43 protein-coding genes (1 of these 43 running past the window's edge) are annotated in these 57,671 nt (G+C 33.6%); 10 read left to right on the top strand and 33 right to left on the bottom strand.

All coding sequences use genetic code 11. The features are described 5' to 3' along the window. Positions 1-282 carry the start of an alpha-amylase gene (locus APR43_RS13510; protein WP_053472299.1) on the bottom strand. It extends 1,158 nt beyond the left edge of the window, so 282 of the gene's 1,440 nt are visible here — the first part of the coding sequence; the start codon lies at positions 280-282; its stop codon lies off the left edge, out of view. A gap of 490 nt (positions 283-772) precedes the next feature. On the opposite strand from APR43_RS13510, the gene APR43_RS13505 reads away from it, so the two are divergent. Then, a complete protein-coding gene (locus APR43_RS13505) occupies positions 773-2,200 on the top strand; it encodes a peptidylprolyl isomerase (protein ID WP_053472298.1) in 1,428 nt (475 codons plus the stop codon). A 78-nt stretch (positions 2,201-2,278) separates the two neighbouring features. Then, on the top strand, positions 2,279-3,232 hold the full coding sequence (locus APR43_RS13500; protein WP_053472297.1) for an AAA family ATPase: 954 nt from the start codon (positions 2,279-2,281) through the stop codon (positions 3,230-3,232). Positions 3,233-3,567: 335 nt separating this feature from the next. Here APR43_RS13500 and xrtN read toward each other — a convergent pair whose 3' ends face one another. Together xrtN and APR43_RS13490 are read right to left on the bottom strand one after the other, a co-directional pair. Then, a complete protein-coding gene (xrtN, locus tag APR43_RS13495; RefSeq protein WP_053472296.1) occupies positions 3,568-4,809 on the bottom strand; it encodes an exosortase N in 1,242 nt (413 codons plus the stop codon). After that, a complete protein-coding gene (locus APR43_RS13490) occupies positions 4,809-7,304 on the bottom strand; it encodes an XrtN system VIT domain-containing protein (RefSeq protein WP_053472295.1) in 2,496 nt (831 codons plus the stop codon). The genes xrtN and APR43_RS13490 overlap by 1 nt, the downstream gene beginning before the upstream one ends. Positions 7,305-7,727: 423 nt before the next feature. Between APR43_RS13490 and APR43_RS13485 the strand changes: the two genes are divergently transcribed. The 3 genes from APR43_RS13485 (at position 7,728) to APR43_RS13475 (ending at position 14,655) form a co-directional block, all read left to right on the top strand. After that, on the top strand, positions 7,728-10,499 hold the full coding sequence (locus tag APR43_RS13485) for a bifunctional aconitate hydratase 2/2-methylisocitrate dehydratase (protein ID WP_053472294.1): 2,772 nt from the start codon (positions 7,728-7,730) through the stop codon (positions 10,497-10,499). Between the two features lie 121 nt (positions 10,500-10,620). Next, on the top strand, positions 10,621-12,885 hold the full coding sequence (locus APR43_RS13480) for an aconitate hydratase (protein ID WP_053472293.1): 2,265 nt from the start codon (positions 10,621-10,623) through the stop codon (positions 12,883-12,885). A gap of 390 nt (positions 12,886-13,275) precedes the next feature. Then, entirely contained in the window at positions 13,276-14,655 is a 1,380-nt protein-coding gene (locus APR43_RS13475; RefSeq protein ID WP_082356429.1) for a LysM peptidoglycan-binding domain-containing protein, read from the top strand. On the opposite strand, the gene APR43_RS13470 is transcribed toward APR43_RS13475, so the two are convergent. From APR43_RS13470 to APR43_RS13440, 7 genes are all read right to left on the bottom strand, one after another. Continuing rightward, complete coding sequence (locus APR43_RS13470; protein WP_053472291.1) at positions 14,647-15,048, bottom strand: response regulator; 402 nt, start codon at positions 15,046-15,048, stop codon at positions 14,647-14,649. The two genes, APR43_RS13475 and APR43_RS13470, sit on opposite strands and share 9 nt — an antisense overlap. Next, positions 15,038-16,471, bottom strand: a complete 1,434-nt coding sequence (locus APR43_RS13465) for a sensor histidine kinase (protein WP_053472290.1) — start codon at positions 16,469-16,471, stop codon at positions 15,038-15,040. Before APR43_RS13465 ends, APR43_RS13470 begins: the two co-directional genes overlap by 11 nt. 422 nt (positions 16,472-16,893) lie before the next feature. After that, positions 16,894-18,447 carry an ATP-binding protein gene (locus APR43_RS13460; protein ID WP_053472289.1) on the bottom strand — a complete coding sequence of 518 codons (1,554 nt, stop codon included), beginning with the start codon at positions 18,445-18,447 and terminating at the stop codon, positions 16,894-16,896. Next, complete coding sequence (locus APR43_RS13455) at positions 18,448-18,969, bottom strand: hypothetical protein (RefSeq protein ID WP_053472288.1); 522 nt, start codon at positions 18,967-18,969, stop codon at positions 18,448-18,450. Continuing rightward, positions 18,966-19,157 (bottom strand): hypothetical protein, encoded by a 192-nt coding sequence (locus tag APR43_RS13450; RefSeq protein WP_053472287.1) that lies wholly within the window; start codon positions 19,155-19,157, stop codon positions 18,966-18,968. Before APR43_RS13450 ends, APR43_RS13455 begins: the two co-directional genes overlap by 4 nt. Positions 19,158-19,174: 17 nt before the next feature. Beyond that, positions 19,175-20,875, bottom strand: coding sequence for a hypothetical protein (locus APR43_RS13445; RefSeq protein WP_123924578.1), 1,701 nt, complete (start codon positions 20,873-20,875; stop codon positions 19,175-19,177). 19 nt (positions 20,876-20,894) lie between these two features. Further along, complete coding sequence (locus APR43_RS13440; protein ID WP_053472285.1) at positions 20,895-21,344, bottom strand: hypothetical protein; 450 nt, start codon at positions 21,342-21,344, stop codon at positions 20,895-20,897. A gap of 288 nt (positions 21,345-21,632) precedes the next feature. Here APR43_RS13440 and APR43_RS13435 point away from each other — a divergent pair, with 288 nt between their 5' ends. Beyond that, positions 21,633-23,042, top strand: a complete 1,410-nt coding sequence (locus APR43_RS13435) for an APC family permease (RefSeq protein WP_053472284.1) — start codon at positions 21,633-21,635, stop codon at positions 23,040-23,042. Positions 23,043-23,311: 269 nt separating this feature from the next. Here the strand turns inward: APR43_RS13435 and APR43_RS13430 are convergent, their stop codons facing one another. The 8 genes from APR43_RS13430 to APR43_RS13395 form a co-directional block, all read right to left on the bottom strand. Then, the gene (locus APR43_RS13430; protein ID WP_053472283.1) at positions 23,312-24,055 is read right to left on the bottom strand and encodes a hypothetical protein; all 744 of its coding nucleotides are present in this window, start codon (positions 24,053-24,055) and stop codon (positions 23,312-23,314) included. 449 nt (positions 24,056-24,504) lie between these two features. Further along, entirely contained in the window at positions 24,505-24,720 is a 216-nt protein-coding gene (locus APR43_RS24675) for a hypothetical protein (RefSeq protein WP_053472282.1), read from the bottom strand. Between the two features lie 153 nt (positions 24,721-24,873). After that, positions 24,874-25,335, bottom strand: coding sequence for a DUF1810 domain-containing protein (locus APR43_RS13420; RefSeq protein ID WP_053472281.1), 462 nt, complete (start codon positions 25,333-25,335; stop codon positions 24,874-24,876). 156 nt (positions 25,336-25,491) lie between these two features. Continuing rightward, entirely contained in the window at positions 25,492-26,118 is a 627-nt protein-coding gene (locus APR43_RS13415; protein WP_053472329.1) for an alpha-ketoglutarate-dependent dioxygenase AlkB family protein, read from the bottom strand. A gap of 7 nt (positions 26,119-26,125) precedes the next feature. Next, positions 26,126-26,902: an exodeoxyribonuclease III gene (gene xth, locus APR43_RS13410; RefSeq protein ID WP_053472280.1), complete on the bottom strand. Its 777-nt coding sequence runs from the start codon at positions 26,900-26,902 to the stop codon at positions 26,126-26,128. Positions 26,903-26,973: 71 nt separating this feature from the next. Continuing rightward, complete coding sequence (locus APR43_RS13405) at positions 26,974-28,353, bottom strand: exonuclease domain-containing protein (RefSeq protein ID WP_053472279.1); 1,380 nt, start codon at positions 28,351-28,353, stop codon at positions 26,974-26,976. 42 nt (positions 28,354-28,395) lie between these two features. Then, the gene (locus APR43_RS13400; RefSeq protein ID WP_053472278.1) at positions 28,396-29,655 is read right to left on the bottom strand and encodes a Y-family DNA polymerase; all 1,260 of its coding nucleotides are present in this window, start codon (positions 29,653-29,655) and stop codon (positions 28,396-28,398) included. A gap of 130 nt (positions 29,656-29,785) precedes the next feature. Further along, positions 29,786-30,235, bottom strand: a complete 450-nt coding sequence (locus APR43_RS13395) for a LexA family protein (protein ID WP_082356430.1) — start codon at positions 30,233-30,235, stop codon at positions 29,786-29,788. A 98-nt stretch (positions 30,236-30,333) separates the two neighbouring features. Between APR43_RS13395 and APR43_RS13390 the strand changes: the two genes are divergently transcribed. Further along, entirely contained in the window at positions 30,334-31,107 is a 774-nt protein-coding gene (locus APR43_RS13390) for an XRE family transcriptional regulator (RefSeq protein ID WP_053472327.1), read from the top strand. Positions 31,108-31,210: 103 nt separating this feature from the next. On the opposite strand, the gene APR43_RS13385 is transcribed toward APR43_RS13390, so the two are convergent. The 10 genes from APR43_RS13385 to APR43_RS13340 all read right to left on the bottom strand — a co-directional run bounded on the left by APR43_RS13385 (position 31,211) and on the right by APR43_RS13340 (position 45,330). Then, a complete protein-coding gene (locus APR43_RS13385) occupies positions 31,211-32,929 on the bottom strand; it encodes an ATP-binding protein (protein WP_053472277.1) in 1,719 nt (572 codons plus the stop codon). A gap of 216 nt (positions 32,930-33,145) precedes the next feature. Beyond that, a complete protein-coding gene (locus APR43_RS13380) occupies positions 33,146-34,270 on the bottom strand; it encodes a universal stress protein (RefSeq protein ID WP_053472276.1) in 1,125 nt (374 codons plus the stop codon). Between the two features lie 211 nt (positions 34,271-34,481). After that, the gene (locus tag APR43_RS13375) at positions 34,482-35,561 is read right to left on the bottom strand and encodes a porin (protein WP_053472275.1); all 1,080 of its coding nucleotides are present in this window, start codon (positions 35,559-35,561) and stop codon (positions 34,482-34,484) included. A gap of 399 nt (positions 35,562-35,960) precedes the next feature. Then, positions 35,961-36,512, bottom strand: coding sequence for a K(+)-transporting ATPase subunit C (locus tag APR43_RS13370; protein ID WP_053472274.1), 552 nt, complete (start codon positions 36,510-36,512; stop codon positions 35,961-35,963). Positions 36,513-36,645: 133 nt separating this feature from the next. Further along, positions 36,646-38,703, bottom strand: coding sequence for a potassium-transporting ATPase subunit KdpB (kdpB, locus tag APR43_RS13365; protein WP_053472273.1), 2,058 nt, complete (start codon positions 38,701-38,703; stop codon positions 36,646-36,648). A gap of 204 nt (positions 38,704-38,907) precedes the next feature. Continuing rightward, positions 38,908-40,629: a potassium-transporting ATPase subunit KdpA gene (gene kdpA, locus APR43_RS13360; RefSeq protein WP_053472272.1), complete on the bottom strand. Its 1,722-nt coding sequence runs from the start codon at positions 40,627-40,629 to the stop codon at positions 38,908-38,910. 74 nt (positions 40,630-40,703) lie between these two features. Further along, complete coding sequence (gene kdpF, locus APR43_RS13355; protein ID WP_081909388.1) at positions 40,704-40,781, bottom strand: K(+)-transporting ATPase subunit F; 78 nt, start codon at positions 40,779-40,781, stop codon at positions 40,704-40,706. 152 nt (positions 40,782-40,933) lie between these two features. Next, positions 40,934-41,215 carry a hypothetical protein gene (locus APR43_RS13350; protein WP_053472271.1) on the bottom strand — a complete coding sequence of 94 codons (282 nt, stop codon included), beginning with the start codon at positions 41,213-41,215 and terminating at the stop codon, positions 40,934-40,936. Positions 41,216-41,495: 280 nt separating this feature from the next. Then, positions 41,496-42,842, bottom strand: a complete 1,347-nt coding sequence (locus APR43_RS13345) for a sigma-54-dependent transcriptional regulator (protein WP_053472270.1) — start codon at positions 42,840-42,842, stop codon at positions 41,496-41,498. Positions 42,843-42,891: 49 nt separating this feature from the next. Further along, complete coding sequence (locus APR43_RS13340) at positions 42,892-45,330, bottom strand: sensor histidine kinase (RefSeq protein ID WP_053472269.1); 2,439 nt, start codon at positions 45,328-45,330, stop codon at positions 42,892-42,894. Between the two features lie 207 nt (positions 45,331-45,537). Here APR43_RS13340 and APR43_RS13335 point away from each other — a divergent pair, with 207 nt between their 5' ends. After that, entirely contained in the window at positions 45,538-47,511 is a 1,974-nt protein-coding gene (locus tag APR43_RS13335; protein ID WP_053472268.1) for a sigma 54-interacting response regulator, read from the top strand. A gap of 111 nt (positions 47,512-47,622) precedes the next feature. Here the strand turns inward: APR43_RS13335 and APR43_RS13330 are convergent, their stop codons facing one another. After that, positions 47,623-48,408 (bottom strand): alpha/beta fold hydrolase, encoded by a 786-nt coding sequence (locus tag APR43_RS13330; protein WP_240514954.1) that lies wholly within the window; start codon positions 48,406-48,408, stop codon positions 47,623-47,625. A 345-nt stretch (positions 48,409-48,753) separates the two neighbouring features. On the opposite strand from APR43_RS13330, the gene APR43_RS13325 reads away from it, so the two are divergent. Further along, on the top strand, positions 48,754-49,986 hold the full coding sequence (locus APR43_RS13325) for a polysaccharide deacetylase family protein (protein ID WP_053472267.1): 1,233 nt from the start codon (positions 48,754-48,756) through the stop codon (positions 49,984-49,986). Between the two features lie 170 nt (positions 49,987-50,156). Here APR43_RS13325 and APR43_RS13320 read toward each other — a convergent pair whose 3' ends face one another. From APR43_RS13320 to APR43_RS13305, 4 genes are all read right to left on the bottom strand, one after another. Further along, a complete protein-coding gene (locus APR43_RS13320) occupies positions 50,157-53,696 on the bottom strand; it encodes an ABC transporter permease/M1 family aminopeptidase (protein ID WP_053472266.1) in 3,540 nt (1,179 codons plus the stop codon). Positions 53,697-53,700: 4 nt separating this feature from the next. Beyond that, a complete protein-coding gene (locus APR43_RS13315) occupies positions 53,701-54,585 on the bottom strand; it encodes an ABC transporter ATP-binding protein (RefSeq protein WP_053472265.1) in 885 nt (294 codons plus the stop codon). Between the two features lie 114 nt (positions 54,586-54,699). After that, positions 54,700-54,906 carry a helix-turn-helix domain-containing protein gene (locus APR43_RS13310; protein WP_053472264.1) on the bottom strand — a complete coding sequence of 69 codons (207 nt, stop codon included), beginning with the start codon at positions 54,904-54,906 and terminating at the stop codon, positions 54,700-54,702. A gap of 2 nt (positions 54,907-54,908) precedes the next feature. Then, positions 54,909-55,424, bottom strand: coding sequence for a DUF2975 domain-containing protein (locus tag APR43_RS13305; protein WP_053472263.1), 516 nt, complete (start codon positions 55,422-55,424; stop codon positions 54,909-54,911). Positions 55,425-55,597: 173 nt separating this feature from the next. Here APR43_RS13305 and APR43_RS13300 point away from each other — a divergent pair, with 173 nt between their 5' ends. Then, a complete protein-coding gene (locus APR43_RS13300) occupies positions 55,598-56,614 on the top strand; it encodes an LLM class flavin-dependent oxidoreductase (protein ID WP_053472262.1) in 1,017 nt (338 codons plus the stop codon). Positions 56,615-57,671 lie beyond the last annotated feature (1,057 nt).

The raw sequence follows: 57,671 nt of genomic DNA, 5'->3' as shown, positions 1-57,671 counted from the left end.
CACTTTTCCTTTTACGGTATTCCACCAGTTTCCACCAGCAGGAACATCCCAATAAAAAGCCTGCATCATTACGCCGCCACCAGGATTATCTACATATTTTCCTGTAGGGGAAGATAAAGAAGCTCCGGTGCTAAAAGGTTTACCATCGTGGTGAGTCACGTTGATAATTTTAAATTGCTGACTTTCTGCTTTAGCGTCAACATCATTCGTTTCATTTGTACAAGAATACAAAAAGGTTGTAATTGCAGTAAGAAAAAATAATCTTACAATAGGTTTTTTCATAATAGATTGTGGTTAAGGTTAAATTAATAAAGTTTGAAATTGCTAATTTTAAGACTTCAAAAACAAGATATTCTTATTTTTTGCCGCCATAAATTATTAATAACGCACCTAAAGTAAGGGTTTTTTGATTCGATTTGTTTTTGTAGGAAAATAGTTTTACAACGAAAACGTTGTAGTGTTTAAAACTTTTTTTTAGAGGCTTGAAAATCAATTAGAATTATTTTGACTCTTTTTGAGTTAAGAGCTTTTTGAAAAAGAAAAAGATTGGAGAATTAAACTTCTTATCGTGAATTTAAATACGATCCACATAATTTTTTGTTAATACTATGGCTGATAGTTGTATTATGTAATTGAATTGTTATTTTTGTTCGTTTTATAAAAGAAAACAGAAGTTCATTATTTAGTTTTTCAGAATCGTTTTTGAAAATAAATAATAGCCAGTTAAATTTTAGAATACAGATCTTTACATCCAAAAATTAAATTTAAAATAATGTCATTAAAAAAATTGCAACTAAAAACAATTGATTATAAGGTAGTCTTAACAATGTGTTTTTTATTTTTTTTCAACTCAATAATTTCAGCACAGGAAATTATTAAGGATGTTGTAGCCGAAAAGCCGGTAGAAACTGTACACGGTAAACAAAAAATTGACGGTATCATTGCTACGGTTGGAGATTATATTGTTTTAGATTCTGATATTGATAAAGGTTATTTAGAGATTGCAAGCCAGGGTGGTAATACTAAAGATATTACAAGATGCCAAATGCTTGGTAAACTTTTAGAAGATAAATTATACGCGCACCAGGCCATTCAGGATAGTATTATTGTAAGTGATGCTGAAGTTAGAGGGATGATGGAAGAGCGTTTGAATTATATGATTCAACAAGTTGGAGATATCAATAAAGTAGTAGAATACTATAAAAAGAGTTCTGTAGAAGAATTTAAAACGTATTTTGCGGACATCTTAAAAGAGCAAAAATTAGCCTCAGAAATGAGAGATAAAATTGTAAAAGATGTAGAGATTACTCCAGAGGAAGTTCGTAATTTCTTTAAAAAAATCCCTAAAGATGAATTACCAACTTTTGGAGCTGAAATGGAAGTAGCGCAGATTGTTACTGAACCTAAAGTTTCTAATGAAGATAAACAGAAAGTTAAAGATAGATTAAACGCTATTAGACAAGATGTTTTAGAAGGTTCAAGTTTTGCTACAAAAGCAGTTTTGTACTCTCAGGATCCGGGATCTGCACCAAATGGAGGTTACTATAAAATGACACGTAAAACGCCTTTCGTAAAAGAATTTAAAGACGTAGCATTTAGTTTGCAGGAAGGTGAAATTTCGCAGCCATTTGAAACTACTTTTGGTTTCCATATTATAATGGTTGACAAAATAAAAGGACAGGAAGTTGAATTAAGACATATTTTAATTGCTCCGGTTGTTTCTGAAAGTGCTTTGAAAGAAGCTAAAGAAAGAGCAGCAAATATTAGAGAGAAAATTGTAAGCAAGCAAATTACTTTTGCAGAGGCTGCAAGAACAGAATCTGACGAAAAGGAAACCAGAGCAAACGGAGGAACTTTAATAAATCCAAATACTCAGGATACTCGTTTTGAATTAACTAAAATGGATCCAACTTTATACGGTCAGGTTTCAAATTTAAAAGATGATGAAGTTTCTCAGCCGCTTTTAAATACGGATGATAAAGGAAAGAAAACGTATAAGCTGATCACTGTTACAAACAGAATCGACGAGCATACTGCTGACTACGCTAAAGATTATACAAAAATTAAAGAATTAGCTTTAAAAGAAAAACAAATCAACGCAATTGCAAAATGGTTTGATACTAAAATTAAAGATACATATATCAAAATTATTGGAGAGTACAGAGATTGTACGTTTGCTAATAACTGGTTGAAAAAATAATTTTTATTAAATAAAGAAAAAGAGTTAGTTTTATGAATTCATTCAACTAACTCTTTTTAATTTAAAATACATTCATAAATGTCTGACGTAACAGCAATTCATAACTTAGTTCAGAAACGCAACGAATTAAAAAACGAAATAGCAAAAATCATTGTAGGGCAGGATGCCGTTGTTGACCAAATTTTACTTTGTATATTTTCTGGAGGACACGCTCTTTTAATAGGAGTTCCTGGTTTGGCAAAAACTTTAATGATTAATACTTTATCTCAAGCTTTAGGTTTAGATTTTAAAAGAATTCAGTTCACACCGGATTTAATGCCTTCGGATATTTTAGGAAGTGAAATTTTAGATGAAAACAGACATTTTAAATTCATAAAAGGGCCAATTTTTTCTAATATCATTTTGGCTGATGAGATCAACAGAACGCCGCCAAAAACGCAGGCAGCTTTATTGGAAGCAATGCAGGAACGTTCGGTTACAATTGCAGGACAAAACTATAAATTAGATTTACCTTATTTTGTACTGGCAACACAAAACCCAATTGAGCAGGAAGGAACTTATCCTTTGCCGGAAGCACAATTAGACCGTTTTATGTTTGCGATTAAATTAGAATATCCAACTTTTGAAGAAGAAGTAAAAGTTGTAAAACAAACTACATCTGATAATAAAGTAGAAATAAGCCCATTATTTACAGCGCAGGAAATTATTGATTTCCAACATTTAATAAGAAGAATTCCTGTTGCCGATAATGTTATTGAATATGCAGTAACTCTGGTAAGTAAAACACGTCCTGATAATGCTTTGTCAAATGATTTTGTTAAAAATTATCTGGATTGGGGAGCAGGACCGAGAGCTTCGCAAAACTTGATTTTGGCAGCAAAAGCCCACGCAGCTTTCAATGGTAAATTTTCGCCGGATATTGAAGATGTAAAAGCAGTGGCAACCGGAATTTTACGCCACAGAATTATTAAAAACTACAAAGCAGACGCTGAAGGAATAACGGAAGAAGTTATTATTAAAAAGCTGATGTAAGATATATCTAAAAAAAGGCTGTTTCAAAAGTTGAGACAGCCTTTTTTTATTTTACATATTTCCTTGTTCTGTAGGAACATTTCATTGGTAGAAAATTATATTGGCATAATGGATTACGTTCCTAGGAATGTTTGATTGACATTGTTTTTTAATAATCAGACCTATCAAGCGTTCCTACGGAACGCAAATTTGGCTGATCTTTATTTTTTTTTCTACCTACGAAACATTCCTATGGAATGATAAATAGGATATCAAAACGTGGACAATAAGTCGCTAAAAACTAACAAAATAATTCTAAGTAAATGAGTTGCCTCGACTTTTGGGGCAGCTCTTTTTTAATTCAGTTCTTTAATACTCGTTTCGTTTATCAACCGTACCGTTTTGTTGTGAAAAAGTTTTAGCAGTAAAACTTCTGTAAGCGAAGTATATTTTTTATTGTCATATTCGTACCACCAATAAGAGAAATATCTAATATTATTCTTTTCTAATTTTGTGAGCCATATTTTTTCGTTGCTTCTCATGATTTCTTTAGACTCAATGATTTTATATCCGTTTCCTGTCCAGCAAATTAAAGGTTTGTGAATTGGTGTTTTGATATAAATTAAAGTTTCTGGCACTGCAATCTTAAAAACTTCATTATTGATCCAAACCCCTTTTTTAATATTATAATTAGGATTGAGATTTTCTAACAGCGAATAGTTTTGTTCCTTTTTAAGCTCTAAACTAGTAATAAACAATATTCCGGTCGCAATTATCATTGGCAAAAGTTTTGGCAAAAATGAATTGCTGGTTATGCTTTCTTTTTTAGGATGAAAAAAACGAATTAGAAATAAAAGAGGAACAATTTGATAAAATACAAAACACATAATTCCAATAGTGTGATGCAGTATATTTTCTTCGGTGCAATTGAATAAAACTAAAGTAATGATTCTGAAATAATTGGAGATAATATTCAGAACTACTATTATACAGCAAAACAATAAAATTTGCAGAATGTTGAAATACTTTTGGTTTTTACGTTCTTCTAGAGTCAATAAAAAAGCTCCGAATAATAATCCCGTTTTAAACATTGACAAACCCATACAAGCGGTATCTATCGAAACTTTTGCATTATTGATATAAAAATTAACGCCTTCAATTTTAGTTATCGGAATGAAATTTTTTAATGTTAAATACACTCCGTAACAAAGCGTCTGTTTTATTTCGACAGTTAAATAATTGAATAACTGATCAAAAACTGACGAAAACAAAAAGAGACAGATAAAAGCGATAAAAGAAAACTTTTGGGTAAAGCTGTAATAAACAAAACATCCAAATAACAAAAGAGCATGAAAATGCAACGACTTTGTATGCAGTCTGAAGCTTATAAATTCTAATAAAAAAATTAATCCAAGCAGCGGATAACTAATCTTTAAAGCAGTTTTTCTTCCTGCATAAAGAAATAGGAAAATAGAAAATATAACGCCAAAAAAATTATTGTCTAATCCTGTTGATACAATACTATAGTTTAGAACTAAGAGCATGATTATAGCAAGAATAGCAATTAATTTGGCGTGTGACTGCAGTAAAACTTTCACTAAGCTTTTTGTTTTTTGTTTCTTTGATAGTAAAATAAAAGTGTAGTCAGGCCAATAATAATCATTACCCATTCGTGAGGTTCCGGAACTGCACCGTCATTTTTAATCGAAGCGTTTCCAAGAGTATCCTCATTTTTCTCAATTCCGTTATTTTCATAATCGGCATCAGTTTCCAAAACAATTAAAGACGAAATTGGAGTAACAATATTGGCATCTTTTGCAAGTGTTACATATTTATTAGCACTTAAGGTATCGTTTTGAATTTTAATTTGTTCCTCAAGAACTTTCCCAAAAGCATACATTCTGTAAATATGATTTGGGCCATTACTTTTAGAAATACTGTCTTTTGGTTTTTCCTGAATCGAAATGTTTGAAGGTTCAATATTAACCACATTATCAGCAGTTTTATACTTAATGAAATAATTTCCTTCCAGCATTTTTAAACTATTTCTGAAATTTGTCTGATAAAAATCTACATATTTTTGCTCTTTTACAGTCTGCCAAAACGGATTAATGTCTCCGGAAATATTAATAACTTTCAGATTTTGTGATTTAGTCTGACTTCGAATCTTTTTTAAATATTCAGATTCCTTAAGTTCTTCAAAATTTGCAGAAAAATTTCCGGATTTGGTTATAATCAAACTATTATGTTTGATTGTATATAAGGGTAATAAAGAATAATGCAAGTATTTGAAATCTAGAAAAACAGTTTCGAAGTTTTCTTTATTTATTGCTTTTTTCTCCTTGTCATCATACACATAAAATTCTTTTCCTTTTACGTTTACAAATGATTCTATTTCGTTTAAAGTCCAGCTGCTGTTCAAATCTAAAATAACTTCTGAAGCATTAAAAGGAATATTTACTTTTTGACTCTCTTTTACCTCATATATTTTATCCTTCCAGGCAAAAGAATTTAACTTCGATATTTTGCTCAAAGGTATTATTGCCTCCCAATCATCAAGACCTTTTGATTTATTGATATAGAAATTATTTTGCAGTTTAAAATTCTTACTTGTCTCTACATCACTTTTTCCTGTCATCTGGATTCTTGAAATTGTAGAAGCATTTGAAATATTTGGACCTTTAATAGAAAGGCTTTCGTATTTCAATTTATTATCTTCAACTTTTAAAGGAGTAGTGAAGCCGCATTTAAAAGTTCTTGGTGTTTTATAGTTTACAGGAAAAACCCTCACAACAACTTTGTTTCCTTCTCGCCATTGCATTAAAGATGGATCGCGACTTTCTGCACCAACAATTTGTTTGTATGCTTTTTCAGCTTTCTCTTTTGTCGTTAAAACTCCTTTTCTTTCAATACCGTTTACCCATAATGAAAGTGAAGTTGCAACAGAACCTTCAGGAAGCTGGAAATAATAAATAGCTTCCTGATCTCTCCATGTATCTTTTTCACAGGCAATATTCATGGTGATTTCTGTATAAGCAAGCCTGCTGTCTTGATATAATTTCACATCTTCTTTGATGTCTTTGGTAATCAAATCTTCACCACTCCATAAATGTTCTTCGGTTTCTAATCGTTTGTCAAAATTAGATTTAAGAATATTAATACGGTCGTCTTGACTCAGATTAAGATCTTCACAGAAAATATAAGCTATTGTAATAAAAGGATTGTGGACTTTTCTTTCGTTAAATTGTTCAATTCCAAAAGAACCAAGATCATAATCAAAGTACTTTTCAGGGCCAGTATAAACGATGTCTTTTTTAAGTAAAATTTCATTAAAAAAGTTAGGCTCAAGACTTTGTGATATTTTAATATAATTAGGTAAATCTTCATTTGAAGTAAAAGAACTGATAGGACGTCTAACATTAATAAGCCTGCTTTCTCTGTCAAGAATTACAACAAAAGAAAATAAGAGAACTAAAATGAATCCAAAACCTGCGCTGAATGAAATCAAATGTCTTCTGTTTTCCTGAAAATAACGAGCTATAGTTGCTATGTGAATAATGGAAACTAGTAAAGGGACTAATGCATAAAAACCAATTCCTAATAATAAAATTCCGACGAAGGCAAAAGGTGTAAGGGGTAATAGAAAGAATGTGAAATACAATATTAAACTATAAGATAACCCATTTATAAAAAAGACAGAAAGAGTAAAATTATTTTCTTGTGGTTTTTGGTAAATGAAAAAATTACTAATAAAAAAGAGCAAAGAGATAAGGTAAACCCAGAACGGAAGATCTTCAAATATAGGAACAAAAGTATTTAGGCAAAAACATCCAATAAACCAGTTAAGTATAAGAAAAGGAGTTAAATGAAGATATTTTTCCCTTTTTCTAAGAATAAGAAATGTAACGGTAACTCCGTAAATAAACTCCATTATCAATGTAAGAGTGCCCAATGCTCCGGCACCGAAAAATTTAGTGTTTTCATTTAATAATAAAATCAATAAAAAAAAGCCACTGAATAAACTGGTGAAGATGCTAAAGCCAACTCCAATTTGATTAATGTAATCGTTCGCATTTTCTAATTTGTATTTCATAGTTTTGTGTTTTTGAAAGAACTTTGAATTGCAAAGTTAAAAGAAAAATTGAATTACAAATATTTTAGGTGCTTTTTTTTAATGTGAAATTTGATAAAACTTTAACTAGGGAAAAAGACTAAAAACAGACGTCAAAAATCGCAACTATAACGTTATAATTATTTATTTAGAACTATTCTTTGCGAAAATAGACGTAAAATCTCACTTACTTTATAACGTCTAATTTCGACTTTGTTAAAGAAAAGATTTTAAAATATCAATAATTCATTTTTTTAATACAAAATTGATATTTTGACAAAAACAAGCAGTGAAAATCGTTTTTTAACAATAATAATTTTTGAAAAGGCGACTTCTATTATATTATTTTTAATTATCCGCATTAATGATTAAATTTGCGAACAAAAAAATAAATCTGCCTTAATTATGAATATTTATAAGGATTATATCCAAGAGATTGAAGAACGTAAAAATCAGGGACTTCACCCAAAACCAATCGATAGCGCTGAATTATTAAGCGAAATTATTGCACAAATTAAAGATTTAGATAACGAGTACAGAGAAGATTCTCTTAAATTTTTCATTTACAATACTTTACCGGGGACAACAAGTGCTGCTGGTGAAAAAGCCAAGTTTTTAAAAGAAATTATTCTTGGGCAAGCTGTAGTAAAAGAAATTACACCAGCCTTTGCTTTTGAATTATTATCACATATGAAAGGCGGACCTTCTATAAAAGTTTTGCTGGATTTAGCTTTAGGAAATGATGTTGCTATTGCAAAAGAAGCGGCTAAAGTTCTTAAAACACAAGTTTTCCTTTATGAAGCAGACACAGACCGTTTAATAGAGGCATTCAAAAACAATAATGCAGTTGCAAAAGAAATCCTTGAAAGTTATGCACAGGCTGAGTTTTTTACAAAACTTCCAGAAGTAGCTGACGAAATTAAAGTGGTTACTTTTATTGCTGGTGAAGGTGATATCTCAACAGATTTACTTTCTCCTGGTAATCAGGCGCACTCGCGTTCAGATCGTGAACTTCACGGTCAATGTATGATTACGCCTCAGGCACAGCAAGAAATTAAAGCTTTACAAGCACAACATCCTGATAAAAGCGTAATGTTGATCGCTGAAAAAGGAACAATGGGAGTAGGATCTTCTAGAATGTCAGGTGTAAATAACGTGGCTCTTTGGACAGGAAAACAAGCAAGTCCATATATTCCATTCGTTAATATCGCTCCAATTGTTGGTGGAACAAACGGAATTTCTCCAATTTTCCTAACAACTGTAGATGTTACCGGTGGTATTGGTTTAGACCTTAAAAACTGGGTTAAAAAGGTAGATGCAAATGGTAACGTTTTACGTAATGAAAACGACGAACCAATTTTAGAACAAACCTATTCTGTTGAAACAGGTACAGTTTTAACAATCAATATTAAAGAGAAAAAACTTTATAATGGCGATCAGGAATTAATTGATATTTCTAAGGCATTTACGCCTCAAAAAATGGAATTCATTAAAGCTGGTGGTTCATACGCTATCGTGTTTGGTAAAAAACTTCAAACATTAGCAGCAAAAATTTTAGATGTTGAAGCTCCTCTTGTATTTGCTCCATCAAAAGAAATTTCTATTGAAGGACAAGGGCTTACAGCTGTAGAAAAAATCTTTAACAGAAACGCTGTTGGTGTACCTGCAGGTAAAGTATTACACGCTGGTTCTGACGTTCGTGTAGAAGTTAACATTGTAGGTTCGCAAGATACTACAGGTCTTATGACTGCTCAGGAATTAGAGTCTATGGCAGCTACCGTAATTTCACCAATCGTTGACGGTGCATACCAATCAGGTTGTCACACGGCTTCGGTTTGGGATAAAAAAGCGCAGGCAAACATTCCAAAATTGATGAAATTCATGAACGATTTTGGTTTGATCACAGCTCGTGACCCAAAAGGTGTTTATCATGCAATGACAGACGTTATCCATAAAGTACTTAACGATATTACTATTGATGAGTGGGCTATCATTATTGGTGGTGACTCTCATACAAGAATGTCAAAAGGTGTTGCTTTTGGTGCTGACTCAGGAACTGTTGCTCTTGCTCTTGCTACTGGTGAGGCTTCAATGCCAATTCCGGAATCTGTAAAAGTGACATTTAAAGGGGATATGAAAGGCTACATGGATTTCCGTGATGTGGTTCATGCTACACAAGCGCAAATGCTTCACCAATTTGGTGGAGAAAATGTTTTCCAAGGTAGAATTATTGAAGTTCACATTGGAACACTTACTGCTGACCAGGCCTTTACATTTACAGACTGGACTGCAGAAATGAAAGCAAAAGCTTCTATTTGTATTTCTGAAGATGATACTTTAATCGAATCATTGGAAATTGCAAAAGGCAGAATCCAGATCATGATCGATAAAGGTATGGATAATGAGAAACACGTTCTTCAAGGGTTAATTAACAAAGCAGATAAGAGAATCTCAGAAATTAAATCAGCAGAGAAACCAGCTTTAACTCCAGATGCAAATGCTAAATATTATGCTGAAGTTGTAGTTGATTTAGATCAAATTTCTGAGCCAATGATCGCCGATCCAGACGTAAATAACGTTGACGTTTCTAAAAGATATACTCACGATACTATCAGACCTCTTTCTTTTTACGGAGGAGTGAAAAAAGTAGATCTAGGATTTATCGGATCTTGTATGGTTCACAAAGGAGATATGAAAATCCTTGCTCAAATGTTGAAAAACGTAGAAGCACAAAATGGTAAAGTTGAATTCAACGCTCCACTAGTTGTTGCGCCGCCTACCTATAATATCGTAGATGAGCTTAAGGCAGAAGGTGACTGGGAAGTTTTACAAAAATACTCAGGTTTCGAATTCGACGATAATGCTCCAAAAGGTGCAGCACGTACAGAATATGAAAACATGTTATACTTAGAGCGTCCGGGATGTAACCTTTGTATGGGTAACCAGGAAAAAGCAGCAAAAGGTGATACAGTAATGGCAACTTCAACTCGTCTTTTCCAAGGAAGAGTAGTAGAAGATGCTGATGGTAAAAAAGGAGAGTCATTACTTTCTTCAACTCCGGTTGTAGTTTTATCTACAATTTTAGGTAGAACTCCAACATTAGCTGAATATACAACGGCTGTAGACGGTATCAACTTAACTAAATTTGCCCCTTCAAATAAATCGTTAGTAATGTAATCTTACGATTATTAATATTTTAAAAGCCCGAGTGATAAACTCGGGCTTTTTCTTTTCTGGCACTTCTATTTTTTGTAACTTGTCATGTTCAAAATAAAAAAAACAAAAACAATTATAACTTATGGCTTTTGATATTGAAATGATTAAAAAAGTGTATGAGAACATGCCGGGTCGTGTTGACAAAGCACGCGAGATTGTTGGTCGTCCACTTACTTTAACGGAGAAAATTTTATACAATCACCTTTGGGATGGAGATCCAACAAAGGCATTTGGAAGAGGAGTTGATTATGTTGATTTTGCACCAGATCGTGTAGCATGTCAGGATGCAACGGCTCAAATGGCATTATTGCAATTTATGCATGCTGGAAAATCTAAAGTGGCTGTACCTACAACTGTTCACTGCGATCACTTGATTCAGGCAAAAGTAGACGCTGCAACCGATTTGGCCAGAGCAAAAACACAAAGTAACGAAGTTTTCGATTTCTTATCGTCGGTTTCTAATAAATACGGAATTGGTTTCTGGAAACCGGGAGCCGGAATTATTCACCAAGTAGTATTGGAGAATTATGCTTTCCCTGGAGGAATGATGATTGGTACCGATTCTCACACTGTAAATGCAGGTGGTTTAGGAATGGTTGCCATTGGTGTTGGTGGAGCCGATGCCGTAGACGTTATGTCGGGTATGGCTTGGGAACTTAAATTTCCTAAACTAATTGGAGTTAAATTAACTGGTAAATTATCAGGATGGACAGCTCCAAAAGATGTTATCCTTAAAGTTGCCGGTATTCTTACTGTAAAAGGAGGAACAGGTGCAATCGTTGAATATTTTGGAGAAGGTGCAACTTCTATGTCGTGTACTGGTAAAGGAACTATTTGTAATATGGGTGCTGAAATTGGAGCTACAACTTCAACTTTTGGTTATGATGATTCTATGAGTCGTTACCTGCGTTCTACAAACAGAGCTGATGTTGCTGAAGCTGCAGATAAAGTGGCTTCATACTTAACAGGAGATCCAGAAGTTTACGCAAACCCGGAAAAATATTTTGATCAGGTTATCGAAATCAATTTATCTCAATTAGAGCCACACTTAAACGGTCCTTTTACGCCAGATTTAGCTACTCCAATTTCTAAAATGAAAGAAGAAGCAATCAAAAACAACTGGCCGTTACAAATTCAGGTTGGTTTAATTGGTTCTTGTACAAACTCATCTTATGAAGATATTTCTCGTGCAGCATCTTTAGCAAGACAAGTTGCAGATAAAAATTTAAAAACAAAAGCCGAATTTACCATTACTCCGGGTTCTGAAGTAGTTCGTTCAACAATCGAAAGAGACGGTTTTATTGATACATTCCATAAAATTGGAGCTACTGTTTTTGCCAACGCCTGTGGCCCTTGTATTGGTATGTGGGATAGAGAAGGGGCAGAAAAAGAAGAAAGAAACACAATCGTTCACTCTTTCAATCGTAACTTCTCAAAACGTGCAGACGGTAACCCTAATACATTAGCTTTTGTTGGTTCTCCAGAATTGGTAACTGCAATGGCAATCGCTGGTGATTTAGGATTTAATCCATTAACAGATACATTAATCAACGAAGATGGTGAAGAAGTAATGCTTGATGCTCCAACAGGAGACGAGCTTCCTTCTAAAGGTTTCTATGCCGAAGATCCAGGTTTTCAGGCTCCGGCAGCAGATGGTTCAGGTGTTCAGGTTGTGGTAAATCCTGCTTCAGAGCGTTTGCAATTATTAGCTCCGTTTGATGCTTGGGATGGAAAAAACATTACAGGCGCTAAATTGTTAATCAAAGCCTTCGGAAAATGTACAACAGACCATATTTCTATGGCTGGACCATGGTTGCGTTTCCGCGGACACTTAGATAATATTTCTAACAATATGTTGATTGGGGCTGTAAATGCTTATAACCAAAAAACAAACTCAGTTAAAAATCAATTAACTGGAGAATATGATGCTGTTCCTGCAGTTGCACGTGCTTACAAAGCAGCTGGAGTTCCGTCTATCGTTGTGGGAGATCACAACTATGGTGAAGGTTCATCTCGTGAGCATGCGGCTATGGAACCTCGTTTCTTAGGTGTTAAAGCAGTATTAGTAAAATCTTTTGCTCGTATCCACGAAACAAACCTTAAAAAACAAGGTCTTTTAGGATTAACTTTTGCAAACGAAGCAGATTACGATAAAATTCAGGAAAATGATACAATCAATTTTACTGATTTAACAGAGTTTGCTCCGGGAAAACCATTAACGTTAGAATTTGTTCATGCAGATGGTACAAAAGATATAATCTTAGCAAACCATACTTACAACGCCGGACAAATTGGATGGTTCGTTGCAGGTTCTGCATTAAACTTAATTGCAGCTGGAAAAGCTTAATCTTTAAAGATTTATTATATACCAAAGACGCTCTGTGTAAACAGGGCGTTTTTTATTAGGAGCTAATCGAGTTGTCCGCTATATCTTTTTATTTTTAAAGAAAAAATAAAAAGGATGTTGCTTCCATCTGGGCTAGGGCATCAGGTTTCAAAATGAAAATTATATTAAAAATTACAATTAAGAAGAAAAAATGTAATTGTCAGATAGACTAGAAGTTAAGGTTAAGGCTGAGTTTTTCTTGTTAATTTGAAGTAAATTAATTGTTAAAAAAAATGGTTTTTGTGCTTGAATGAGTTAAATTCGCCTTTTTAGGTAATATATTCGCGCCTTTTAAGTTTAAAATATTATCTAAACTTAAAAAAAAGGAGTAATAAACTTTAATAGGTAAATATGGTTTTTAGATTAATTATAGTATTGTTTTTTTTTAGTGTTGGAGCTTTTTCTCAGGAAAAATTTATCAAACATAAAATCTCAAAAGGAGAAAACCTTACTGTAATTGCTAAAAAATACGGATTAAAAGCTAAAGATATTAAAGAAGCAAATCCAGATGCACCTAAAGTTTTAAAACTCAATTCGATTTTATTAATTCCGAATAAAAACGCAAAACCTTCACAAAATACTCCTCAAACAATTGCTAATAATACCCCTGGTTCACATGAGGTTTTACAAAAAGAAACACTTTGGGGAATCGCTAAAAAATACAATGTTTCCGTTGATGAATTGAAAAAAGCAAATCCAACGTTAGAAACAGAAGGTTTAAAAATAGGACAGCAGCTTAATATTCCGTCAAAAGCTCAGGCAGTTTCAGAAAATACAGTTAAAATCAATGAAGGAAAGCCAGAAATTATTCCGGCAGAAGACGGAGAAATTGTAGTTGAAGTGCAGCCCAAAGAAACAAAATTTTCAATAGCCAAGAAATACGGAATAACGGTTGAAGAATTAGAACGTCAAAACCCTTTTATTAAAGGGAATTTAGGAGTTGGTTACATGTTGAAAATTCGTCCTTCTGGAGGAAAAACAGATCAAAATATAAAAGATACTCCTGTTGTGTCTCAAACTCAGACTGCTGAAAAACCTGAAAGTACTCCGGTAACAGATGTTGATATTGTCGTTGAGGTACAGCCAAAAGAAACAAAATATGCAATAGCCAAGAAATACGGAATAACGGTAAAAGAATTAGAACGCCAAAATCCGTTTATTAAAGGAAAACTTCCAGTTGGATACGTTTTAAAAATAAGGACAACCAAAGAAAAAGCAGATGCTGCTGGCTCAATAAGTTCTCCTGTACCTCAATTAGAAAACCAAACGACTGCACCTGCAACTCAAATTGCAGATAATACAGTAATAAAAAAGGATTCAACTTTTGTTTATAATGGGAATCATTCTGATTTAATTGATCAATTAATTCTAAACGCTACAGAAAATATAGGAACCCGTTACCGTTCTGGCGGAACTACAAAAGCAGGTTTTGACTGTTCTGGTTTGATGTTCTGCACCTTCGGAAATTTTGATATAAAACTACCAAGAAGTTCCATCGAGCAATCTCGCATCGGAACAAAAGTAGCTACTACAGAAGCACAAAAGGGAGATTTAATTTTCTTTAAAACTAACGGAAGACGCCAAATTAATCATGTTGGAATGGTAGTTGAAAATACTGATGGTGAAATCAAATTTGTGCATTCTTCGACCCATGGAGGTGTTATGATTTCTTCAACTAAAGAAGCTTATTACCAAAGAGCCTTTTCACAAATAAACCGTATTCTAGAATAAGAAATAGCTGGTAAGCTGCTTTTTTAATTCTTCAATTGGAAAGGGTTTAGTTAAAAAATCCTTCACATATATGTTATCTTTTATACGCTTAATTTCTTCCTGATCTAGAGTGGAAGACATTACGAAAATCAGAATTTCGTTTTTAATTTCTTCATTTAGTGTTTCGAATATATCCAGAAATTCAAAGCCATTCATTATTGGCATTTGAATATCTAATAAGATAATTAAAGAGTGGCAGATTTTTTTATTTTTAATAATCCACTGTAAGCCTTCAAGGCCATTATTAGCAACAAAAACCTGATCTATATCCAAAACTTTTTTCAGCAGTTTTCTGGTAACAAGCTGATCAATTAAATTGTCTTCAATTAAGAGAAACGAAGGTTTAAGCTCCATATGAAGTTGGTATTGTTACGATAAATTTGCTCCCAACACTGCTTTCAGAAAATACCGAAATATTTCCTTTAATATTTTCTACTGCTTCTTTAACGATATAGAGTCCTAATCCTGAGCCTTTATTTTTGTTGGTTCCAAAATACATTTCAAAAATATAATCCTTGCAATCGTCATTAATTCCAATTCCATTATCAGATACTTCAATTTTGTTAAAACCTTCATGAATATAAGTTTTAATCGAAATAAACATTTCCTGTTTAGTATTATCAGCATACTTGATAGCGTTAGAAAGTAAATTGCTGATAATGATTTTTAAACGCAAACCGTCACTTTCAATTTGATCTACTAATAATTCCTGTGTAAAAGTTATTTTACTGGCATTTTCAATATGCATTAATTGCGAAATGGCTTCATTAAAGATTTCCTGCAGACTTACAGGCTCCATTATAATTTGTTTCCGTTTATTTTTAGAATAGTCAATAATATCGCTGATAAATTGATCTTGTTTCGCAAGACTCTGATACATTAACCGCAGATAATCTTTTATTTGATCAATATCATCTTCGAGCTGCGTAATTTCAATCAAACCTTTTAAAGAAGTTATGGGCGATCTTAAATCATGCGAAGCGCTGTATACAAAACGGTCTAACTCGTTATTGGCTAAAATTAGATTTTCATTTTTAACCTCAATTTCTTTTTTTGAAACAATTAAACGTTTTACCATTATCGAATAATAAGAGCAAACGCTTAAAATGATTATTAAAGTGAAAATAATATTAGTAATAATGAGTAGGTTTTTGATTTTACGAGTTCCTTCTCCCAGCGTACTCGAAAAATTTCGTTCATTAATAGTAAGTTTGGCACTAATACTGCTTATTTGATGAAGAAATTTTATTTGATCAGCAACAGTTAAGGTGTTATGCTGGATCTTAGCATTTACCTGAGTTCCAATGATAAATAGTTTCTCGATTAAAGCATCTCCTTCTTCCCATTCATGAATAGCCTTTGCTAAAAACGGAACATTTTTAAAATTCACAAACAACCACACAAGATCGTCTAAATCATCCTTATGATTTCGACCAATAGTAAAACCCTGCCTTGCTACTTTGTTGTCGCCGGCCTTTAAAAGTGTTTTTCTGGCAATTCCGTCGCCTTGAGGCACTTTTAGTTCTTCTAAATATAATTTATACTGATTGGGATCTTTATTATATAAATAAGTAATAAGATGGAGCGAAGCATCTTTTTGTCCTTTAGAGTAATGAGATTCTCCGTTTACATATGCCCTGTTAGCAGATAATATTTTAATCGTAAAAAAGTTGATGCAAATTAGCAATGCACATGAAATAAAAACGATCAAAATTAAAATAAAAACGTTAGGCAGGCGAAAGCTCTTTAAAGATCGAATCTTGTGTATGATTTTCATATTAGTAGGTTAATATTAATATCCGGTCTAAATCAAGCTTGTATATTTCTTTCTTTATAATAGTTTTGAGGCTCACTATTTTAAAGATTAAAAATGAACAATTGTTAATAAAAATACTTAAATTTTAAGACTTATGGAGTCTTTAACCAAATTTAGTAAAAAATATGAATCTTTTTACAAGCGGTTGTTTTTTTCTTGTTAATTTTTGTATCTAATATTTAAATAATTGATAATTAAAATATTATGTTTGTTTTAAATAATTGTAAATTTAAAACCACCATTTGATTATTACTTTATTTGAAGATAAATGTTACAGTAAAGTATGATTTTTTGTTTAATAGTGTAAAATAAAAAAACTGCAAAAAATGTTTGCAGTTTAATGTATTATAATACAGGAATATTAGAAATAAAAGTTAATCAATTTAAATAATAATAGAACGTTTTCCTGTGATCCTGTCATTAGATGAAGTTTCCCAGGAAACTCCAGATGCAGGCACTGCTCTTTCTCGCCCCCAGATTCTAATTGCTTCAATTTTTTCTGGCGCAGTTTTACTTAGTGGAACAATGTTTTTAAAACATTTTTCAAAAAGATTATCATCTACAAGATTGTCTCCATGAATTACAGCCTGAATGGCAACATCTCTTACCGCACCTTCTATATCTGAGCCAGCGAATCCATCTGAAATTTCAACAAGCTGATTTAATGTATCTGGTGAAGGCTGGGTTAATAAATTACGATTTATATAAAGATTTATAATATCTTTCCTTTCGATGTCTCCGGGTAAGTCAACAAAAAATAACTCATCAAAACGCCCTCTTCGTAATAGTTCAGGAGGCAACTTACTAACGTCATTTGCTGTAGATACTACAAAAACTTTTGCCATACTTTCCTGCAGCCAAAACAAAAACTGCCCAACCATTCTTGTTGAGGTCCCGCCATCACTTGACCCAGTTGCACCAGAAAGACCCTTTTCAATTTCGTCAATCCACAATACGCAAGGCGCGGCATTATCTGCAGATGCTAACGCTTCTTTTAGTCGGTTTTCAGATTGTCCAAGATATTGTCCCTGAATAGCGGCAAGATCGAGACGATATAATGGAAGGTTCCAATTTGCAGCAATAAATTTGGCAGATAAAGACTTACCGCATCCAGGAACTCCTACAAGTAAAACTCCTCTTGGAGGTCGCATTTTTCTTGCTTTTAAGTCTGCTGTTAAAAGTTGTTTTTGATTATCTAACCAATGTTGTAATCCTGTCAATCCTGCAACTGATAGAGTAGAAGAGTCAATTTTTACCTTTTCCAGACCCGATATATCACTAAATAATTTGTCTTTGGCATTGCTTAATTCTTTAATATCTTCTTTGGTTAAAGAACCTTTCGCCATTTGAGTTGCTAAAACATTTTCGGCCTCTATTTTGGTCATATTTGCTAAAATAGCCGCAGCCATTTTATAATCTGTTTCGTCCCATTCAAGCGGAATTGAGCTTTTATAAGGAGTAACACAGTCTTTAACAACTTCTAACATTTCCTCTTCGTTAGGAGCATCAAGTGTAATGGTCATTCCTAATCGCTGTAGTTGAGGCCATATGGATTTAGTAGTAATTAAACAAATACTTCCGCCTCTTTCAATAGCTTGAACTACACAATCATAAAGATGTCTCGAAACTAAATTATCATCTTCAATATCACTTACTTCAGTAAAAACAAATGTCAAATTTTGTCTTTGCGAAATATTTTGAACGGCATAGTCCAGACCTCCGGCAACTGAACGATCATCGTTGATACTTTTTTTTGTTTTTATATCAATAGTTCCTTGTGATAAATTATGATAATAAATAGGAATATTGATTTCTTCAGCTAATTGTTGAATAACTTCCAGCACTCTTGCTCGCTCTATACTTCTAATAGATATAAAAGGTATTCTTGCTCTAAACATTCGCAAAAGCGAAGTTTTAAATTCTGATTTATTTGCCATCTAGAATATTATTTTTCTGCCCGTTGAAGCGGTTATTTCACTATTATTTTTTTGATCTGACTTGATTTCAGCAGAGATTGTATTGAATTGAAAAGAATTCAGTAACATTAGCATTTTTTCATTTTTTGAAGTGTTAGAATTATTCTTTTTTAATGACGTTCTAATTTCAGTAATAAAATCCTCCAGATCTTTTTTTAATGTTTTTCTTAAATCTTCAGGTAAGCCTTTTATACTGATAAAATGGTTCAGCAAAATAAGGTTTTGTTTTCCGTTTCTTAAGGCAATTTCAAAGTCATTCTCGGTTTTAAGATTTTGTAATTGAAAAGATCTTTGAAATTTATCCAGCCAATTTTGTTTTCGTTTTTTATATACTTCTTCAACTTTAGAATAGAAACGATTTGCAGTTCCGGCATCAATTAAAAATGTTCCGTTGTTCAATTGATCTAAAACTGAATCATCACCATTTGCGAATTGATTAAGTAAATTTACCCATTCAGAATATGTTGTCGGGCCCTTTATCATTGAGCTTTAATTCTGGGATTAATGAATTGATTTGGAGGTATAATATCCCATTCTGGGAATTTTGCGTTCTGTAATTCGGCTTCTGTTCTGCCTTGAAAAAGATTTGGTTTAATGCTGATTTCTTTTTTCAATTCTTGCATTTTATCTTCAGGTTCTTCTGAATGATTATCTAAAATTATTTTTGTCATGATTGATTTTTTTGAAATTAAATAATGCTTCTTGCTGTTTCGTGTGATACACTTGAAAAATCTTCTGGAGTAATGGATGAAATAAGATCTCTTACTTGTTCTGCCTTGTTGTCTTCTGAAGTGTGTTCTATTCTATAGTCAACCATTTCGGCAATACAGCCTCTTAAAACTTCTTTTGCTTTTTGTTTTCGCTCTTCTACGTTTTCAATAACTCTATTTTTGGCTTTCTTGTATGTCGAAACCGAATTCCAGATTATAACGCCGCCAATACCACAACCTAGAATTCCAACTATTACATGAAGACTAAAAGCCCATAAGCCAAGAAAACAAATTAATATTCCAATGATTACAGCCGCATAAGGAAAAGAGATTTTGCCTAATTCTGTTCCTAAAATTTTATCATAATAAGATTCTTGTTCTTTTAAAAGTTCATTTTCTTCGCTTCCATCTTTTGTAGAAGCTTTAAAATCATCAATGGAAAGTTCAATGTATTGAGGAATATTATTTCTACTTTGAGCAGTAAAGGTGTCGTATGCTTCTAATATCCAAGGCTGACTTATTGAAACTGCGAGAGCCTGTGTCACTTTAGTTGCTCCGGACAATTCAGGGTTAAAGGATGCATTTGTCAAAAGTTGTAAAAAATCTACCTTTTCATCAAAAATATGTTTTTCAGCATCCATTAAAGATTGGGCAGCATTTTTGTCTCCATCCATTTGAATAATAAGTTGATTTAGCCTTACTTGCTCTTGTAATGGCAGCTCTTCATCATCAAAGTTGGTAACAAGCAGAGATAAAATTTCATCTAATTGTACCTTAATCCCTTTTGAAAAATCAGCAGAAGAAGAAATGATATTTTTAAAATGTGTATTTAAAATATCATGTATTTTGGCTTCTTTCAAGGAATTTTCAAGTGAATTCCAATTGCTGGAAAATTTTTCTAATAAAGGATATTTGCCTTCAGATAAAGGGCCTAATGCAACAAAAAAATTAACCCATTGCGATTTTTGCTCATTTATAAATTGATCACCTTGTGTAAGCTGGTCAAGCCAGTTTTTAACGTTTACCATCATTAGTTGTCTTGCAGCTGGCGGGAATACTCCTGTAGTAACTGCTTCAAGAATGATGATAAATTCTCTATCAAGATTATGTGGGTTTTGATGCATAAAATAGCGTTCAAGCCATTTCAAACTTGCATCATTTCTTGTCAATCTTCGCATGACCATCATAAAGAAAAGTGTAGTTTTGTAATCATCTCTTTTTAAAGCTTCATTCAAAGCTTTTTCAGTTGTGCTTTTGTCGTTTCGTATCCAGGCAGTTAAAGAAACTAAAGCAGGTGCTAACCAGTATCCAGGTGCTTTTATCATTACTTCTTCGGTTGTAAATCTTAAAGTATCTTCGCCTATTACACCTGTATCAACACCTTGTAGTATACCTGTTGCCATTCTTCGAACGTCGGCATAATAACCAAATTTGATTTGCAGGTCTTGTTTTAAATTTCCTTGGCGGGTTTCTGCAAGCTGTAATGATTTGTGTTTTATATCAGCTTCGACAAAATCAGCAAATGAATCTGCTAGTTTTACCAACTCACTTTCTAATTGATCTTGTTTGAAATTTAATGTTCCTAATTCAGAATGAACTCCTTTCATATCTGAACTAATTGACCTTAACGCACTATTTATAATCGAAAGGTCTGCATATGAGATTACTTGTTGAGACATAGTTATTTGTTTATTGATGTTATAGTTTTGTTGCTGTTCCGTCTTCTCGGATTAAAATGATTTTGTCTTTATAAATTTCAACCATAGCATAAGCATTATGTTTAGCAACAGATCGTGCTTTTTCGAATTCAGCTTCCATTGTTTCGGTAATCTTGTAATGCTTGATGATTTGACTTCCGCTTAAGTCCAATGTGTGTACTTCATACGGATGTCCTAAGAAACATTTAGAAAGAATTCCCAATGGTAAATTAGAAAGTTCAGCTGTGCCAAATTCTTCCTGAATAGCTTTTATAAGCTCATCCATTCCTTTTGTTTCAGTCAATGTTTTAGCATCTAACCCGGCAATAAGATCAAGATATTTTTTTGAACGTTTTTTTAAAAGATCACGATCGCTAATGAAGCCATTTGTTATGGTTTGTTTATCTGTGCTAAAATTTATATTGTCGTTTTGTAAAATGATTCTAGCCATGTTATTATTGATTTTTTTAAGTTTTCGATTTTCAAATGTAAATAGTCCGAAAAGTTATATTTTATGGAAAACCGTAATTGAAGTTTTATTCGAAAAAGTTCTTATGGAAAAGTTTGCGTAAGGGATAGAAACGGCATCCTTTTATGGTGGGGTTCACCATAAAAGATAAAGTGGATAGCCTGCCCCGGAGGGATACGCCCAAAATATTTTTAATAACCTGAAATTTATAACAGAAAATCTAAAATTTGAGAAAAAAGTATATCTTTAACCAACCCAAAAACCAAAAAAATGCAAGAAGAAAACCAAGAACACTTTAAAAGAGAACTAGGATTATTAGACGGAACCATGCTTGTAGTGGGTTCTATGATTGGATCTGGAATATTTATTGTAAGTGCCGATATCGCCAGACAAGTAGGATCTGCCGGATGGCTTACTTTAATTTGGCTGATTTCAGGATTAATTACCATTATTGCAGCCGTAAGTTATGGCGAATTAAGTGCTATGTTCCCAAAAGCTGGAGGACAATATGTGTACTTAAAAGAAGCTTACAACAAATTAATTGCGTTTTTGTACGGCTGGAGTTTTTTCGCCGTAATTCAAACCGGAACAATTGCAGCAGTTGGAGTTGCTTTCTCAAAATTTGCTGCTTATCTATACGAACCATTGAGTGATGAAAATATACTTTATGAAATTGGTTCATTCAAACTCAATGCTGCGCAGTTAGTATCGATTTTCACGATTATTTTACTGACTTATATTAATAGCCGCGGGGTTAAAAACGGAAAAATTCTTCAAACCGTTCTTACGATTATCAAAATTTTATCATTGCTGGGATTAATTGTTTTTGGATTAACGCTTGCAGCAAAAGCTTCGGTTTGGGATGCCAACTGGGCAGATGCATGGAATACACGTTCGTTTGATAAAGAAACGGGTTCTTGGCTGCCAATAGGCGGAACAGCTTTAATTACAGGGATTTCTGCCGCAATGGTTGGATCATTATTTTCAAGTGATGCCTGGAACGGGGTTACTTTTATTGCCGGAGAAATTAAAAACCCAAAACGTAACGTAGGTTTCAGCTTATTTCTTGGAACTTTTATCGTAACGATTATTTATGTTTTAACCAATATTATGTATTTAGCTGTAATTCCGCTAGACGAAATCGCAACAGCAAAATCGGATCGTGTGGCAGTTGTAGCTTCACAATATATTTTCGGAAATATTGGAACGTTGATTATCGCAATCATGATTATGATTTCAACTTTTGCCTGCAACAACGGATTAATTATGGCTGGTGCGAGAGTTTATTATACAATGGCAAAAGATGGCTTGTTCTTTAAAAAAGCTGCTGTTTTAAATGAATCCAGCGTTCCTGCATGGGCGCTTTGGGCACAATGTATCTGGGCTTCGGCTTTGTGTTTGACTGGGAAATACGGTGATTTGTTGGATTTCGTAATTATTATTGTTTTGATTTTCTATATCCTGACAATCTACGGAATCTTTATTTTACGTAAAAAAATGCCAGATGCAGAAAGACCTTATAAAGCTTTTGGATATCCATTTTTACCAATGTTATATATTATAATAGCAGCGGCGATTTGTGTTTCATTATTAATCACAAAGTTCTCAACTTGTGGTTGGGGAGTTTTAATTATGGTAACAGGAATTCCGGTTTACTACTTAACTAAACCAAAAGAGTAAAATTTGTTTCAAGTTTGAGGTTTCAAGTTTCAAATTGAAAACTTTAATAATACCAAAGCGCCTTGATAATCTCAAGGCGCTTTTTTGTGCAACAAATTTATAACCAAAAATAAAATAAAATTCCTCAAAAAAAATATGAATATGCCCACCGTTCTAACGGATTAAACAGGTTTACGCTGTTTTATTAAAACTATGCGATTGAATTAAAATAACCAGTGAAAACCTGTTTAATCCGTTAGACCCGTGGGCAAAAACTTTGTAAAGCGAGTTTATTTAACAGAATAAGGAAGTGAAAGATTTCCGCTGGCAACGGTATAAACTTTGTAAACACCCAGCATTGGCTTTTTTCCTTCTCCTTCATGTGAACCTCCGGCACCAGTACTGACTTCCATATAGCAGCTTACAGCATCAAACTTGAAATTTGTTTTGTTGTTGATCCTAAAATTGGGAACAATTACTTTTATTGAATTTCCTTTAGAAACGATATTAAAACCGGGACTGTCCATATACATTGCCATTCCGGGATTTGTTGGAGGTAAAATGACATTAGGATCTCCTTTTGTAAATTCTCTAACCGAAAGTCCGCCCGCAACACGCTTGTCTTCAACCAAAAGAACCCAGTGGGCATGCCAAACCAATCCGTCGTTAAGATAATTTCCGTCCAGATTTTCATCCCAAAGCGGAGTATCTTCAAAATCAGGATGTGATGTCAGAGCAAGTGCTACGATTCCTTCGGCTTGACCGAAACCAATATCAGATGATTTTAAAGTGGTTGGAAAAACGTAAGCTAAAACAGGCGCTCCGTTTAATTGTCCAACAGGTTTAGGCATTGTTTTTCCGGCAGTTCCTTCGACTTTAATATCCCAAACCGTAATACCTAAATCTGCTTTATGCGTAATTGTGGCCGATTTGATCTTAAAGTCACTATTATTGTAAGTTCCGCATTTGTCACAAGCTTTGGAAACCGTGTAATTAAAAAAAATGAAGCATAAAATAAAAATTGATTTTTTCATAATTCATATGGTTTAATCTTAATTGATTTGTAAGAAACCAATACATGTGCCACACGAAAAATGCCCGAAAACAAGGAGTTTCGGATATTTTATGTTTTTGATAAGCTGTTATATTTCGAGAATCAGATTCTATTTCATGAAATTTCGCTACTTGAGAAGAGAGGTAAGAAGATAAATAAAGAGAATAGATTTTAGATAATGTCGCAAAGTTTTATTTTTTTCTTTATGCCTTTGCGTAAAATCCTTGCTTCTCTGCGGTTAAGAATTTTCGTTTAAATCGTTATTGATTCTTTCCTCGGTAGGTCTCAGGAAAATAAGATATATAATGATAAGAATTCCGAATAGCACAAAATCCGGTTTTAAAAATAAGATTAAAAAAGCAGCACCTTCTAAAATTGCCCATCGCATTATTGATGCTGTCTGATAAATGGGTAATTTGTCTTCGGTTTTTAGTTTTGGTCAATTTGTTTTAATTGTGATTTGAATAAAAAAGTACTGAAAACAAACGCTAAAACTGGAATAAAAACATATACCAGTGATGATGAATCAATATTAGGAATATTTAGTTTTTCGACAGAAAGTTCACCTAAAAAGAAATAAGCGACAATTGTTCCTGCACAAACGGCAAGGTGAATAATTTGAAGAGTTTTGATTGTTTCGGTCATGATTTGGTTTTTTATGTAAGTAAAACTAAATAGAATATAAATATAAAGCTTTATGTTTTCGTGTTTTGATGAAAAACCTTGATAAATAAAAAACAAAAAAGGCGCTGCATTATGCAGTGCCTTTATACGTAAAAAATCTATGAATGTTATAAATTATATAGTTACAGCTTCAGTAGATGATTTTATAGTTGAATTAATAATAGATATTGTAAGCGGGTCTGATTCTCCAGAGAAAAAAGCATCTAAAACTTCCTGAAATATTGGATTCGTATTTTCGGTCATTGAAAAAAGAGTCATCGAAGAACGTAATTTTCTAGCATCTAAATCACCCAAAATTCCGTCAGCTGATTTTCTTTTAAAAGTCAATAAAATTCCAGAAATTTCAATAAGATGTTTTCCTAAAATAGGATGCTCCAAAAATTCTGAAGCTTCTTTTAGATCGGCAATCGCATAAAGATTTGCAGTATCGCTCGTGCCTAATCCTTTAATCTGAGGAAAAATAAACCACATCCAGTGCGTTTCTTTTTTCCCTTTTTTGATCTCAGCAAGGGCAGTAAGATAAAGTTTATTTTGCGCATCTAAGAAACGCGATAAATCATTGTTTGAATAAGCCATTTTGGTATTATATTTTAAAAAAGGGTTGCAAAACTAGTAAAAAAGAAAGGGTCTGCCTAATAAAACCTTCATACAATCAGTATTTTAACTTTTTTCGACAGAATTTTCCTCATCGTTATTAAATGGTGAAAAAACTCATTTTGAATTGATTATAAATCATACACTACGTTTGGTTTGTCTAAAAGTAAGGTTGATTCTGGGCAAAACTTTGCGAGCTGTTTTAGGAACCTGATGCTGCCAAAAACTATTTGTGGTTCCCGCCATCAGTAAAAAAGATCCATGATGCAGCGGAATTTCGACCTGTGGAATTTCTTTGTTGAATTTATGACGAAGCCTGAACATTCTGGTTTCTCCAAAAGTCACCGAAGCAATAACCGGGTTTGGCCCCGTATTGTGTTCTTTATCGCTGTGCCAGCCCACGCCGTCATTTCCATCGCGGTATAAATTAAGTAAAACGGTATTAAAATCCAGCTGTGTTTCTTTTTCTACACGGCCTCTAATTTTTAGTAATTCATAAGTCCAGTCGGGTCCTTTTGGGTCTGCTCCGGGATTATCTTTGTCCTCATACCAGGCGATCATTCTGGGAACTGTATAGGTTTTATCGTAAATTTCCATTTCATATTCTCTCCATTTCGTTTTGCGAAGCAGTCTTTCATAAAAACGATCAGATTCTTCTTTGGTGAAGAAATTATCAATCAAAATCAATTCAGAATCAGGGATGTCAAATACTTTTTTTCCTGCCAAACCTGCGGTAAATAATTCGGTGTCGTTAAATAATGTCATTTTCCATTTATTTTTTGTCAATTTCAATCCAAACAGGAGCATGATCGCTTGTTTTTTCCCAGCCTCGCACATGACGGTCAACACCGCCCGAATGTAATGCTGAAGCTATTTGCGGACTCAGTAAAAAATGATCAATTCTTAAACCGGCATCCCGTTCGTAAGCATTTCTAAAATAATCCCAAAAAGTGTAAATTTTCTCGTCAGGATATAATTTCCGAATCGCATCTGTCCAACCTTGCGAAACTATAGCCGCAAAAGCTTTTCGAACTTCTGGCCTGAATAGCGCATCGTTAACCCATTTTTCGGGTTTGTAAACATCCAATTCTGTTGGCATAACATTAAAATCACCAATTAAGATTACAGGAATTTTTAAATTCAATAATGTTTGTGCGCGTTCATGTAAACGATCAAACCATTTTAGCTTATATTCAAATTTGGGTCCCGGCAAAGGATTTCCATTTGGAAGATAAAGGCAGGCGATCACGATTCCATTAATCAAAGCTTCGATATAACGGCTCTGAACATCTTCATCATCTCCCGGTAGAATGCGTGTTACCTCTTCAATTTCCATGTTTCGGGCAAGAATTGCAACACCGTTCCATTGCTTTTGTCCGTGCCAAATCGCATTGTAACCGGCATCATTAATCGCTTTAAGCGGAAAATTATCCTGTGGCGCTTTTAATTCCTGCAGGCAGACAATATCTGGTGCAGCTTCATCAAGCCAGTGTAATAATACAGGCAGGCGACCGTTGATTCCGTTTACGTTATATGTTGCTATTTTCATGGTACATTTAATTAGTTGTATTATTAAATTTACTGATTATTAAGCATTTAATCGAGATTAATTTAATATTCTTATTTCAGGAACTGCTTGTTAAAGAACACTTTACCCGGATGTTTTTCTGCGTAAGCAAAAATCAAATGTTCAATATATTGATTGCTTTTATAAGGCTCCGTATAGTTTTTTACTTCTAATGGATCATGAATAGAGACATCTGACGGAATATATCCCATGCCATGAAAATGTCCGTTTTCGATCCAAATGCAACTTCTTTCGTCTTTAGATCTTCCTTTGTCTATAATAGCAAAAGTGGGTCTGTTGGTCAATAAAAAATCAATAGCATTATCAACTTGTTCGTTATGTAGTACAACATCAGGCAGATCTTTTACTTCATTATTTTGAAAAAGTTCTCCTTCTTCCGGTCTGGTGTATTTGCAGAATCTATGGTCGATTTCAAACTGTTCTGCCAGACTTCGCAATAAATTAATTCCATCATATTGGCTGTTAAATTCATGAATGCAGATCTGAAATTTGCTTACTTTTCCAATGGCCAGATATTTATAACCATTTCGGGCTTCATACTGATAAATTCCAAATTTTGCTTCAAAGCGTTTTAAGGCCCTGTTGTAAGTTGGCCAGAGTTTTTTGATTTCGGTGCATTCTAATAAAAGTGCCATTAATTCTGTACCGCAGATTTCAAAAGAAATTCCGTGAATATCCCTTAAAAAGTGCTGCCTTTGCGGATTAATATTGTTACCGCTGAAATGCGAAGCAACACGTTTTTTTACATTAATTGCTTTTCCAACATAAATCACTTTTTTCTGTTGATTATAAAAATAATATACACCAGGTTTTTCAGGTAAATTATTAAAATCATCAGGCGGAAGATTTGGTGGCAAACGCTGATCTTGTGCCGTTTTTTTGATCATTTTATCGATTTCTCCCGCATCGTCCCATTCCAGTAAAAGCGAAAATAAAATAGCAGTTGCATCTGCGTCTCCGCCCGCGCGGTGTCTGTTTTCTAAACCTATGTTTAAGGAATTGCAGAGATTTCCTAAGCTGTAAGATCCTAAACCCGGTTTGATTTTTCTGGCTGCACGAACGGTACAAAGTTTTTTTGCAGACCATTTAAAACCCGCCTTTTCAAGCTGATGATGAACAAATGAATAATCGAAGTTGACATTATGAGCAACAAAAACACGATCAGTAAGCATTTCTAATACTTTCTCTGAAATATCGTCGAAAATAGGTGCATTAGCCACCATTTCGTTATTAATACCGGTTAATCCAAAAATAGAAGGAGGAATGTCCTGCTCTGGATTAACGAGTGTTTCATAACGATCAAGTACATTTTTACCATCATGAATAATAATGGCAATTTCTGTAATGCGGCTGCCACTGGCATTTCCGCCTGTGGTTTCAATATCGACTATGGCATATTCCGTATTTTTCATCTTTATATAACGTAAAACCGATTGTTTTTCTGTTGTTTACATTTAAACTTTAACCGTAATAGCATCCTTGAGTGAAGTAGAAAACTTAGGAGATAATCTGTTCTGTTTCATTTTCCACTGCCGCCCCAACGACTGTACACCAAATTTAATTTTATTATTACCGTAACTCTGGTTCATTTTATCAATCACACTCATTAAAGGCTGATGTTTAGGATTTGAAGTTTCGAATAAGTTAAGCTGTGTTTCACTATTTGGCGTTAAGCCCATTACAATTACACCCGCTTTTTTATAACGATAGCCTTTTTTAAAAATAGCTTTAAAACCTTTTTGTGCAGCCTCATTAAGTTCTATTGTCGAATTAGTTGGAAAATCAGTAGTGATGGTAATACTTCGTGAATATTGTGATTCTTCATTCTTTATAAAACTCGTCTGGATAAATACAGTTACCATATTGCAATGACACTCCTGACGTCTTAATTTTTCAGCGCAAGAAGCTGTAAATGTGCTGATTCGTTCCGAGATTTCTTCAAAAGTAGTATATCTTTTTTCAAAAGATCTCGTAGTCGCAATCATTTTACGGTCTGCGGCTTCTTCTAAATCTAAAGTTGGTTTTCCTTCTAATTCATGTTTTAACCGAAGCCCAACTACAGACATTTCTTTTCTTACCCAAGCGTCTGGAAATTGGGTAAAATCATAAGCTGTGATTATTTTTTTTAATTTAAGACGTTTGGCATGTTTTCTTCCAATTCCCCAAACGTCTTCAATTTTTGTCCACTTTAATGCTTTAATTCTTTTTTCTTCGGAATCGATACAATAAACACCCTGCGTACGATCTGCAAATTTTCGGGCAATTTTATTTGCTACTTTAGCCAAAGCTTTCGTAGGTGCAAAACCTATACTAACCGGAATTCCTGTTCCTTGAGTGACTTCTTTACGCATTTTTAAACCCAGTGTATTCAGGTCAAATAAATCGTAACCCGAAAATTTCAGGAAAGCTTCATCAATACTGTAAATCTCGATTTCGGGCGTATAAGTTTGAAGCAGGTTCATTACCCGATTGCTCATATCGCCGTACAACGGATAATTAGAAGAATAAACAAAAATGTTTTTTTCTTTAAAAACAGATTCATACTTAAAAGCCGGGATAGCCATTGGTATACCCAAAGCTTTAGCTTCATCAGAACGTGAAATAACACAACCATCATTGTTAGAAAGAATAACGATAGGTTTTCCTCTTAAATGTGGTTCAAATACTCTTTGGCAAGAAGCATAAAAATTGTTACAATCGACTAAAGCAAACATTTTCTAAATGTGTTTTTTTTTATTTCTATTTCTGTTCTGTCACCCTGAGCGAAGTCGAAGGGATTCATCGTATAAAGGTCTTCGACTTCGCTCAGACTGACAATCGACTTCGCTCAGCGTGACATTCAACTTAAAAAGTTTTAATACAATGAACCACAATTCCCCAAATCACAAAATTATTTTCCGGGGTTACTTTTATAGGCTGATAATCTTCATTTTCGGCAATAAGCCAAATAATGTCTTTTTCTATTTTGATACGTTTTACAGTAAATTCACCATCGATTTGGCAGACGGCAATTTTATTATTCTGCGGTTCCAGACTTTTATCAATAATCAATAAATCACCATCATTGATACCGACATTTTTCATAGAATGTCCTTTAACCCTTGCAAAATAAGTAGTGTATTTATGTTTGATGAATTCTTTGTTGAGATCAATCGATAATTCGATAAAATCGTCAGCAGGCGAAGGAAAACCTGCGCTGATACCAACGTCAAAAAAAGGCAGATTTACTTTTGAACTTACATCCGGAATGTACAATTCTATTGATTTTGTGGTATTTATATTGCTCAATTTCATAATCACTTCAAAAAAATGTTTTTTTGTATAAAGCAAAATTAGTACAGTTGATAACATTTTTTTATATATTTGCTGTTCCAAATTATAACAAATTAATTATGTCCTTATTTTCAGACAACATCAGAGCATTAAGGGTTAAGCATAAAATATCGCAGGAGAAATTAGCTGAGAACCTTAGTATTACCAGAGGAAGATACGTTAAATACGAAGATGGAACTTCGGAAGCACCGTATGATATTTTAAAGAAAATTGCCTTATATTTTCATATGAGTATTGACTTGATATTATCTGTCGATATACGCAAAATTGATGTGCAAAATTTGATAAAACTGGAAGGCAATCGACTTATTTTACCGATTCAAGTGGATAGTTTTGGAGAAAACTTTATTGAAATTGTATCTCAAAAAGCAAAAGCAGGTTATCTAAACGGATATGCTGATCCGGAATATATTGAAAGTTTACAGCAGATTACACTTCCTTTTTTAGGACCAGGAAAACATCGTGGATTTCCTGTTGAAGGTGATTCAATGCCTCCACACGAAGATGGTTCTATTATTATTGGCCGTTATGTGGAAAAGCTGGGAGAGGTGATGGATGGTAAAACCTATATTCTTATCACTAAGAATGAAGGAATGGTATATAAGCGTCTCAATAAAAACAAAAAGAACGCCTTGGTTTTAGAATCGGATAATAGTTTTTATCCAAATTATGAAGTGAAAGCTTCTGATATTTTGGAGATTTGGGAATACGAATGTAATATTGGCCGTTCGGATAAAAAACAAGAAATCACAGAAACAGGAGCAATGAAAGATTTGCTTTTAGAATTGAAAAGAGAAGTTCGAGAGATTAAGAATAATACTTCGAATACGTAATTTTTTTTGCCACGAAGGCACTAAGGCACAAAGCTATTCAAAAATCTTTCAAATTCTTTAAATAAACTTTGTGTCTTAGTGCCTTCGTGGCAGGAAAAAAAATCTAAACCTTCAACGAAAACCAAAACGTACTTCCCAATCCTAAATTACTTTCTACACCAACACTTCCATTTTGAGCTTCAATAAATTCTTTACTTATAGCTAAACCCAATCCCGTTCCGGATTTCTGACTTCCCGGAACCTGAAAATACTTATCAAAAACTTTGTCTTTATATCTTTTATCAATTCCTTTTCCAGTGTCGATAACCTGAAATACCATTTGATTATTTTCTTTTTTTAATTTGATGATAATCGTGCTTTTTTCAGAAGAATACCGAATCGCATTCGACAAATAATTAATCAAAACCCAGCCTGTTTTTTCGCTGTCGGCTTTTACGTCTTGCAGATTTTCATCGGCATCAATTAAAAGATTAATTTGTTTTTGATCAGCCTGAACTTTTACCGCTTCGACAGCATAATTTACAATCTCATGCGGATTACTTTTTTCAATATTCAGCTGAATATTTCCGGTTTCTAATTGAGACAGATTAAGCAATTCTCCTGTAATTTTCAACAATCGCTGACTGTCATCTTTTATACTTTCTACCAATTGTTTCTGGTCGTCGTTCATGTCGCCTGTTTTATTGTTTTCAAGCAATTGAAGACTTAATTTTATAGACGCAATAGGTGTTTTTAATTCGTGCGAAACCGTTGCAATAAAATTGGTTTTGGCAAAATCAAGTTCTTTAAAAAGCGTAATATTTCGCAGAATAATTACATCGCCAATATTGATTTCTTTTTCTTCACCTGTTGGAATTATGGTAATATTCAGGATTTCTTTTTCAAAATAACTTTCTTTTCCGTGCGCATAAATTTTAAGTGGCTGCTTTTTAGGAGTTTCTGAGTCTTCTTTCAAAATCAAAGAACGAATCAAATCATTGGACAAGGCTAGAGTAGAAGCCGATTTCCCGATAACATCTTCCAGTTTCAGACCAATAATTTTAAGTGCTTCATCATTGGCAAACAAAACTATTCCTTCGTGATCAAGGCCAATAATAGGATCGTTCATATTATTGATTAAAGTTTCCAGTCGTTTCTTTTCAAAAAAGAGTTTATACAAATTACTATCGTTATATTCCTGAAGTTTCTGCGCCATTGTATTAAACGATTTGGCCAAATCTCCAAATTCGCTATGACTTGTAAAGTGAACACGCTCTGAATAATTTTTATTGGCAATTTCCTTAATACTCAGCGTCAATTCCTTTATTGGATTGGCAATATTATTGGGTAAATTAATGAGTAAATTAAAAGCAATTAAAAAACATAAAGTTCCCACAATAGCAATCCATAAATTAGCATTTTCGGCGGTATGTTTGGCAATATCGCTTTTCTGTTTTATGGCATCCAGATTCAATTTCATAATAGTGAAAATGTCCTGTCTAACCTGTGTTTTTAAAGCTTCGTTAGAGCCGTTTTTTTCTAAAAGAGCAAAACTTTTTTCAAGACTTGCAGTTGCTTCTTTTTCTCCGGGTTCGGTAACATTTTGCGTTTGTTTTTCAAGATATTCCTTGAAAACATGAATCTTAATATCAGGGCTCGCTTTAATTTCATCCAAAGACAAAATCATATTTCGCGAATATTCCAGCGTATTGTAATTCGCTTTCAGAATATTCTCTGTATCCGCTTTTATCAAAAAAACAGAATAGCCGCTCACTAACGAAAGTATAATGATCATTAAAAATAACAATCCAACTCCCAGATTCAATTTGGTTTTAATTCTCATTTTATAAAACTTTTTTTTTGAACCATATAAGTAATATAAGAAAATATTAGAAGATGTATAGGAAACGCTTTGTGTCTTTTTTAACCGCAAAGAGGCCAAGGTTTCGCAAAGCAAACAAAGATTAGATTAAAAAAACTTTGTGTCTTAGTGCCTTCGTGGCAAACCAAACATCCTAATTAAAATGAACTTATATTACTTATATGGTTTAATATTTTTTCACGACAGGATAACAAGATCAACATTTGATAGAGACAGTTTGTTTAGCAAACGCCTAAAAATTGTTGTAGACAAAATTACTTTAAATAAATTCAAATGCGGTTTTCCTATGCAGACAGTTGTAATTTGTTTTTCTTCTGCGGTAATCAAAATTGCATCGGCAATATTTTTGTTTTCTAATTTAATTACTTCTGCGCCTAATTGTACGGCGAGTTTGAAATTGTTAATTAAATGTCGCTGTTTGTCCAAAGCAATTTTTGTACTGCTTTCCTGCGGAGTTTCTACATACAAAACATACCACGATCCATTATAATAACTTGCCAGTCGGGCTGCTTTTCTAATTACAATTTTGGCTGTTTTGTCATTACTGCTAATACAGGCCAAAAGTTTTTCATGTCTTAAAGCATGAAGATTCGGAACTTCATTTTCAACTTTTCGAACGACCTGACTCGCTACTTCTTTCAAAGCTAGTTCTCGAAGTTGTAAAATCTGTTCCGATTTAAAAAAGTTCGTTAAAGCCGTCTGAATTTTATCCGGAGTATAAATTTTTCCTTCCTTCAAACGCGCAATCAAATCTTCAGATGTTAAATCGATATTGACGACTTCATCTGCCAATCGCAATACATTATCAGGAATTCTTTCCTGAACATCAATGTTTGTAATTCGTTTTACGTCTTCATTTAAACTCTCAATATGCTGAATATTAACCGCCGAAATCACATTAATTCCAGCTTCCAGAATTTCTAAAACATCCTGCCAGCGTTTTTCATTTTTGCTTCCTTCAACGTTCGTGTGCGCTAATTCATCAACAATAACGACTTCTGGACGAAGATTGATAATCGCCTGAACATCCAATTCTTCCAATTCTTTTCCTTTATAGAAAATGGTCCGTCTCGGAATTATAGGCAAACCCGCTAATAATTCATGCGTTTCCTTCCGCATGTGCGTTTCGATGTAGCCAATTTTTACATCAATTCCGTTTTTCAATAACGAATGCGCTTCCTGAAGCATACGAAAAGTTTTGCCCACACCGGCGCTCATTCCAATGTAGATTTTAAACTTCCCTTTTCGTGATTTCTGAATTAAATCGAGAAAGTGCTGTGCGTTATTATTTTCGTTTTCCATATTTTTTGCCACGAAGGCGCTAAGTCACAAAGTTTTTTTTTAAAGCCACAGATTACATAGATTAAAAGGATTATTTTTTTTCGCCACGAATTACACAAATTTGCACAAATTTTTATTTAATATAATTCGTGAAAATTTGTGTAATTCGTGGCAAATAAATCTACACAAAGACATTAAAAAATTCTTTTAATCTGTGTCAAGAAATATTCTCCTAGAAACTAATCGCCAAGGAAGTCGTTACGAACGTATTCGTATCCGTTGGAAGATTGTCTTTATTTGTGAAGATTTCATCTTTACTTGAAAGATTTCTCGCTTCAATTCTAAACATAACATTATCAGTAACTAAGTAATCAAAGTTAGCTGAAAATCCATAAGTTTTAAAACCATTTGGAGTTTCAGTTGCGATAATTACACTTTTTTCGTCGCTATAATATTCACCGCGTGCTGCAAGCTGAATTTTATCTGTTGGTTTGTATTGTAGAATTAAAACCGGTGAAAACCAAGTATCATATTTATTACTGCTTTTAGCCGATTGCTGCGATCCAATATCAAAACCAGCTGTAATATTTGTCTTTTCCGTTACTTTAAATTGTCCGTAAAAGTTGTTGAAATAACGCCATTTTTTATCAATATCCGGTTGTTCATTTCCAACATATGTACTCCAATTCAAAGCAACCCGATCAGAAGGTTTGTAAGTAACCTGAGTTCCAAAAGCAGGCGTTTGATTGCCTTCTACTTTCTCAATTCTCTGCCAGCCATTCAAGTACATACCTGCCAAGTACCATTCTCCAGATTCAGATGTATAACCAATTTTAACTCCCGTTTCATAATAAGGAGAATTCTCAGCCATAATACTTCTCGTTAAAGTCTGACAGTCTTTTCCAATCGCACTTTCAAAGCCAATATGCGAAGGCATAATTCCCGCGTCAATCCATAAATTATGACTTTTCGAAATCTTTACACCAACATTTGCCTCGTAAACATTTTTCAATAAACCTTGTTCGGCAGCCATATTATATTCGGCATAAGTTCCCGCCATCAAAGCAAAATTTCCTCGAATATTTTCTTTCGAATAATTCACTTTTGCCATTCCTAAATTTAGGTTTACCTCGTTACTTTTATTATAACTGTAAAAAAATCCCGGGCGTGTATGATCTTCCGGTTTTGCAAAATCATAACTATAATAAGCGTCTACATATCCTGAAAACGTAAACGGACTTTTTGATTCTTCTTGTGCATGTAAATTGCTAAAACCAAAAGCGATTAAAGCAGTAAGTATTATTTTTTTCATTTTGTGGTATTCTATTATTTATTAGTAGATTTTTTAGGAGCTAATCCCGCTATCCGTTTCAATCTTTTGTATCTCGTTAAAGAAACGAGACACAAAAGGATTTCCACTGCTATCGGGGCTAGGGCACTTGGGGTAAAAAAGGCGTTTTTGTTTCCTGCAAGGTTTACAAAACCTTGTAGGTATTTAATTTTCAGTTTAGACTTGTTTGTCATTCCGAGGAACGAGGAAACTCCGCATAGAAATTCGCCAATCTTTGTCGAGCTACTTGTGGAGATTGCTTCGCCAGTTCGCTATCGCTCGTGTCCTCGTTCCTCGGAATGACAAGAATCACTGAATATCTTTGTCAAACCCGACAGGTTTTTAATCCCGAGGCTTCGGGACTGTCGGGTTTAAAGCGTATTATTTCAACTGATCCAGTGCCGCATTCAATTCCAAAACATTCACTGTTTCAGGACCAACGACAGCAGTATTAATTTTAGATTCAACCAAAGCTTTAACTTTAGTTTCATCCAGTTTTCTTTCTTTAGCAATTCGTTTAACCTGAATCAAAGCGCCTTGCGGAGAAATATTCGGATCTAAACCACTTCCTGAAGCCGTAACCATATCTGACGGAATATCAGATTTTTTCAAATATGGATGAACCAGTAAAAGTGTATCAATTCTTTTTTGAACTAAAGCCAAATAATCAGCATTACTTGGGCCTTTGTTGCTTCCGGCACTTCCCGCTGCATTATAATCAACAGCCGAAGGTCTTCCCCAGAAATAATTCGACTTATCGAATTTCTGACCAATTTTTTGATAACCAACAACTTTTCCGTTAACCGAAATAGTTTCTCCTTTTCCTTGATTTGGAGCAATTTGTGCGATTCCGTAAATCGCTAAAGGATAAATAACCGCAAACAAAATCAAAGTAAATACGGTAAGTTTTAATAGTGAAAATAGATTTTTCATTTCTTTTGAGATTCTAAGACTCTAAGATGCTAAGGTTCTAAGTTTTTTCTTAAAAGCTTATAGTTTAAAGTCTATGTTTTTAATTGAGTTTTTGTGAACCTGACAGGTTTTTAAAACCTGTCAGGTTTAATTTTTACATAAAAAGTGCGACAACTAGATCAATAACTTTAATTCCGATAAAAGGAACAATTAAACCACCCAAACCATAAATCAAAAGATTTCTTTTAAGGATGGCACTAGCTCCAATTGGTCGATAATCAACACCTTTCAGTGCAAGCGGAATCAATATCGGAATGATAATCGCATTGAAAATTACAGCCGATAAAATAGCACTTTCAGGACTATGCAAATGCATAATATTCAAACCTTGCAGCGCAGGAATCGCAGTAATAAAAAGAGCAGGAACAATAGCAAAATATTTCGCAACGTCATTTGCAATAGAAAAAGTAGTTAAAGTACCTCGAGTCATTAAAAGCTGTTTCCCAATTTCAACAATCTCGATTAGTTTCGTTGGGTCATTGTCAAGATCGACCATGTTTCCGGCTTCTTTTGCAGCTTGAGTTCCGCTGTTCATCGCAACACCAACATTCGCCTGAGCAAGGGCAGGAGCATCATTTGTTCCGTCACCCATCATGGCAACCAATCTTCCTTCGGCCTGTTCTTTTCTGATGTAATTCATTTTATCCTCAGGCTTCGCTTCGGCAATAAAATCATCAACACCAGCTGCTTCGGCAATAAATTTAGCCGTAAGCGGATTATCACCTGTAACCATAACCGTTTTGATTCCCATTCTTCGTAAACGCTCAAAACGTTCTTTCATTCCGGTTTTGATAATGTCCTGAAGTTCGATAACACCCTGAACTACATTGTCTTTAATAACAACCAGCGGAGTTCCTCCGTTAGACGAAATGGTAATAACTTGTTGCGCAGTATCTTCAGGGAAAGCATTTCCGGCTTGCTGTGCAATATTTTTAGCAGCATCTTGTGCTCCTTTTCTAATGTTAGTTCCGTCTTTTAATACTACTCCAGAAGTTCTGGTTTCGGCAGTAAATTTGATGGTATGTGAAATATCAGAAGTAGTTTTTAAAAAGCTCGCTTTCGTTTCACTTTTTACATCTAACATTTCACTTAATTCGAGAATACTTTTCCCTTCTGGAGTATCATCTGCAAGCGAACTCAAAACAGCTGATTTTACAAAGTCATCAAAAGAAATTCCTTTTGTTGGATAAAAATTAGTTGCTTTTCTGTTTCCAATGGTGATGGTTCCTGTTTTATCCAAAAGTAAAACATCAATATCCCCAGCAGTTTCAACCGCTTTACCAGATTTTGTAATTACGTTAGCTCGTAAAGCTCTGTCCATTCCCGCAATACCAATTGCAGAAAGCAGACCTCCAATTGTAGTTGGAATTAAGCAAACAAACAAAGCAATGAAAGCCGCGATCGTGATGGGTGCGTTGGCATAGTCGGCAAACGGTTTTAGCGTAACGCACACAATCACGAAGATTAAAGTAAATGCGGCTAATAAAATGGTTAAGGCAATTTCGTTTGGTGTTTTCTGACGGCTTGCTCCTTCAACTAAAGCAATCATTTTATCTAAAAAGCTTTCGCCAGGTTCAGAAGTAACTTTTACTTTAATTTTATCAGATAATACTTTTGTTCCTCCGGTAACCGAAGATTTGTCTCCGCCAGCTTCTCTGATTACAGGCGCACTTTCTCCGGTAATGGCACTTTCGTCGATTGTTGCCAGTCCTTCGATAATTTCACCATCGGCAGCAATTAAATCGCCAGCTTCGCAAAGGAAAATATCATCTTTTTTCAATGCCGAAGAACTGATGTTTTTAATTTCTCCATTAGGTAAAATTTGTCTTGCCGGAGTTTCTTCACGTGTTTTTCGCAAACTGTCGGCTTGTGCTTTTCCTCTTGCTTCGGCAATGGCTTCGGCGAAATTGGCAAATAAAAGCGTTGCCAGTAAAATTAAAAACACAATTAGGTTATAAGTAAAACTACCTTGGTCATTTGCACCCATTAATATTGAAATGCAGACAGCAAACATAATTGCAGTTCCAATTTCTACGGTAAACATTACCGGATTTTTGATCATCAACTTTGGATTAAGCTTCACAAAAGACTGCGCTAAGGCTTCTTTTACCTGTTTACTTTCAAACAATGATGTGGATTTATTAGTTGTCATTTTCTTGTAAAAAGTTAAATGTTATTTGTTAAATGTTGCGTTGGAAAAACGCATAGATTAGAAAACATAGCCAGCGGTTTCAACCGCTGGAACGCAACGTATATTACAATCTATGTTCCCGCAATTCGTTTCCCGTGGTTAAAACCACGGGCTATGTTTGAAATATTTTGCGTTTATTTTTATGTATTTAAAATGTCCAGTATTTTATTTCATTGTAAAGAATTCCGCCAAAGGACCAAGCGCCAGTGCTGGGAAGAATGATAAAGCAGCGATAATTGCGATTACGGCAAAAGTCATGATTCCGAAAATGGATGTATCCGTTTTTAAAGTTCCTGCACTTTCCGGAATGTATTTTTTACCTGCCAATAAACCAGCAATTGCCAATGGACCAATGATTGGAATAAAACGGCTTAACAGTAATACAATTCCTGTAGTGATGTTCCAGAACGGATTATTATCTCCCAATCCTTCAAAACCAGAACCGTTGTTAGCAGCACTTGAAGTATATTCGTATAACATTTCAGAGAATCCGTGATTACCAGGATTATTTAACCAGCCTGTTGCGTTTCCGTTAAACCAATAACCCATTGCAGTGTCATGCGCGGCAAAATAAGATGCTAAAGCAGTTCCGGCTAATATTAATAATGGGTGAAGAATGGCGATAAAAGCCGCAATTTTAACTTCCCGTGCTTCGATTTTCTTGCCTAAAAATTCAGGGGTTCGGCCTACCATTAAACCGGAGATAAATACAGCCAGAATAATGAAAATATAGTAGTTTAGAATACCAACACCGCATCCGCCGTAAAAGGCATTTACCATCATCGATAATAACTGCATAGTACCAGACATTGGCATTGAACTATCGTGCATACTGTTTACAGAACCTGTAGAAATTACCGTTGTAGCAATACTCCAGAAACCTGACATTGCTGGTCCAAACCGAACTTCTTTTCCTTCCATCGCTCCGGTTGCCTGCGCAATGCCCATTTTTTCGATAGCAGGATTTCCGTTGATTTCACTCATAACTGTTGGAACAACCAGAAGTAAAAATCCAACCGTCATTACACCAAATATGATGTTTGATAATTTTCTTTTGTTTAGGAAAAATCCAAGAGCAAAAATCATCGCAAACGGAATAATCATTTGCGCCCAAAGTTCCACTCCGTTAGTAAAATAAGTTGGGTTTTCTAATGGATGAGCTGAATTGGCTCCAAAAAATCCACCACCATTTGTACCAATATGTTTAATCGCAATAAAAGCTGCAGCAGGTCCGCGAGAAACTTCTACATGATCGCCCTGTAGTGTTGTAATAGCATCTTTTCCTTCAAAAGTCATTGGCGTACCGCTAAATACTAATGCAATAGCCACAATTGCTGAAAGCGGTAATAAAATACGAGTACAGCTTTTGATGAAATAATTATAAAAATTACCTAATTGTTCTGTCGTTCTTTCTTTCATTGCTGTAAAAATCATTGCAGCAGCAGCCATTCCGATACCAGCAGAAACAAATTGAAGGAACATCAAGACGATTTGTGAAAGGTAAGAAACCCCGCTTTCGCCTGAATAATGCTGTAAGTTACAATTGACTAAGAATGAAATAGCAGTATTAAATGCCAAATCCGGCGTCATAGAAGGGTTATTATCCGGGTTAAGAGGTAAAGAACCCTGAAATAATAAGACAAAAAAGCAAAGAAAGAACCAAACCATATTAATACTTAAAAGTGCTTTTAAGTGTTGTTTCCAGTTCATTTCTTCAGTGGAATTGATACCGCTGATTTTAAAGATAAACTTTTCAATTGGATTGAAAATCGGGTCAAAAAGTGTTTTATCTCCTAAATAGACTTTAGCAATATATTTTCCTAAAGGAATCGCTAAAAAAATAGTTAAGATAAAAATACCAATGACGCCTAATAATTCTGTGTTCATATATTTAATATTAGATTGTTGATTTTAGATTTTAGATTTCTTTGAGACAATCTTAAATTCTAAAAATTCATTTTTTAAAATTTTTCGGGTTTGATTAATACATAAACCAAATACACGAAAACGGCGATTGAGATTATAAATAATGCGGTCATGATTAGATTTTTTCAAAGAATTCAACAGAGAGAAAACAAATGGAGAAAAGCACGACGGCCAGCCCGAGTAAAAGAAAAGTGATCATAAGATTTATTTTAGATTTTAGAGTTCAGATTTTAGATTGTTTTGGAGCGATTAAACAGTTAACCGATTAAACACCCGAAGCATTAATTTGCTTGATATATTCCGTTTTAAGTGTTTGTGGAAAAAGATGTGAAATATTGCAGTGACGTACTTCCATAAAAGAAGAAACCGAAAAAACATACACATTAGAAATGGCATTTTTAGTTTCGATGCTTCCGGTTATAAACAAACGTTCGGCAAGAGCCAGACATTTCTTTGCTCTTACGATATTGCCAGAAATAATAGATTTTTTAGTGATTTCGGCAAATCGTTCAGCTTGTTTGTAGATTGAGGTTACTTGATTTTTCATTTGGAATGAATTTTTAATGTTCTTCCTCCTTATGCCAAAATATGTTCCGAAAAAGTTGAGTTACAGCTAAAGTGCTGTCAATAAAAGGAATGTAGTTATATGCCAAAAATTAGGCATAAAAAAAGCCTATCATTTTGATAAGCTTTTATTGAAATGATAAGGTTGTTTTGATTATTACCGATTCCTGCAAGGTTTTCAAAATCTTGTAGGTATTATATTTAAGTGTAAAATTCGAATTATTTAAAATCTAAACCTACAAGGTTTTGAAAACCTTGCAGGATCACGGCTGTATATTATATTCTTCCAGCTTTCTATACAAAGTCGCAATTCCAATTTCTAATAATCGTGCCGTTTCAGCTTTATTCCCTTTCGTATAATTTAAAACCTTTTGAATATGAAGTTTCTCAACACTCTGCATAGAAAAAGCCGACATTGATTTTGTGCTTTTCTCCGCTTGATGCTGCATTTCATAAGGTAAAACATCCGACGTTAAAGTATCGCCATTACTCAAAATAACCGATCTTTCGATAATATTTTTAAGTTCACGGATATTTCCCGGCCAGGAATAATTTTCTAATTTCTGCAGAAAATCATCAGAGATATGTAAAGTTTTTTTATTCGTTTTTTCAGAAAATTGTTTGACAAAATGATTCGTCAATACCGCAATATCTTTTATTCTTTCTCGTAAAGAAGGTAATTTTATTTCGAAGATATTTAAACGGAAATACAAATCAGAACGAAAACGGTGTTCATCACTTTCTGTTTTTAAATCACGATTTGTAGCAGCAATTAATCTGAAATTTGATTTTTTTGGAGTTGTGTCACCAACGGGAATATATTCGGAAGTTTCTAAAACACGCAACAATTTGGCTTGAAGATCAATTGGCATTTCACCAATTTCATCTAGAAATAAAGTACCGCCATTGGCTTCTTCAATAAAACCTTTTTTATCTTTTAAAGCTCCCGTAAAAGCGCCTTGTTTATGACCAAAAAGTTCACTTTCTAAAATTTCTTTGGTGAAAGTGCTGCAGTTTAAAGCCACAAAAGATTTACCGACGCGATTACTGTTTTCATGAATGGCCTGTGCAAAAACTTCCTTTCCGGTTCCGGTTTCGCCAGTAAGTAAAACAGTCGAATCGGTTTTGGCTACTTTTTGTGCAAGATCAATAACCTGTTCAATTCCTTTAGATTTTCCGACAATAGTACTAAATGAATATTTATCATTAATACGTTTTTCAAGCTGTTGCACTTTTTTCTGTAAATGCACTTTTTCAACTGCTTTATAAAGAAGCGGAATAATTTTATCATTATCATCGCCTTTTACAATATAATCGAAAGCACCATTTTTCATTGCCTGAACGCCATCCGGAATATTTCCAAAAGCAGTTAAAAGAATAACTTCTATGAGAGGAAAACTTCCTTTTATATTTTGAAGAAAATCAACACCATTTCCGTCAGGGAGTTTTACATCACATAAAACAACATCAATATCCGTTTGTTCGAGTTTCTTAAAACCTGACTTTAAATCTTTGGCTTCAAAAACTTCGAATCCTTCCGATTTTATAATACGCGCCAGCAGACTTCTCAGTTTTTCTTCGTCGTCTATAATTAAAATTTTGTGTGTCATTTGCAGATAGCTAAAACCAAGTAGGTATTTTGATGTACAAATGTAGGTTTTAAATCATTTTCCTTTTTTGATTCAGAGGAAATTCTTGTGAAAATTCAATTTTCAAAATGGTTCCGTTATTATTTTCCATTGTCAATTTTCCGTCAAGATCATCCGTTAAACCTTTTATCAGGCTCATTCCAAATGAGTTCGCTTTTGTATTGTTGAGGTTCAAATCAAAACCAATTCCGTTATCAGAAATAGTCAGCAAATATTGATTTTCGGCTATAGTTTCGAGCGTAATGTAAATCATTCCGGTTTGATCTTCGGGAAAAGCATATTTGATGGAATTCGTAATCGCTTCATTCAAAATCAATCCAAGCGGAACAGCGTGTGCCACATCTAATTCCAATGGATCAATTTTTACTTCAAAACGAATTCTTTGTCCAAGCGAAAAAGATTCCCGTAAATATTCGACCAATTCCTTAATATAATTTGGCATATTGATTGTCGAAATATTTTCAGAATTATATAATTTCTGATGAATCAAAGACATCGAATGAATCCTGTGCTGGCTGTTTTTTATCGCCGACAATGCCATATCATTTTCTAAATAAGCTGATTGCGAATTTAAAAGACTTATGACGGTTTGCAGATTATTTTTTACACGATGATGAATTTCTTTCAACAGCCATTCTTTCTCATCCAGTAAATGTTTAAGATTAATATTTTTCTGGTTGATTTCTTTCTCTTTGATTTCAAGTTTAGCATGATTTCGTTGTTTTAATCGGTATCGGTTAAATAATAATGCAATTACAAGCAATAACAATATTAAACTCCATATAGAGACACTATTTAAAAGTTTTGATTTTTGCAATTCACTTTTTTGCAATTTATCCTGATTATTTAAAAGTTTAATTTTTTGTTCCTTATTAGCCGTTTCATATTGAATTTTAAGTTCGTCAATTTGTTTGTTTTTATCCACTCCATGAGTTGAATCCATTATTTTTTTGTAATCTTTAAAACGTTCCAGAGCACCTTTAAAATTACCATTGATCGAGTCTGTTTTATACAATAAAAGCTGAAGTGCATGCGAATTATATTTGTCATTGGTCTTTAAAAGCGCGGCAGCTTTATCAGAATAAAATTTAGCTTCTTTTGGCTTATTAATTTTGATATAAAAAAGAGCTATTATAATATATTCGTGAACAACTTCTCTAAAAGTTTCCGGGCCATTTAACTGCTGTGCATAATACGCAGTTTCTTTAAAGTATTTTTCAGCTTTAACAAAATCCTTTATTTCGTCATAAGAATTGGCTTTAACATACGCAACAGACATTTTATCAAAAGTACTTTTAGGAGGATGCTTTTCTGTCATTGAATTGATATAAACAATCGCTTCCTTAGTTTTTCCTTTTAAAGATAAGGCAGCTACAGCGCTGTAAAAACTTTTATACCAAGTGCCGGTATCAATAGTGTGCTGGCCTATTTCGATACTTTTTTTGTACAATTCCAAAGCTTCTTCATGATGACCATAATGATTATATACATCTCCTAAGCGCATATAAAAAATGTCACCAAAAGTATAATCCTTTTCAGCTTCCATTCGTTTTACACTTTTTAGGGCATAATATAATGCGTTTGGTATATTGTGCATTGCCAGTTCAATATAAACAATTGTAGTTTCTGCAAATTGCTGATGTGTAAAACCAATTTTTCGTAGATCAACTAAATTTTGGTACAATCTTTTTTTAGCATCATTTACTTTATTTGTCCAAAAATAGATTGTCGTGATTTTTGTATAATTCTCGATTCTCTTTTCTTCTAAACCTAAAGAAGCATAAAGAGAAACAACTTCTTGCAGTATTTTTTCTTTTTCAGGATCTAAATTGAATAAAAGTGTTCCGTAAGCATCCAGCGCTTCGGCAAGAGCCAGTTTATCATTTCGTTTTCGGCATTCGTCTATAACCTGCAAAAATATTTTTTTGCCTTCCGGCTGATTATTAGCCTGATAATAATATTTACCTAATAACAATAAACTTTGATGCTGTAATCTTTTTATTTTACTTTGATTACTTGCCAAAACTGCTTTGTCAATATAAAGTTTTGCGTTTTTTAAATCCTGCGGTTTTGTTCCCGGTTTAAAAAGATAAAAACTCCCTAATTGGAGTAATAATTTAATTTGGTCTTCACCCTTTGATTTAGCCAAAAGCTTTAGTACAGAAGTGATGTTTCCTTTATCTATGAACTCACTTCCAATTAATTTTGTATCATCACTAAAACCTTCAGTATAACTTAATGAAACAGGCAATTTGTAAGCTTTGCAAGCAACAACTACAGCACTATCAACGTCTATTGCACCTTGATTGGCATTAAATAAATAGGTAGAACAGCTTTGTATTAATAATCTCTTTTTAGCAAGATCATATTTAGCAACGGCAGGGGCTATTTGTGCAAATAATGAATTGGTAATTAAGAAAATCAAATAGAAAGTAAGCGGTCGTTTCATAATTTGTTAAAAATTAGTTTTTTGGATTGGTTTTAGTAAACAAATATAGAAATAAAGGAGTGTGATTTTTTTGAAAAATATCAAGAAAATTCACATTAAATGTGATTTATTTAATTTAATTTTTCCAAAACACTGAAATTACTGGTGATATTTAACTAATTTTATGCCAGTGAATTATAAAATTATAATATAAATAATACTACATTTATGGGAACCTTGTCTGATAAAAGCACCCAATCTGACGAAACCGACTTTAAAAAAGAAATACTAATTGTTGAAGATCAATTTATTGAAGCACATGATTTGCAGTTAATTTTGGAAAAAGCAAATTATAATGTTATAGGAATTGTGCGTTCTGTCGATCAGGCTTTGGATGTAATTCAGACCCAGAAACCAGATTTGGTATTTTTGGATATTATGCTCAAAGGAGATAAAAACGGAATTTATCTGGCACATATTTTAAAGGAAAAAAATATCGGTTTTATCTTTATTTCGGCAAATTCAAGCAAGAGAATCCTGGATCAGGCCAAAACTACACAGCCATACGGATTTATTGTAAAACCTTTTAGAGAACAAGATATTCTAACAACGCTCGAAATCGCGTTTTACAGACAAAAATACAGTCTCGAATCGCAGTTAATGCAGCAACTGGAATTGAAAAATGAGATTACAGAATTAATCAATTCAAACCTAAAACTCGAAGAAGCTTTATTGGCTTTTGCTAAAATCATTCAGACTTTTATTTGCTTTGATTATTTAGAAGCTGGATTTGTAAATGCAGAACAATATTCGAACCTCGGAATCATCCGAAAAAATATCGATCAGTACCAAATCATAAGCGTACAAAAGTTTTCTCAAATTGCCGATATATCCATAAAAGAGTTAAACGAAACCTACGTAAAATCTCAAATAGACATAAAACCAATTATTTACAGTGAAGAATCACTGATTAATAATTTTCAGGCCGCGCCGATAAAAGGAATTATTTCGCATAATTTCGGAATCAAATCATATTTGGTTTTTCCGCTTTCAATTGCAGTTTCGCAGCGTTTTTGTTTTACATTTTACAGCCGTAATTTTAATGTATATTCAGATGAAAATCTGAAATTATTATCCAATCTTGAAAATACATTTTCACAATTTATTTCCCGTTTTTATTCTTCTGAAAAAATAATTGTTGAAACAAAAGAAATTCCGCAGAAAAAAGAAAAAATTGAAAACACAAAATCAGGGTTTGAAGGAATAATTGGCAACAGCTCACAAATGATAACGGTTTTTAATTATATCAAAAAAGTAGCACCATCTGATACTTCGGTTTTAATCTTAGGAGAAAGCGGTACCGGAAAAGAAAAAATTGCCAAAAGCATTCACGATTTATCGCCAAGAAAAGACAAACCATTAATTATTATAAATTGCGGTGCGATTCCTGAAAACCTTGCAGAATCGTTACTTTTCGGACATGAAAAAGGAGCTTTTACAGGAGCTTTAGAAAAACGAATAGGAAAATTTGAATTGGCAAACGGCGGAACAATTTTTCTGGATGAAATAGGAGAGATGCCGCTAGAACTTCAGGTAAAATTACTGCGTGTTTTACAAGAACGTGAAATAGAACGTGTTGGCGGACTTATGCCTATAAAAATCGATGTTCGCATAATTGCAGCAACGAATAAAAACCTTGAAGAAGAAGTCGCTGCCGGACGTTTTAGAATGGATTTGTATTATCGACTTCATGTTTTCCCAATTCTAGTTCCGTCATTAAAAAAACGAAAAGAAGATATTCCCGAATTAGCAGATCATTTTATAAAAATATACAGCGAAAGAATGAATCGAAAAGTGCCAATGCTTTCTGATAATGCCTTACAGCAAATAACAAATTACGATTGGCCGGGAAATATTAGAGAACTCGAGCATCTCATCCAGCGTACATTATTGCTCACAGAAGGAAATACAATTAAAGCAATTGAATTTTCACCTTCATCAAAAATGCACGCACAGCAAAATACCGATTCCTTTTCGATTAAAACCATTTTAGAAAATGAGCGGGATTACATTTTATATATCCTTAAAAAATGTAACGGAAAGATTTCTGGTGCTGGCGGTGCTGCCGAAATTTTAGACATTCATCCTTCAACCTTAAATTCAAAAATTAAGAAATTAGAAATTAAACGAGAAATAAGTTAATCTTTTTTAGCACCGAAAATTGCTCGCAAAGTCGCCAAGTCGCAAAATTTAATCTTTAAAAGAAAAACTTAGCGACTTGGCGACTTTGCGAGATTCAAAGAAAAAATAAACTTAAGTAACCTTTTCAATCCATCTTGTAACACTTTCTGCAACTTCCTGCCATTCGGGATGAAGTATGACAAAATGATTTTTGTTTTTGAAGTCTTTATAACAAGTTATTGAATGTAGATTTCTATGTTTTCTAAAATTCCAATGAACCAATTTTGGTGGAATAATTTGGTCTTCAGAACAAGAAATAAAAAAGAGCGGAACATGTTTTTTTCTGAAATTGATTTTAGCATTTTTTGAAAATAAATTCCACAAAGCTTTTTTAGATTCAGGAATAATGAATTTGTCATATTCTGCTTTTTGTTCTTGAATTGATGCAATATTGAAGAATATATTTTTCCAATTTTCGAATGATAAGATGAAAGTTTTTTTAGAAGAAAAAATGTCGCACGAAAAATCCAAAATGATTTTATAAAAGGAGAATTTTAAAGATGTAAAGCCTTTGGGCGGAAAGGAATTGATACAAATTCCAGCTTCCGCTAAATTTTTCTGAACCAGCAACTGTACTAAAAGTCCGCCGTAAGAATGTCCCACTAAAATAGGTTTCTCAGGAAGTTTTTCAATAACTTCGGTATAATAGCACAAAAGATCAAATAAACGGATCGATCCAATTTTTACACACGGATTTTGTTTCCTTAAATTTTCAGCCGAATCATTTTTATGAAGCCAGGGCGGAGCTACAACTTTATATCCTTTATTTTCAAAAAAAACGATCCATTCTTCCCAATAAAAATGGCTCACAAAAGCTCCCGAAATAAACACAATTGTTTTTGTATTAGATAGATACATAGCAGGATTTTTTAGTTGTATTTTAAAATACAATCTACATGCCCTTTTGTGAAGTATTGATTATAAAGGATTTCCTGTGATATTGAATTAGGGAGAACTATTATATTTCGTTAAATATGTTTAATGTGTTGAAATATCAACTTTTAGTTCGATAAAATTTAGAAGCTGATTTTACGGATTCACTTCGTGAAAACGCGGATAAAAACGGATTTTTTTTTAAGATCAGCGTTAATCCGCGTCTTCACGAAGTGAATCCGTTTTATCCGCGTTCAATTATTACACTCAACAATTATCAATTTATTTTAAAGTATATGTATCTTTAGAATCTCTAATTCTAACTTTAAAATGAAAATACCACATTCCCGAATAAAATCCTTTTTATTCACTTTCGTTCTCCTAATTAATTCGATTTCTTTTTGTTTTGCAAATGATTTTAATACCAAAATAGATTCTTCAAAAGCTAAAACCATTTCCTTTAAAATCAAATTAAAATCAGATGTTAAAGTCACAATAAAACCAGCTCCTTTAAAATTCAATAAACATTTTGCTTACAGTTTTACGCTTGACGATGGCTATAGATCTGCTTATTTAACGGCTTTTCCATTATTGAATGGAGGAAAAATTAGCAGTCCGGATAAAAACGAATGGAAAATCGATCAGGGCGGAGACGGAACAATTTCAAAAGGTCTTTTTTATTCAGACGGATTCGGGAATAAAATTCCGTTTAAATTGGCTTTGGCAGTAAATGGCGGTGCAATTCGTGATTTACCGGCAAATCGCGGACATCTTTCGTGGTCGGAAATTAAAGAAATGTACAATGCTGGTTGGGACATTTTGAATCACGGTTTTCACCACGCAACAAAACACGGCACAAATTATTTGACAGAAGTAACCGAAAACACCACTTCAATAAAGCCGAATCTTGATTTTACTATGTCTCATTTTGTGGTTCCGGGCGGAGAAGGTGATGAGAAATATTATTTGGAATATGAAAAAGAGGCACTTAATAACGGACATTTTTCTGTAGCATCTTATTATGGTGTTGGACCAGTTTTTAATGTCGATTCAAAAGTAAATCTAGATAAAATGATTACGGCCAGAACTTTTGTGCAGAGTTCAAAAGACACGACTAGTTTTAAAACGATGGATCATTATTTAAAAGCTATAGATTCAATTGTAAAACAACCCAATACAATTTGGTTTAACGAATTTACCCACGGAACAGGAAATACAAATTTGTGGAATCTAAGCATGCGTTTTCCTGATTTTAAATACTATATGACAACGCTTGCCAACAAATACGGAGAAAAAGGAAACGATTCCATCTGGATGGCGCCGTGGCAGGAAGTTTACGAATACATTTGGTTAAGAGACAGAATCAAAGTCGATTACAAACAAAAAAATAAAGAAATAGAAGTTAAAATTGAACTGCCTGAAATTCCAGAAACTTTTAGAAATAAAGATATTTCTTTAGCAGTTGATGCATCTTCAAAATTTGAAATCAAATCAAACAAAGATTTAAAAATTAAAGACGATGGAAAAACAACTCACAAGCAGATTTTAATTCAGCTGAAGTAAAAGTTTTTTGCCACAGATTAAAAAGATTATTTGGATTATTTACTTTGAGGATAAACTTTAGCGTAAGCAAAAAATCATTTTAATCCTTTTAATCTGTGGCAAAAAATAATTAGTGAAAATTCGTGGAATTGCTTCGCCTGTTCGCTATCGCTCGGGTCGTGGCAAAAAAACTAATCAATTTCCTTTTCGTTATCCTTTATAAAAGTATCAATATTCATTAAATACGGATCAATAACAATACGTTGAGGTTTCGTTTTGAGCTGAATTTTTCCATCAATTTTATTGTTTTTTATGGCAAAAGGATAACTAAATAATTTTCCATTTTCATCATAAATTCCAATATCTATTGTGGCGTCGTTTGCAATTAATTTTCGTTCTCCGGTGGCATTTTCTCTAAATTTTTCAGAAACCGCTTTAAAAGAAACCTCATAAAAACCATTTTGTTTAATACTTGAAACCGATTCTATTTTTGAAGAATAAGTGATAATCTGCTTAAACATTTCATCTAATTTAGAATGCAGTTTTTTATCCGTAACAGCATAAATCTCTTTTAATAAACTTTCAGAATCAGGAAACGGATTTGGGTATTTATAACGATTCAGGAAATTTTTCAAAGCTAGATTTACTTTTTCTTCACCAATTAAAACCCGAAGCTGATGCATCACCAGCATTCCTTTATCATAAGGTAAATGCGGTGTATCGTAATTCGTTTTATACAAAGGAGTTTGAGGATCATAACTTCGGCTGCTCAGATATAAATCCAGATGAATTTTTAAAGTTTCTAGTGCTTTTTCCAAACCATGCTCTTTTTCATAAAGCATCAGTTCAGTGTATTGCGCCAGAGTTTCAGTCAAAATCCAGCTTCCTTCTTTTTGTTCCGGACTTATTTGTGAATTTCCCCACCATTCGTGCGATAATTCATGTGCCGTTAATTGATTAATTACGTCTTCCTTATCCTTATTGTTAAGGTTGCTGTAAAACCCAAAATTCTCTTTCATAAAAACCGTCGACGGATAAGAAGTCGCAGCAAATCCATCGGCGAAAGCAGCAACTTCGGCATAGCGAATTGTTTTATACGGATATTTGCCAAAATTACTTTGGCAATAATCTAAAGTATTTTTTACATCCTGAATTAGTTTTTTAATGTTTCTCGAATGTCTTTTATCATAAAAAACTTCAATCGAAATACCTTTATAATTCGTTTTTTGAATTTCATATTCGGCAGAAGAAAAAGCAAATCGAAACGGAATCTTACCGTTAGATTTATAATGAAAATAATTGCGGTTGTCTTTTTTCCAATTCTCAATTAAATCCCCAACCCCAATCGCGGTTTGATTTTTAGAAGTTGAGACCACTGCATCATAATCAACAAAATCATATCTAATTTCCGATTTGTCTTCCAGTTTTTTAAGAGGTGTCTGCGGTTTCAAATGCCTTTTTGCTCGTTCTTTTTTACTGCTGATTTCATTCGATTCCTGATAACCAAAAAGCGGAAAGTAACGGCTTATTCGCATAAACGAACCATTTTCTATTATAGAATTAAAAGCAGTATGTCCTTTAAATGGTGACCACGACGACTCAAAAGAAAAATTCATTTTTATTTTCTGCTGAGGCTGTAAAGGTTTTTCCAATCGATACCAATAATGATGAAATACCGAAACATCATTTAGGTTTTTCGAATTTGGAATTTCAACAGAAGTCAGTTTCGAATTTCGATCTATATATAGGAGTAAACTATCAATAGGTTTTTCAGAATTATTGATCAATTCATAAGTGCCCTTTACTTCATAACGATTTTCCTCAGGAAATAAATCAACTTTACTTTTTACTGAAACAATCGTGGGCTGAAGCAGATTAGTATATTTTTTAAATTGCTTTTCATATTGCTCGCTCCAATTATTCTGATCTTCTTCGCTCAAATACGGATATTCAATATTAGTTTTATAAAAAAGATAACTTCCAAAACCAATAAAAAGAATAATTCCCAATGCAAAAGTTGCTTTTTGAATACCATTAAATGAATTTCTTCGAATGGTTTTTAGGATTGAAGCGTTTCTTTTCCATAAAATTCCTGTCAAAGTCAGAAGCAGTAAAGCCAATCCGAAATTGTACAACATCGAAATATGAAACGGAAAAGTATATTTTCCGAAACCATTTAGATCAAAATATTCTCTTTTAAAAGCATTTCCAAATCGCAGTAAAGGATGCGAAATTCCCAATTGTTCTCCAATTCCCGTACAAAACAAAATACAGACAAAAGAAGCAATCGAAAGTCCGATATATTTATTTTTAAAAAAAGTCTGAATCGCAATTACCAAAATCGAGATCAACAACAACGGAAATCCCAGATAATAAAACAAAGAAAGATAAAGACCAATTTCGATTGGAGCATTGGCATTCGCAATCTGAAAGGCACATCCAATCAAAATACTAATGCTAATAATGAGTAACGGAATGATAAAAAGTGCTGTCAATTTGGATAGTAAAACTACAAATTGAGAATACGGTGCTGTATTTTCCAGCATTTCAAATCTCGAATTTTCGCTTCGGTTTAATAATTCATTGCTGTAAAAGAGAAGAATTAAAATTAGAATAAACGGCAAACGATCCATTATGGTGGAAATCATTAAAGCCGTATCCGTAATTTTTTCGGCTAATCGGATTCCGCCGTCAATTTCATCCGAAATTTCGATTGCCAATAATCCCGAAAATAAAAGAACAATCACTAAAAACGGAATTCCTTTTAGAACTAAAAAAATATCCAGCTTGATATTGCTTTTAAAAACAGCAAAATTATGCCTGAACGTTTTGAACTCGATGTTTTTTGGAATTTCCGAAGAAAAGACTTTTGCTTGTTTTGAAATAACTTTAAGCATTTTTACCTTTTTGGATTTCGTTTTTCGGAAAGAAAACAAGCGATAGGAAATAAAAAGCAAAAACAGTGAAACCAAAATCCACAATAATCGGTTGAATAAAAAGTTCCCCGAAAGCGAAACCAATTCGATATTTTTTTCAATTGAAGTCCAATATCTTGTTTGTTCTAAAAAAGCAGCCAAACCAAACGGGTCTATTTTTGCAGCCAAAGACATGGCTTTCGCCGAAGATGGAGAAGCATTTGCAAATATGGGCGAATTAGAAAAAATCGAACCCGCGATATATAAGATATAAATTAATAAACCGCCAACATAAATAAAAAGTTTACTTCGCGTAAGCCAAGCCAAAGCCGTCAATATAGAAAGGCACAAGAAAATATTCGGAATCACAATTACAAAATACGGCCAGAGATAATTTATTATTTCAAAAGGACCAATTTCACTTTTAGAAAGCCATGACATTTGGTGTCCAATGATCATTCCGACGATAAACATTCCAAAAGAAACTACCGCGATTGTAAACGCGGTAATAAATTTAGGTGCCAAATATTGAAACTTAGAAATAGGAGAGGAGAAAATTATCGAATCGAATTTCGTTTCATATTCTTTTAAAAAACTCTGTGCAACCTGAAGCGTAATCGAAAATATCGTCATTAACGAAATCAAACCAATTGCATAAGTCAATACATACGGACTATTTTTGTAAGCTCCCGAAAAAGAGAAATTGGCAAAAGCGCTCACAAAAAATCCTAAAACCAAATAAATAATAAATGTGGCATAAAAAGTCCAGCTTCTGGTATTGTTATGCCATTCAAATTGAATTAATTTAGAAAGCATAACACTAATTTTTAAGTTGATTTTGAGCTAAAACACTAAAATAAACATCGCTTAAATCTGGCGATATCAATTCGAAACCAGAATCTGGGCGTTTATCCGAGAAAACATGAATATTGATTTTCCCTGAATTTAAGTTGGACGAAATGATATTAAAGTTCGATTGATGTTCTTTCAGTTCTGTTTTATCAATCGCCTTCATCCAGATTTTATCTTTCAAAGAATCGATCGCTTCGTTTGGTTTTCCTTCTAAAATCAATTTTCCGTTAGAGATAATCGCCATTTTGGGGCATAAATCACGAACGTCTTCTACAATATGAGTCGATAAAACCACGATAATGCTTTCACCAATTTCACTCAGCAAATTATTAAATCGGTTTCTTTCTTCGGGATCAAGTCCCGCAGTGGGCTCATCCACAATGATAATCTTAGGATTTCCTAATAACGCCTGCGCAATTCCAAAGCGCTGACGCATACCGCCGGAAAAAGAATGAACCGCTTTGTCTTTATGCTGGAGTAAATTGGTCTGCTGCAACAAATACAAAATTTGATCGTGTCGTTCCTTTTTATAAACAATTCCTTTTAAAACCGCCAGATGATCGAGCAAGCGATAAGCAGAAATTTTAGGATAAACACCAAATTCCTGAGGCAGATAACCCAGATTTTGCCTGATGAACATTGGATTTTCCAGAATATTAATTCCGTTAAATTCAATACTTCCCGAAGTGGGTTCCTGCAAAGCGGCAATAGTCCGCATTAAAGTCGATTTTCCGGCGCCGTTTGGGCCAAGTAAACCAAACATTCCGTTTGTAATTTCAAGCGATAAATTGTCAATCGCTTTTGTGCCGTTCTCATACGTTTTGCTGAGATTTTGGATTGATAAACTGTTCATTTTTTGATTGATTTAGATGATTGAATTAAACTATGATTTGAAAAATTTAGGCAATAGAATACCTATCGGTTTCAAAAACCGATTTATTAAGAGTGAATAAGATTTAAAAGAAAGCTATTCTGCCACGTATTCTAAAATATCTCCGGGCTGGCAGTCCAGTATTTTACAAATAGCTTCGAGAGTATCAAACCGAATTCCTTTTGCTTTTCCAGTTTTTAGAATCGATAAATTGGCAGGCGTAATATCTAGTTTTTCTGCCAACTCTTTACTCTGCATCTTACGTTTAGCAAGCATTACATCAATATTTACAATTATTGGCATAGTTATATAAATAAGTCTTGTTCGTTCTGAAGGTTTAAACCTTGTTTAAATATGGCCGCTAAAAAGTAAGCAAAAACACCAAGCATTCCGTGCAATAGAATAAAAAGCGAAACTTCATTATCCAGCGGAACAAAAAAGAAAGCCACAAATATTACAATACCCGGAATTAATAAATTTGATAAATAGAAACGCCTTAAATGAGAAATTCCGTTTGCAGTAAATAATTTAGGCTGAAAAAATACTTTAAAAACATTACTGCTCAATAAAAAGAAAAGCCCATACAAACTCAGTGGAGCCAAAAAATCAAAAAGAATATAAGGCATATTGTAATCGCCAATCATTAAAGGATGAGAAGTAAAAGGATAACAAACCTGAAAATACTTTCCGTTGTCCTTAAATGTCAAAAACAATCCTGTAATTAATGTAAAAACAGAATATCCGGCCAAAAAGAAATAAATCACAGACAAAAATCGGGTAAAGTAAAATAATATTTTGGATACAATATGAGTTGTCTTCATATATCGAAAAGTTAGATTGATATTGCAAATGTATAATTAATTATTGTAAAACAATAATTAATTATTAAAAATTCCATTTTGGAATGTTTTAGAAATATTATAAATCTATTAACATTAGAAAACAAAAGGCATCCGTATAAATGAGTTAATTTTGTAGACTAGCATTTTTTTATATGAAAAACCCAATTTCAGTCTCATTATTAGACCTCGCTATCATCACTCAGGATAGCAACGCTTCAGAAACATTTCAAAAAACAAAAGACATAGCGCAATTAGCAGATACTTTAGGATACAAGCGGTTTTGGCTTGCAGAACATCACAATATGGCACACGTTGCAAGTACAGCAACAGTTGTTTTAATTGGTTATGTGGCAAGTCAGACTAAAAATATCCGAGTTGGTTCTGGCGGCATCATGCTTCCAAATCATTCACCTTTAGTAGTTGCGGAGCAATTTGGAACCCTGGAAACACTTTATCCCAACCGAATCGATTTAGGATTAGGAAGAGCGCCGGGAACAGATCAACCAACTGCCGAAGCAATTCGAAAAGACTTTTTTGAGCAGGCACAGCGTTTTCCGCAAAACGTAAGCAAACTCCAAGAGTATTTTTCAAGTGAAAATGCAACAGGAAAAGTGCGTGCATTTCCAGCCGAAGGGCTAAAAGTGCCAATCTGGATTTTAGGATCAAGCATGGACAGCGCGGCTTTGGCAGCAGCTTACGGATTGCCTTATGCCTTTGCAGGACACTTTGCACCAAAACTAATGATTCAGGCGTTTGAGTTTTACCGCGAAAATTTCCAGCCTTCAGAATATTTAGACAAACCAAAAACAATGGCTTGTCTGAATATAATTGCAGCAGATACTAATGAAGAAGCAGAATTATTGTCTACAAGTTTGTATCAAATGTTTCTGAACTTAATTAGAAACGATCGTAAAGGTTTACAGCCGCCAGTTCCGTCATTAGATGATATTATGAATGAAGCAGAACGTTTCCATGTCAATCAAATGACAGCCGGAACTTTCACAGGAAACAAAGAACAATTAATAGCCGATTTGAAAAAGTTCATCAACTACGCAAGAATCGACGAACTAATGGTAACAAGCCCAATCTTCGATCATCAGGCAAAACTAAAAAGCATTCAAATCACAAAAGAAGCAATCGACAGCCTAAACGATAGTATACATATATAAGTATACTATATATAAGAGTAGATTTCATTTCCACAACCCGACAGGTTTTCAAAACCTGTCGGGTTTGTTTTTTATACATATATATAAGTATAGAATAAATTGAATCCCAATTTTCCGTAGAGACGCACAGCAGTGCGTCTACGTCACGTATAAAAAAAATCTAATTAACCCATACCTAAATATATAAAAGGTGTCCGGCTGAGCGAAGTCGAAGCCCTTTTGAGTTTGGAATTTGTAATTTAAAAGATTTGGAATTTGTTTTTAATAAGGAGCTTAATCCCGCTATCCGTTTCAATCTTTTATTTTGAACCCCAAAATAAAAGGATTTCCACTTCTATCGGGGCTAGGGCATGAGTTTGCAGAATAAAATTTCCGAAGCAAAAGACATTTCCAGAAGAAAAAAAAGAAAACTCTGCGCCTCTGCGTTTCTGCAAGATTAAAAAAACACAGAAAAAACAAGATTTCACGCCTTAGCGCCTTCGCGGCAGAATCAGGCAGAGCGAAGCCAAACAGCCAAAATCCCCAATAAAGATAAAACCACGAAAAAAACTTTGCCTTGTAAAAAACGCATAACCAGTGCTTTATAAAAAAGATGGAAAAAATATAAAAAAAAGGCTTGTAAATGTAAATAAAGGTTCTACTTTTGCACCCGCAACAACGAAAGACGTTCCCTGAAATACTGACAAGCCGCTAATCAAAACGAAAAGAAATTTTCGAAAAAAAGATTAGAAAAAGCTTGTGAGATTTGAAAAATGCTTTTACATTTGCACCCCGCAAAACACGGAAGTTCATTGAGAGACTGGAAGGAAAATTGAGAAAAAGGAGACGAAAAAAAAGTTTCAAATTTTTTTTAAATTTTTCTTGCGAGAAACAAAAAGAAGTTTTAGTTTTGCACCCGCTTTGAAACACAAGCGAAGTTAAAAAGAAATACACGTTCGTAGACATATTGAATTGACAGCCGTTCCGATGCAAATCGGAACAAAAGAATAAGAGTAATAGAATCGAGAGATTTGAAAAGAACCACTAGATAAAGCATCGAATAATAATATTTAAAATA

The organism is Flavobacterium sp. NLM, from assembly GCF_002210235.1.
GTDB classification, from domain to species: domain Bacteria; phylum Bacteroidota; class Bacteroidia; order Flavobacteriales; family Flavobacteriaceae; genus Flavobacterium; species Flavobacterium panici.
Note: the sequence above shows the minus strand (reverse complement) of the source record. Positions and strands in the feature narration are given on the sequence as shown.

Coding starts and splice junctions, on each gene's coding strand:
- APR43_RS13465 (WP_053472290.1), bottom strand. CDS start 16,471: ATGAAAATCATACACAAGATTCGATCTTTAAAGAGCTTTCGCCTGCCT.
- APR43_RS13470 (WP_053472291.1), bottom strand. CDS start 15,048: ATGGAGCTTAAACCTTCGTTTCTCTTAATTGAAGACAATTTAATTGAT.
- APR43_RS13370 (WP_053472274.1), bottom strand. CDS start 36,512: ATGAAAAATCTATTTTCACTATTAAAACTTACCGTATTTACTTTGATT.
- APR43_RS13375 (WP_053472275.1), bottom strand. CDS start 35,561: ATGAAAAAAATAATACTTACTGCTTTAATCGCTTTTGGTTTTAGCAAT.
- APR43_RS13490 (WP_053472295.1), bottom strand. CDS start 7,304: ATGAAATACAAATTAGAAAATGCGAACGATTACATTAATCAAATTGGA.
- xth (WP_053472280.1), bottom strand. CDS start 26,902: ATGAAAATAGCAACATATAACGTAAACGGAATCAACGGTCGCCTGCCT.
- APR43_RS13400 (WP_053472278.1), bottom strand. CDS start 29,655: ATGTTTGCTTTAGTCGATTGTAACAATTTTTATGCTTCTTGCCAAAGA.
- APR43_RS13345 (WP_053472270.1), bottom strand. CDS start 42,842: ATGACACACAAAATTTTAATTATAGACGACGAAGAAAAACTGAGAAGT.
- kdpA (WP_053472272.1), bottom strand. CDS start 40,629: ATGAACACAGAATTATTAGGCGTCATTGGTATTTTTATCTTAACTATT.
- APR43_RS13305 (WP_053472263.1), bottom strand. CDS start 55,424: ATGAAGACAACTCATATTGTATCCAAAATATTATTTTACTTTACCCGA.
- APR43_RS24675 (WP_053472282.1), bottom strand. CDS start 24,720: ATGACCGAAACAATCAAAACTCTTCAAATTATTCACCTTGCCGTTTGT.
- APR43_RS13475 (WP_082356429.1), top strand. CDS start 13,276: ATGGTTTTTAGATTAATTATAGTATTGTTTTTTTTTAGTGTTGGAGCT.
- APR43_RS13340 (WP_053472269.1), bottom strand. CDS start 45,330: ATGAAACGACCGCTTACTTTCTATTTGATTTTCTTAATTACCAATTCA.
- APR43_RS13430 (WP_053472283.1), bottom strand. CDS start 24,055: ATGAAAAAATCAATTTTTATTTTATGCTTCATTTTTTTTAATTACACG.
- APR43_RS13445 (WP_123924578.1), bottom strand. CDS start 20,875: ATGTCTCAACAAGTAATCTCATATGCAGACCTTTCGATTATAAATAGT.
- APR43_RS13480 (WP_053472293.1), top strand. CDS start 10,621: ATGGCTTTTGATATTGAAATGATTAAAAAAGTGTATGAGAACATGCCG.
- APR43_RS13450 (WP_053472287.1), bottom strand. CDS start 19,157: ATGACAAAAATAATTTTAGATAATCATTCAGAAGAACCTGAAGATAAA.
- APR43_RS13455 (WP_053472288.1), bottom strand. CDS start 18,969: ATGATAAAGGGCCCGACAACATATTCTGAATGGGTAAATTTACTTAAT.
- APR43_RS13330 (WP_240514954.1), bottom strand. CDS start 48,408: ATGTATCTATCTAATACAAAAACAATTGTGTTTATTTCGGGAGCTTTT.
- APR43_RS13300 (WP_053472262.1), top strand. CDS start 55,598: ATGAAAAACCCAATTTCAGTCTCATTATTAGACCTCGCTATCATCACT.
- APR43_RS13315 (WP_053472265.1), bottom strand. CDS start 54,585: ATGAACAGTTTATCAATCCAAAATCTCAGCAAAACGTATGAGAACGGC.
- APR43_RS13420 (WP_053472281.1), bottom strand. CDS start 25,335: ATGGCTTATTCAAACAATGATTTATCGCGTTTCTTAGATGCGCAAAAT.
- APR43_RS13505 (WP_053472298.1), top strand. CDS start 773: ATGTCATTAAAAAAATTGCAACTAAAAACAATTGATTATAAGGTAGTC.
- APR43_RS13435 (WP_053472284.1), top strand. CDS start 21,633: ATGCAAGAAGAAAACCAAGAACACTTTAAAAGAGAACTAGGATTATTA.
- APR43_RS13485 (WP_053472294.1), top strand. CDS start 7,728: ATGAATATTTATAAGGATTATATCCAAGAGATTGAAGAACGTAAAAAT.
- kdpF (WP_081909388.1), bottom strand. CDS start 40,781: ATGACCGCATTATTTATAATCTCAATCGCCGTTTTCGTGTATTTGGTT.
- APR43_RS13320 (WP_053472266.1), bottom strand. CDS start 53,696: ATGCTTTCTAAATTAATTCAATTTGAATGGCATAACAATACCAGAAGC.
- APR43_RS13440 (WP_053472285.1), bottom strand. CDS start 21,344: ATGGCTAGAATCATTTTACAAAACGACAATATAAATTTTAGCACAGAT.
- APR43_RS13325 (WP_053472267.1), top strand. CDS start 48,754: ATGAAAATACCACATTCCCGAATAAAATCCTTTTTATTCACTTTCGTT.
- kdpB (WP_053472273.1), bottom strand. CDS start 38,703: ATGACAACTAATAAATCCACATCATTGTTTGAAAGTAAACAGGTAAAA.
- APR43_RS13380 (WP_053472276.1), bottom strand. CDS start 34,270: ATGGAAAACGAAAATAATAACGCACAGCACTTTCTCGATTTAATTCAG.
- APR43_RS13390 (WP_053472327.1), top strand. CDS start 30,334: ATGTCCTTATTTTCAGACAACATCAGAGCATTAAGGGTTAAGCATAAA.
- APR43_RS13395 (WP_082356430.1), bottom strand. CDS start 30,235: ATGAAATTGAGCAATATAAATACCACAAAATCAATAGAATTGTACATT.
- APR43_RS13415 (WP_053472329.1), bottom strand. CDS start 26,118: ATGACATTATTTAACGACACCGAATTATTTACCGCAGGTTTGGCAGGA.
- APR43_RS13500 (WP_053472297.1), top strand. CDS start 2,279: ATGTCTGACGTAACAGCAATTCATAACTTAGTTCAGAAACGCAACGAA.
- APR43_RS13350 (WP_053472271.1), bottom strand. CDS start 41,215: ATGAAAAATCAAGTAACCTCAATCTACAAACAAGCTGAACGATTTGCC.
- APR43_RS13310 (WP_053472264.1), bottom strand. CDS start 54,906: ATGCCAATAATTGTAAATATTGATGTAATGCTTGCTAAACGTAAGATG.
- APR43_RS13385 (WP_053472277.1), bottom strand. CDS start 32,929: ATGAGAATTAAAACCAAATTGAATCTGGGAGTTGGATTGTTATTTTTA.
- APR43_RS13460 (WP_053472289.1), bottom strand. CDS start 18,447: ATGGCAAATAAATCAGAATTTAAAACTTCGCTTTTGCGAATGTTTAGA.
- APR43_RS13335 (WP_053472268.1), top strand. CDS start 45,538: ATGGGAACCTTGTCTGATAAAAGCACCCAATCTGACGAAACCGACTTT.
- APR43_RS13405 (WP_053472279.1), bottom strand. CDS start 28,353: ATGAAAAATACGGAATATGCCATAGTCGATATTGAAACCACAGGCGGA.